Origin of the sequence: Aeribacillus pallidus, from assembly GCF_050478865.1 — a bacterium.
GTDB lineage: Bacteria > Bacillota > Bacilli > Bacillales > JACDOC01 > JACDOC01.
The window spans coordinates 1-46,537 of sequence record NZ_JBCNBW010000003.1; the positions used below are offsets into that span (position 1 = coordinate 1).

A 46,537-nucleotide genomic window follows, 5' to 3' on the forward strand; every position below is an offset into this window, starting at 1 on the left:
ACCTGTAGGGGATAATACCATTTAGGAGACCTCTTTTTTCTTATTTTAACGGACCGCCAAGTTGTTCGATTTCTGCTGGTACGTTAGAGAATTTTTTAAAGTTTTCACGGAATTTCGCTGCTAATTCTTTCGCTTTCTTTTCGTATGCTTCAGGGTCCGCCCAAGTTTTTTGTGGTTGAAGTACATCATCTGGAACACCTGGGACGTGAAGTGGAATTTCTAGGCCAAAAATTTCGTCTTTAATTGTTTCGACGTGATCTAATTCTCCTTCTAAGGCCGCTTGTACCATGGCGCGTGTATATGCTAGTTTCATACGGCTACCAACACCATATTCTCCACCTGTCCAACCAGTGTTTACAAGGAATACTTTTACGTTGTGCTCATCGATTTTCTTACCGAGCATTTCTGCATACCGCGTCGCTGGTAATGGTAAGAATGGTGAACCAAAGCATGTGGAGAACGTTGCTTGTGGTGACGTAATTCCACGCTCTGTTCCCGCTAATTTGGATGTATAACCGCTCAAGAAGTGATACATCGCTTGTTCTTTGGATAGTTTACTGATTGGTGGTAATACACCAAACGCATCCGCTGTTAAGAAGATGATTGTGTTTGGATGGCCGGCAATACTTGGATCAACAATGTTATCAATCGCTTGAATTGGGTAAGCAGCCCGGGTATTTTCTGTTAACGTATTGTCATCGTAATTTGGTTCACGTGTCTCTTCATCTAAAATAACATTTTCTAAGACGGAACCGAAACGAATCGCATCATAAATTTGTGGCTCTTTTTCACGAGATAATCCGATACATTTCGCGTAGCATCCACCTTCGATGTTAAACACACCGTTTGGACCCCAGCCATGCTCATCGTCACCGATTAAACGACGGTTTGGATCAGCGGATAAAGTCGTTTTACCCGTACCAGAAAGTCCGAAGAATAGCGCGACATCTCCTTCTAAGCCAACGTTTGCTGAACAATGCATGGAAAGAATGTCTTGCTCTGGTAACATGTAATTCATTACAGAGAAAATCGATTTTTTCATTTCTCCAGCGTATTCAGTACCACCGATTAATACTGTACGACGTTCGAAAGAAATAATAATGAACGTTTCAGATCTTGTTCCATCCACTTCTGGATTGGCTTTAAAATTCGGTGCAGAAATCACCGTAAATTCTGCATGGTGATTTTCTAGCTCTTCTTGTGTCGGGCGAATGAATAATTGATGGGCAAATAAGTTATGCCAAGCATATTCGTTTACGACTTGGATCGGCAAACGATATTTTTCATCAGCTCCGGCAAATCCTTTGAAGACAAAAATTTCGTCCTTTTCCTTTAAGTATTGAATAACTTTATTATATAATTTATCAAATGCTTCTGGTGAAATTGGTTGGTTTACGGAACCCCAATCAATTTTATCTTTAACAGAAGGTTCTTCGACAATAAATTTGTCTTTAGGTGACCGACCTGTATATTTTCCTGTTTCTGCACGAACCGCTCCAGTAGAAGAAAGGACCCCTTCTCCACGGCTTAACACTTTTTCCACTAGTCGTGGAACTGATAATTGAACACGAACATTTTGACCAGTAAGCAACTCTTTTAAGTTCGAAAGACTAACAGAATTCATACGGCGAAACCCTTCCTTTTCGTGATTTTATAATGATATATCGTTAACCCCTTTGTTCCTTAAAAACAGTATAACACATTTATGTAAATAATCTATACTATTTACAATATTTTTTTAAAATGTTTTATTTTTTGTCACAATTTCCTGTCTCTGTTTTGTCAGTAAGGGGAATTTTGTATTGTTTTTGTCACACTCTATATTATATTAGAACGAATGTGGAATGTAGCAGCTACTGTCTCTTGTTTTGTAAAAAGTAGGCGAATAGACTCATACATCCTATAGTTGACATTTGGACAAAATGTTCATTTTGTGGACAAACGAAGACAATTCACGGACAATATGATCATTACAAGGACCTTTTACAAAAGTAATCAGACAATTTTAGTGTTCATCAAAGCAATCACACATTGGCATGATTTTGCTGTATAAAAATATGAAAATTTTGTTGACACGCTTTGACAAAATACGATAAGATTTTACCTTGAACGGATACTCTTATCCCGAGCTGGTGGAGGGACAGGCCCTATGAAACCCAGCAACCTGCTCATTGAGGGAGATGGGATTTTCGAGACTATCCCATATTCCGAGCAAAGGTGCTAACCTGTTGCAAGGCGAGGCCTTGAACGATAAGAGTGAAAGGCATGATGACACAATCAACCTTTCCTCTAGAAGATATTTAAAAAGGAAAGGTTTTTTTATTTTGCCAAAGAATCGTGCCTTTAATGCAAACGCCACTTCTTTTCACATTGATAAAAATGATAGGTTTACTTCATACTACTAAGGGAAATGAGTACCGTGACGATGAAGCAGTAAAAGATACGGGCATGAAAGGACCAATGAATGAACAGGTGCATATGTTACATTACCGTTTTATGCGTTGGTTCAATGACTCGAGGGAGCTGCTGCTTTTTTAAAAAATCATAACAAAGGAGGATCCATCAGATGACAAAGAAACGTCGTCTTTTTACGTCTGAATCTGTTACAGAAGGTCATCCAGATAAGATTTGTGACCAAATTTCTGACGCCATTCTTGACGCTATTTTAGCAAAAGATCCAAATGCTCGTGTTGCATGTGAAACTTCTGTAACAACTGGTTTAGTACTTGTAAGCGGAGAAATTACAACATCCACGTATGTTGATATTCCAAAAATTGTTCGTGAAACAGTTAAAGAAATTGGTTACACTCGTGCGAAATATGGTTTCGATGCGGAAACTTGTGCCGTATTGACTTCTATCGATGAACAATCCCCTGACATTGCAATGGGTGTTGACAGAGCGTTAGAAGCACGTGAAGGACAAATGACAGATGAAGAAATCGAAGCAATTGGTGCGGGCGACCAAGGGTTAATGTTTGGTTTTGCATGTAACGAAACGAAAGAATTAATGCCATTACCAATTTCCCTTGCACACAAATTAGCTCGTCGTCTTACAGAAGTTCGTAAAGAAGAAATTCTTCCATACTTACGTCCAGACGGAAAAACGCAAGTGACGGTTGAATACGATGAAAATGACAAACCGGTTCGAATTGATACAATCGTTGTATCTACACAACATCACCCAGAAATTAGCTTAGATCAAATTCAACGTAATATTAAAGAATATGTTATCGAGCCAGTTGTTCCAAAAGAACTGATCGATGAAAATACGAAATATTTCATCAACCCAACAGGACGTTTCGTCATCGGTGGTCCTCAAGGTGATGCTGGATTAACAGGACGTAAAATTATTGTTGACACGTACGGTGGATACGCTCGTCACGGCGGTGGTGCATTCTCTGGTAAGGACCCAACAAAAGTTGACCGCTCTGCAGCATATGCTGCTCGTTACGTAGCGAAAAACATCGTAGCAGCTGGTCTTGCAGATAAATGTGAAGTTCAACTTGCATATGCCATCGGTGTTGCGAAACCAGTATCAATTTCTATTGATACATTCGGTACTGGAAAAGTATCTGAAGACGTATTAATCGAAGTCGTTCGTAACAACTTCGACCTACGTCCAGCTGGTATTATTAAAATGCTTGACCTTCGTCGCCCAATTTATAAACAAACAGCGGCATACGGTCACTTCGGACGCAACGACCTTGACCTTCCATGGGAGCGTACCGATAAAGCAGAAGCTCTTCGTGAGCAAGCTTTAAATCAATAATAATGAAGGACTAAAAAGAGCTATCTCCTTGATTAGGATATAGCTCTTTTTCTTTTCTGGAATTATGAAAAGGCTCTATAATAATTGTTATGGTTTAGGCACAATTTAGGGTAAAAAAAGAATAAAATTGTTAAACATGAATCATGGTCATTTTTTGCACAGATTATCAATTCCCCACATCATCCATTTTCGTTATCGTACTACTTCGTTTTAATCGAGAGTTTCATTTTTCTTCTTTTTCTTTAATCCCGAACCAATCAATAATTCATACATAACTGGAACAACAACTAGTGTCAGCAGCGTTGAAACCGTCAAACCACCGATTACGACAACTGCTAAACTTTTCGTCACCATACTTCCTGCTTCCGCTTGGATTAATGCTAACGGGAGCATGGCAACAATGGTGGTAACAGCCGTCATGATAATTGGACGGAGACGGGTGGAACCTGCTTCAAGCAATGCCTCTCTTGTAATCATGCCTTTTTGTTTGTTTTGCAGGACACGTTCAAGGAGTACAATGGCATTCGTCACAACAATTCCAATGAGCATTAACGCACCTATTAAAGCATTAAAATCCACTGGTGTTCTTGTTACAACTAAACCTAAAATACTGCCGACTACCGCTAACGGCAAAGAGAAAAGAATGGCGAAAGGTGCTCTTGCCTGCCCAAATGTAATAACCATAATTAAGTATACAAGGACAATAGCAATACCCATAATTTTAAATAAATCCATAAAGGTTTCTTGCTGTGACTCGGTAGCTCCTGCTATTTCTACCTTCACGTCATCTGGAAGGTTTAAATTTGCAATCATTTTGTTAAGTTCTGTTCCAACTTTTTTGATATCTTCAGATACAATTTCTGCCGTCACTCGAATCGATTCTTTTCCATCTTTATGAAATACAATTGTTTTGATTTTCTCCTCGTTTATATTTGCAACCTCTTTTAATTTGACCGGACCTGCCAGAGGGGAAGTGATCATGGTATCCAAAATTTCATTTGTACTGATTAATTTATGATCCTTGTAATCCAACACAATCATCATGTTTTCCCCGTTTAATGTTAATTCTCCTAACGGGGTGCTGCTGACAATCATCCTCATTTGTTCCGCCACTTGCTGCGGAGTGAGCCCATATTGTGCGGCTTTTTCATGGTCTACCTTTATCACCCATTCATTTTGAAGCTCTTCATAATTGCTTTTAATTTTGTCTAATCTATCCATTTTCTTTAACTCTGCCATCACTAAATCGGTACTTCTTACTAAATCCTCTTCGTTTGTTGCCGTCACATTCAGCTCAATTGTACTTCCTCCCCCGAAAGAACCTAAGGAGCTTTTTAAATATTCAATTTTAGCAGGCTTATATTCATTATTGTGTGATTTCATGTTTTCAATAAATTGATCGATGTCTACCCCTTTTCCGAACATAAGAAGGAACGTGGCTTCATTATCCTTTGTTACCTGTCCCCACCTGGCATCCTCGGAAGCCGCTCCCATTCGAAACATCACTTCTTTGGCTTTGTCTTGTTTTAATAACAATTGTTCAAAATCTTTTGCCTGTTCCTCGGCTTTTTTTAGGTCATAATCTGCCGGAAAAGTCATCACAATACTTACCATGGATTCATCATCAGCTTCCACATTTGCTTTAGGCAACATGACATAAGCCGTAATCGAACCGACAAAGAGAAGGAAAGATACCAACAATACAATAAATTTATGTGAAAGCGCCCAATGAAGGATTGATTGATAACGTTTAGAAGGTTGAGCTTCTTTATGTTTTGTCTTTTTTAACAGCCAAAAACTCATTAACGGAACGACGGTGAGGGCTACTAATAATGAAGATAAAATGGAATATACGACCGCCAGCACCATTGGGAGCATAAAATCTCCAATCCCGCCAGAAACGAATCCGATCGGCAAAAATACGGCGATCGTTGTTAGAGTGGAGGATGTAATCGCAACCCCAACTTCTTTCGTTGCATCAATGATGACTTCTTTTGAAAATGATTCAGACTGAATTCTTCTAAAGATGTTTTCAATTACGACGATACTGTCATCTACCAATCGTCCAACAGCTACAGCTAAACCGCCAAGGGACAAAATATTTAATGTAACATTAGAGATATCTAATAAGAATAACGTCATAAACACAGATAATGGTATACTTACAACCGCTATGAAAGTAGTTTTGATATTTCGTAAGAATAATAGAATAATCAAAGTCGCCGCTAATGCTCCAAGACCTACTTCTTTTGCCATCCCATATACTGCGTTTTCTACTTTCTCTGCGGTGGAATATAGTGTTTTTATTTCAAATTGATCTTTGTATGCGTTTCCTAGCTCTTTTACTTTTCTATCGATTTCTTTTCCGATACTTACGGCATTTTCACTTGCTTCTTTAGAAATAACTAATACGACCCCTTCTTTACCGCCTATTCGGGAAATGGCTTCATAAGTTTGCTTAATTTCCACGTCTGCAATATCTTTTAACTTTGCTTGTAGTGTTAATGGAATGTTTTTTATTTCTTCTACATTTTCAAGTTCCCCAATAACTCTCAACGAATTTTTCTTTCCGCCGACGGTAAGTTCGCCTGCAGGTACCGACACATTTTTCCCTTGCAGCGCCATTATTACTTGCTGAGCGGAAATTTGTTTTTCATTCATTCGCTCTGGATCAAGCGTAATCACCAGCTCTGTATGGGATTTTCCATAAAATAAAATGTTAGATACCCCGTCAACTCCCTCTAGTTGAGGGATGATTTCTTCTTCAATTATATGTTCATCTTGTTTTGTAAAGCCTTTTTCTGATTGAATGGCTATTTGTGAAATCGGAATCATCGATGTGTTTAACTGAGCAACATACGGCTTCATAACCCCTTGGGGAAATTGTATTTGCCCGATAATTTTTTCAACTTCTCTTGTTGCCTCTTTCATATCTGCTTCAGAAGTATATATAATGTCAATTTTTGACAAACCTTCGCTCGTTGAAGAAAGGATGGTGTCAATATATTTTAAGTTTCTAAATTCCTTTTCCAACGGATCAGTTACCTTTTCTGTCATTGTTTCAGCATTCATACCTTGACCAAATGTCGTGATAGTAACCACTGGATTATCTACGCTTGGCAAAAATTCCATCGGGAGTTTGGAACCAGAATATACTCCTAAAACCGAAACCAAAAACACCATAATAATGACAGCTGTACGATTTTTCAATGAAAACTTTGTGAAAAATGACATACTTTTTTCCTCCAACCTTATTATTTTTATGTGGAAGATTAATCCAAAAGTCACACCTTCAACTCTAACTATATATAAACGTCATGTTGTTTATGTTGGTTTTTTGAAAATTTTCCTAAAGATGATTGGAGGATAAATATCTAAAAACCGAAAGATATGAATAGATGCTACACATCTAAAAGGTGAAGGATTTGGAAGATAATAAAAAAGACATTATTAAAATTGATTACAAAAGTTGACACTAGTAGTAGGTTTATTTAAGGTGTTGTTTAATCATCCTTTTTATGGTCATGAATCTGATTCATCCCAGTATTAAGAACATTACATAGAAGGAAATTTTCTTTAACTTATAGAGTAGAAGTTTCTTTGAATTTTAGTTTATTTGGATTGTCCGAGGAACAAATGATTTCTTCGTAAAAGTGATAATACACAATAGTGCATGACAAAGTTTAAAACTAGGTATTGGAAAGGAGAAGAATTCTATATAAACACGGTTGCTCCTAAAAAAGCGCCGATTTAGTACTAATGGGATAGGATATGGTACAACTACCGCACTTGTCTAAAGGAGGGAACTAAAGTCCCCCTTTTTGATGACGTTATTTCTCAGAAAATGGATACAATAATTAAGAGGATGATTCGGTAGGATTCATTAATGATTTATAATATTGCCCTTTTTCGACATATTCCCGGGAAATTCTCTCCATTTCTTTCATATCTTCTTCCGTTAACTCCCGAATCACTTTCGCTGGGCGACCGAAAGCGAGGGTGTTTGGCGGAATTTTTTTCCCTTGTGGTACAAGGCTTCCCGCACCGATAAACGCACCTTCTCCAATTTCTGCACCGTCTAAAATGATGGAGCCCATGCCAATGAGTGCTTTTTTACGAATGATACAGCTATGTAGAATGACTTGGTGACCAACGGTGACCTCATCTTCAATGATGAGTGGATTGTTAGGACTTTGGTGTAATACACTATTATCTTGAATATTGACTTTGTTGCCGATGATGGTTGGGGCAACATCTCCTCGAATGACCGTATTGTACCAAATACTACTATAATCACCGATTTGTACATCGCCCGTTATCGTCACGTAATCAGCGATAAATGCAGTATCGGCAATTTGTGGAAACTTTCCTTTGTACGGGTAGATCATTTTATTCGCCTCACTTTTCATGATTTGATCTTACTTTTTATTTTATTGTAATGGAAAAGGAACGAGTGACGGAAGTCATGGCTCGTTTTATTTGGTTACATATACTATAATTTTACACAAATTAAAATTTTTTTACGGAGGGACCACGATATGTGGAGATGGGAAGCGGAACAAGCAAAAGGAGTTATTGTGATTGTTCATGGTGCATTTGAACACCATGGGCGGTACGGTTGGTTAACGGAAATGTTTCGGTTAAACGGTTTTCATGTCGTGATGGGGGATTTACCTGGCCAAGGAGTAACAAGTCGTTCAAGACGAGGACATATTGATAAGTTTGACGAATATATTATTGAAGTGAAAGATTGGATTCAGGAAGCGTACAAATTTGAATTGCCTGTTTTTTTACTCGGGCATAGTATGGGTGGTTTAGTTTCCATTCGTTTGTTACAAGAAGAACATATGAATTTGGCTGGAGTCGTATTATCATCACCTTGTTTAGGACTTGTCCATACTCCGTCAAAACTTCTTAATATCCTCTCTCACGGCTTCAATATCGTGTTTCCGAAGTTACGAATAAATGCAGGAATAACGGTAGAAATGGCCACTCGTAATGAAGAAGTATGGGATGTTGATAAAAACGATTCTTTGTATGTAACGAAAGTGTCGGTTCGTTGGTACCGAGAACTAGTTAAAGGTATTGAGCTTGCTTTCACAAATCTGTCGAAATTCCCGGACGTTCCGCTTTTGGTCATGCAAAGCGGAGATGATAAAATTGTAAATAAATTAGCTGTTCAGCATTGGTTTAACGAAGTAGCGTTGACCGAAAAAACGTATAAAGAATGGCCGAGCTGTTATCACGAAATTTTTAATGAACCGGAACGAGAGCAAGTATTCAATTTTACGATGAACTTTTTACAAAATCGATTACAACAAGTACAAGCAAAATAGTCCGAGCTAGAGGTGAAAAAGATGTCAATTCCATCAGAACCATTTACGCTGATGCGGAAAGTGTATCGCCACATTCTGCCGGTCGTACATGAACAACTCGCTTATTGGAAGGAACGAGCCGCAGAGATTCCGAATGAAGAGTTACGAAAACAAGCATTGGCGAGTATTGAACATAAATCGTTCCATTGTGAAGGTGGTTCGATCTTAGCCTTACTTGCGTTAGAACATCGAAAACTCGCGATCCAATTTATTGTGGCGTATCAAACGATTAGTGATTACTTAGATAATTTATGCGACCGAAGCACGTCTCTAGACCCCGACGATTTCGCGGCCCTTCATGAATCGATGCAACATGCGTTAACGTTAGAAGATGTTAATGTGAATTATTATCGGTTTAGAGAGGACCAAGATGACGGAGGATATTTAAAAGAACTCGTGCAAACATGCCAATCGGTGCTAAAACGATTACCTGCCTATGAAACGATTGAACCGTATATTAAAGAACTATGTCAATATTATTGTGATTTGCAAATACATAAACACGTTCGCCATGAAGAACGCGAGTCACGGCTTCAAAATTGGTTTGCTACCTATCAATCGCAATTGCCTCCGATGGCATGGTATGAGTTTTCCGCATGTTCAGGCTCGACGTTGGGCGTTTTTTGTTTAGTCTCTTATGCATTTCGTTCTGATTTTCAAAAAGAGCATGCGCAAATGATTCGCGATGGCTATTTCCCATACATTCAAGGTCTCCATATATTGCTTGATTATTTCATCGACCAAGAAGAAGACCGAAAAGGTGGAGATTTAAACTTTTGTTTTTACTACGACAATGAAGAACAATTATTTGAACGATTAACCCACTTTTTACAGCAAGCAGATTATCATACACGTCATCTTCCACATCAAAAATTTCACCAACTCATTAATCGAGGGTTGTTAGGAGTTTATTTGTCAGATGAAAAAGTCCGTAAACAACGCAACGTGTTACCGATTGCCAAAAAAGTGATGAAGTCAGGTGGCTTTTATAGCTATTTCTTTTACCTCAATGGTCGATTGTATCGAAGTGTGTTGAAACGATGGGGGAAATTGTCTGGAAAGATGGCGAGCGTTCATTCGTAAAGATCTAGAATTTTATTATCAAAATGACGTGCAACATGAGGTTGGCACGTCATTTTTGTCATACGAATAAGGAGGGATGAAAGAAAAAATCAGGGAAAACCCTAATTTTTCTCTAGTTTGCTTGAACGGATGAAAGGTGTCGTAGGTTACAATTCTTTTTGCTTTTTTATTTGATTAACCAATTTTTTAAACATACTCAACATTATTTTTCGGACACTTTTTTACTATTAGGGCTTTACCGGCTCTTGGTATTTTTAAACAATAATCATGTTAAACATGAAGAAGTTCGACACCGTTCATATCAATTGCGCGTTTTTCCTTTAACCCCCGAATTTGTACTTTTTCAATCTTTACGTGGTCACCTAATTTTGTTTGAACAGAGGAAGCTCGATTTCCAAACAAAAAGGATAAATCTTTTTCCAGTCCAGGCTTCAGTGTCATTAGTTCAATTCGATGAATCGCATCATTGTTTCCGTCATTTCCTAACGCATCTATATGGGTTTGCAATTCAATAGAAAATCCGTATGGGGTATATAAGAACGTTCTTCTCTCATCAATTTTCGTTTTCCACTGTATCATTTCGGATTTTTTACATATCTCATCATGCTCATCTTTTGAAACGAAAAAGCCGATGTGATCGAACGTTGGCCGTTTTCCATAGCCAAACGTGATATTGATGTTGCCTCTTTTCATTTCAATAATTCGGAATAATATGTTTTTTTCTCGAATATCATCCACTGTTAGTGGTGGATTAAAGTGTTTGAATTCGCCATTGTACTTCCCAATCCGTTGATGAACAGTAAAGCCAAGGCGTTTATAAAAATTCTCCATTTCTTCTACATAAGGTGTCCAATAATGAAAATGAAATAGCATATTCATACTCCTTAATATGTAAATTTTTTCTAATTTAATATATTATAAAACGACTTGATTGAATTTTCTATAAATTATCATCAAAAAAAGAGCATGAATCATCCATGCTCTATCTTTTTTCAATCGCTATAATAAACGGTGGATTATTAATTTGATTGATGAATTGATATTTTAAAACGTGTGCTATTTGTTGGTCGAGGGAGCGGACATAGGATAGCAAGAGGTCGCGTTCAACAGCTCCTTGTTCATGTCCGTGATAAATGACAAGGACGATAATTCCTTCAGGAGCCAAGATTTCTAACAATTGCTCGACCGCAGAAATCGTTGTGTCTGGTTTTGTTACAATGGATTTATCTCCGCCAGGGAGATAGCCTAGGTTGAATACCGCTCCGGTAATACGACCATAGAATTTTGATGGAATGTGCTGTTTCAATTGTTCGTGACCGGCATGGACTAATTCAACTTGTTGTTCTAGTCCACGTTCTTTTAAACGGGAAAAGGTGTTGTCGATCGCTGCTTTCTGAATATCGAACCCAAATACTTTCCCGTTTTCTCCTACAAGCTGGGCTAAAAAAGCAGTATCATGCCCATTACCACATGTTGCATCAATGGCGATATCTCCAGGGGAGACCGCTTTTTCTAACAAGATACGAGCAAATGGCAAAATACGATCTAGCTTCATACCTTCACCTCTGATGTTTCTTTACTGTAAAATTTCCCTTGCCAGCTGTTTCGCCGTTTCAGTTCAGCGTCAATGGCGTTAAGGACCGACCACTTATCCACACTCCACATCGGACCAATCATTAAATCAATCGGACCATCCCCAGTAATCCGATGAATGATCATTTCTGGCGGTAAAATTTCTAATTGGTCGCAAACAAGGTTTACATACTCATCGAAGGATAAAAATTGGAGCATTCCTTTTTCATATTGCTTCACCATCGGGGTACCTTTTAACAAGTGAAGCAAATGAATTTTAATACCTTGAACATCTAATTTGGCCACTTCGCGTGCGGTTTCCATCATCATGTCATAATCTTCTAGCGGTAAACCATTAATAATATGGGAGCAGACGCGAATGCCATATTTACGAAGTTTATTAACCCCTTCAACGTAACATTGATAATCATGCGCTCGATTAATAAGCAAAGCCGTTCGTTCATGAACGGTTTGTAAGCCAAGCTCAACCCAGAGATAGGTTCGCTCGTTTAATTCTGCTAAATATTCTACGACATCATCCGGCAAGCAATCAGGACGAGTCGCTATGGACAAACCGACCACGCCGTCTTGCTTTAAAACCGTTTCGTATTTTTCCCGAAGGACCTCAACAGGTGCATGCGTATTCGTAAATGCTTGAAAGTAGGCGATGTATTTTCCGTCTTTCCACTTTTTATGCATTTTTTCTTTTATTTTACGGAATTGAGTTTCTAAATCGTCAGCCCGGTCACCAGCGAAATCCCCTGAACCAGCAGCACTACAAAACGTACAACCTCCGTATGCTACGGTCCCATCTCGGTTCGGACAATCAAATCCCGCGTCAAGCGCGACTTTAAATACTTTATGTCCAAACACTTGGCGTAAATGGTAATTCCAAGTGTGGTAACGCTTGTTGTCACTTGCATATGGAAACGGGTTGGTTGGAGTCATTCAGACACCTCCTGTTGTTTGTTTACATAAAAGAAATTTTAACACGAATAAAATAGTTCAACCAATGGAATTCGTGGAAAAGGTCGAGAAGGATGTGATAGAGAGGGAAAAAATGTACAAACTAACAGAAGAAGCATCGAGCTTCAAATTTGAGGTAAAGGAGCGAGGGTGCATGGCGACACGCCAATCAATTGAAGAGTTTTTAGAGAGGTGCGAAGAGGTTTTAGAATCTGCAAAGGAGCAATATATCGAAGGTAGCAAGCAGGAGCATTACTATGATGAACAATTTCAGCAGGCACTGCAACAACTAGAGGAAGCTTATAACGACCTTATGCATTTATCACAAAGTGCGAACGCACAACAAAAAGAGCAGCTTCATCGGATGCGTTTGCAGCTACAGCAACTTCAAAATGACATGATTCTTCTCGATCATGATCGGTAAAGGAGGACTTGATTTGAAAAAACGTTCCAAGCAAAACAACCCTGAACAAAAAACAAGAAACGAATTTCGAAATTTAAATACTGAATTTGGTCAAGAATACAACCCTGTTCAACAATCGAAAAAACGGTATGATCAATCGTCTCAACCTATAAAATCAAAACAAAGAAATGAACAACCATACGAATAAGAATGAGACAATCGCCTCAATGAAGGGGCGGTTTTTTATTGAATTTGTATGTTATATACAGAAAAAAGAGGATGGAATTGTGTTAATTATTCACAAGCCTTGTCCAAAAGAAAAAACACCCGAAGACGGGCGAGTCATTAATTTTTATTTTACTTCCTAAAGGAAAACCCTATAAACAGCGACTGGAAGAAATGGAATGTATCAAAGATAGTATAAAAGCTGTCTGTAGTAGATTTACAAGAGTTTGTTGTCGCACTGAAAATACGGTTAAAAACAATAGAGAGGTTAATAGTAAGGAAGAGTGACCTCCCTTTTGATTTTTGTTATGAGAAATGATTTTTAAACCGTGCAAAGGTGATCCAACTTACTAGAACGATAATACCGCTTATCAAAGTGCTTCCGAGAAAAGGCTGCATTAAATGACCCAATGGGTAATACGTAAAATAAGCCTGTAATGAGATCCAACAACCGCCTCCATTCTGTTAAGCTTATTATCTTTTAATATTCAACTGGTGGAGGCACTTCGATTCTTATTTAAATAGAATTGTTCCAATATTTTGATTCAGCAGTGACAGAGTACTTCGTTAATTCCGTGTGGATAATGATCCATACAGGAATGACCACAGCAGTAATTAGGGCTAAAATGGCAAAGGTAATTTGACTTTTTATGGCGATACCTTCTACGCCTTCATATTCATAGGTTTCTCGGAAGGTCGTCATATAAGGATGTTGATTAGCTTCTTCATTTGATAAAAATCGATTTTCGATAAGGTCGTAAGCTAAATAAGAATGACGGGTTAACTTTTTTAAGAATTGATCTCGTTCAATGATATATTCCACCGACAAAAAGACGACATCATCGACTGTTTCCATGTGTAAGATATTCGCAGAATTTTTTTCGTAGTTTGACACGGTTTTTGACAAATGCGTAGAGACAATTTCATCATAATATTCTTCGGACTTGGTGATAAAAGGTATCAACAACACAAATACCATGACGGAGTAGCTGATTAATTTTTTAAACATCGTGCCCCTCCTAGTTTTGAGATTATTTATACTTATTTTATTTTCCATTTGTACAAAAAGAACTGTCATCTTCTACAGTGCGTACTTCTCTTTCCAAAAGTTTTTTATGAGCATCCTCATTTACGATGAATCGAGAACCTCGTATAATTATTTCGGTTATCAAAATATTGAAAGGATGTTCGTCATGCCGAAACGGCTTTGGTATTTAATTATTGGAATGGTCGTTAACGTTACGGGCGCTTCATTTTTATGGCCATTAAATACAATTTATTTGCATGATTATTTAGGAAAATCGCTATCTGTCGCTGGTATGGTGTTAATGCTTAATTCGGCAGCGAGCGTTATTGGAAATTTAGTTGGAGGACATCTGTTTGATCGCTTAGGTGGTTACCGTGCTATATTGATTGGCATTATGATTACATTATCGGCACTCATCGGGTTAACACTTTGGCACGGTTGGCCGCACTATCTGTTTTTTCTTTTATTCATAGGATTAGGTTCAGGTATTGTGTTTCCAGCGATGTATGCGATGGCTGGAACAACGTGGAAAGAAGGTGGCCGAAAAGCGTTTAACGCCATGTATGTTGCACAAAATATTGGCGTGGCTCTCGGCTCGGGGTTAGGTGGATTCATCGCTTCGATTTCGATTGACTATATTTTTATGGCAAACTTAAGTTTATATGTCGTGTTTTTGTTAGTAGCTGTTTTTTGTTATCGGGAAATAGGGAAAGCAGTGCAGCCTTCAACGAATGTCGTCAATGAAGCGAAGCCGATACGGAATCTTTCTCATATGTACGCGCTTCTCATTTTATGTGCCGGTTATTTACTATGTTGGGTCGGGTACGTTCAATGGCAAACGACGATCGCTACGTATACCCAACAGTTGCACATTTCGCTTCAAGAGTATAGCTTATTGTGGACCATTAACGGTGTGTTAATTGTCACACTGCAACCATTGTTATCGTATGTATTAAAAAAATTAAGCCCATCGTTAAAAATGCAAATTATTGTAGGGATTTTCATTTTTATCGGCTCGTTTGTCATCGTAGCTTATGCGAAAGAGTTTACGTTGTTTGCCTTAGCGATGGTCATCATTACGTTAGGAGAAATTTTAATTTGGCCAGCAGTACCTACCGTAGCAAACGGATTAGCTCCAGAAGGCCGAGAAGGATTTTATCAAGGTATTGTGAATAGTGCGGCAACAGGAGGGCGAATGCTCGGGCCATTGTATGGAGGATTGATGGTAGACTTATTCGGCATGGCGGTTCTTTTTATTACCTTAATTGCCTTATGTATTTTCTCTATTGTTTTTACGTTGGTGTACGATCGCCCGTTAAAACGAAGCCTACCTTCTCCTAGGAAAAAAAGTGTGATTTCTTCGTAAAGTTATAAGTATCCCTAATTAATGTGGGTTAAAGGATTGATTCATAATTAATACAAAGACAGTAACTTTTCATTGTAGGGGAGCTTATTAAATTAAAAAAATCCCGTCCTTCATATTTTTAGAAGGAAGGATTTTTTTATAGAAAAAAACTTTTTAACAATCATCCTGTAATTGTTCTACAAGAATTTTGTCGAAAATAGGTGGATATTTAGGTAGATAAATAAAGAACAAAGACTAGAAGGGATTAAGATTGGGTGTCTGTCACCTATAGAAAAATATGTTTCCAAGGTAATGAAGGATTTGAATTTTCTTGCTAAAAAAAACGAGGGAGTTATAAGAATAACCTAAAATATCTGTTCAAAAAAAGGGGCGCCTCCTCTATTACTACAAAAAATTTCTTGACAGAATCCCAAATCATATGGATAAATATAACTATGACTTTTTGCTTAGTCGAAAAATCATACGTTTAAAAAAGGTTCTATAGTTTATCGATATGAGAAAGTGAAACATCCACGATAAAGGCAAACTCATCGAAAGATGGGGACGCAAAGCTACGGGCCTAAGGAGAAATAACATACTCTATGGTCGCCGGGTTGCCGAAAAGGATTGGTATTTCAGACATGTTTTTTACTTGTGTATTAGAACCTTTCTTTCAACATGTCCACCAATCTTTTTTGGTGGACTTTTTTTATTTTATAAAAAATTAACATTTTGGAGGGATTATGATGACTGTTGAACTAAAAAAACAATTATTGGAAGAACATATTCGTGCGATTTTAGAATTGATTGGTGAAGATCCTAACCGGGAAGGGCTTCTAGACACACCTAAACGTGTAGCCAAAATGTATGAAGAAGTATTTTCAGGGGTTGGAATAAATCCCGAAACAGCTTTAACAACTACTTTTGAAGAAAATTATGATGGTCTCGTTATCGTTAAAGATATTAATTATTACACATTCTGTGAACATCATTTGATTCCATTCTTTGGGAAAGCCCATATCGGCTATATTCCAAATAGACGAGTAGTTGGTTTAAGTAAGTTTGCACGTTTAGTAGAACTTGTCTCAAAAAGACCACAAGTACAAGAAAGAATGACTCAACAAATTGCCGATGCTATCATGAATGTTCTTAAACCACAAGGCGTTATTGTTAGCGTGGAAGGTCAACACCTGTGTATGTGTGCAAGAGGAGTGAAAAAACCTGGTAGCTCCACAGTTACAACGGTAAAAAAAGGTATTTTTAACGAAAATGTTTCATTAGCAGAAGAATTTGAACGTGCTCTTTTAAGAGATTAAAAGGAGGGATTTCTATGTTGTACCTCTCTCGTAAAATGCGTTTTTCAGCTGCACATTTTTATCGTATCGATTCGTGGAGTGAGGAAAAAAACAAAAAAGTATTTGGCCCATGTAGTCACCCAAATGGGCATGGGCATGATTATACGTTAGAAGTCATGGTTAAAGGACAAGTAGACCATAAATCCGGAATCGTTGTAAATGTTACCGATATCGATAAGCTGGTTAAGTCTTTTGTCCAAAAGGAATTAGACGGGAAGTTTTTAAATATAGAAAATCCTTATTTTAAAGAAAAGATCCCTACAACTGAAAATATCGTAACGTATATTTGGGAATCGTTGGATGGGCGATTCGATAACTGTCAACTACATAAAATCCGTTTGCACGAAAATGATTTCTTGTATTCGGAGAAAGGGGAAAATTCGATGGTTCGATTAACTAGAAAATACCACTTTAGTACGGCACACCGTTTACATAGTGAACAACTAACGGATGAAGAAAATCTTGCTTTATTTGGAAAGTGCAACAATCCTTATGGCCATGGTCATAACTATTACTTAGAAGTAACAGTGAGCGGAAATCCTGACCCTATTACAGGAATGGTCGCAAATATTGCTGATATCGATCAAATTGTTGACCAAGAAGTGATACAAAAATTTGATCATAAACATTTAAATTTGGATACAGAGGAATTTAAATATTTAAACCCAACATCTGAAAATGTGGCGATTGTCATTTGGGATCTGTTATCCAAAAAACTCCCGAACCTCTACAAAATCGGATTATATGAGACAGAAAAGAATTACTTTGAATATTATGGGCCGGAAAAGGAGTAGAAGTATGGAAAAGCATTTGCCATTAGTAGGAAAAACGATAGCTATTACAGGTTCAAGTAAAGGAATTGGAAGAGCTACAGCATTATTACTTCAAAGCCTAGGAGCAAACCTAGTATTAGGAAGCCGTAGCAACAAATACCAAATGTCGGAAAATGTATTATCCTTACCTTTAGATGTAACGAATGAACAATCCGTAAAAAACTTTTATGAACGAGCGGTTCAACAGTTTGGCACGGTGGATGTATTAATTAATAGTGCAGGTGTTGGAACGTTTGAGTCAATTATTGATTCTTCTACAGATGACTTTGACCAAATGCTTTCCGTGAATTTGAAAGGAACTTATTTAACTTGTAAATATTTCGGAAAACATATGGCTGAGCAAGAGAAAGGGCAAATCATTAATGTTATCTCCATCGCTGGAACCATTGCGTTACCGGGATGTGGAGGTTATTCGGCGTCAAAATTTGGAGTATTGGGTTTAACGAAAGTGTTACAGGCAGAACTTCGTAAAAAAGGAGTTCAGGTAACAGCTATTCTACCCGGTGCAGTAAATAGCAGTTTTTGGGACCATATTGAGCCTAAACCGGACCTGTCCAATATGATCCCAACAGATACGGTAGCCAAACACTTACTTTATTTAATTACTCAACCACCAGGGGCATTTGTTGATGAAATTACCATCATGCCACCTCTAGGAATCTTATAGGGGGTTCTTTCGTTGAGGAGGCTATTCAATAAGATTTTCAAAGAAGAAACTAAACTTTTAGCCCCATCTCTTCCTTCCAACTTATCTTATTCAGATTTTAACTTTATGACAAAAAGAGGTTTTCTTGGGAAGAAACTAAGTCAATATCTCGGTTTACATAAAGAGGAAGGAGATTCATTATTTTATCTTTCGTTCTCAAAACGGTCGTTTACCAATCCAGAGAAAGAAAAAAGAAATGAATTGATTCTATATTTGAGTGAACGAATGTTAAAGTGGAGTGAACAAAAACTAGATGTACCTTACCAAATTAAACGTTTAGATGTTCGACCTGATATACAGAATGCCATGTTAAAGGCCTATGATATATACAAAAATGACCTATTTTCTATACCTCATCTAGCTGAAAAACAACGATTGACTGGTTCATTTAATGATGAGAAATGGGAAGTATATCGGGATGTGATATTCGCTGCAACACAAGAGAAGTTTTTGCTTATTACAAAAGAAGAGGTGAACAAACATAAGGAAGGGATTGTGTTATGTGAAGGAACGATAAAAGAGCGTTCCGATATACCAATATGCCGTAATCTAGCCAAAGAGAGGCTGGAAGCAGAAGGGTTTAGCCATTCAACAATCATGAGTTGGTTATTAGTATTATCTGAAGCCATTACGAATACCATCAAGCATGCAGAAGAAGGAAAAATGACAATCATTAAAGATGAAAAGAACCATGAAATACGATTTATCATCGAGGACAAAGGACCTGGATTTGACTTGAAAGATTTACCTAAAAAGACTCTTTTGGCTGGATATTCAACCAAAAAATCTTTAGGCCAAGGCTTTACCCTTATGATGAAAATGGCAAAACGCGTGTTATTGTTTACTTCTTCAAAAGGTTCCATCATTATTTTGCTTTTTGATATTCGTAAGGAACATAAGGACAAATTGAGCAATGGCTGAGAATCAAGCCTACCGTAAATTACATAAAGAGGTAGATTTTTAAACATCCTGAGATAAAACAAGAATGGGGATGAAATAATGAAAACACTAATACAAGATTCAATTTCCAAAACGATTAGTAGAACACTAAAAACAGCCAACCTTATCGATGTTTTTTGGGAAAGATGGCTGGCTCATGGGCTTGATAAAGAGGATTTAGAGAAAGTTCGCGATGATATCAAATCCCTTGAGGGCTGGTTTCAATCTTGGGAAAGGTTAGCTGAAGAGAAACATAATAGAGCAAAAAAATTTGAAATGCAGGGACAATATAAGGAAGCGGAATATATGTACCGACAAACAGCCCTATATTATAACCTCAATTATTGGATCGATCCAACGTATTCAGAGAAAAAACAATATTGGTATAACAAGTGTTTACAATTTTTCTTAAAAGCTGACTCTTTATCAGAAGTAAAAACAATATATAAAACCATTTCGATTGATGATTTTTCTGCTTCAGGAAGAATACGGATTCCTTCTGACGCAAAAGGGTGTATTGTGATTATTAACCCGATCGATTCATCAAAAGAAGAGTTATTCAAGTATGAAAAGGATTTCATTGAAGCGGGATTTGCAACGGTAAGTTTTGACGGACCTGGTCAAGGGGAGACGTTTACGTTAAACGGGGTAATTGGTACTGGAATTAGGTGGGAAAGATTTGTCATTCACTTAATTGACTATGTTCATGAATTTCTTCCAAATCTACCAATTTACCTATTTGGTACAAGTTTAGGTGGTACATGGGTTCTATTTGGTAGCAGTCATCCTAAAGTTAGGAAAGCAGTTACGGTTAGTCCAGCAGTTGAGTTGGAGAAAATGAATATGCCGACTTACTTTAGAGAAAGAATGAACTGTTCGTGTATTTTGGATGGAAACGTCAAAACAATTCCAAACTTTAATGCTATTAATTATCGCTGTCCAATATTGATGTTTCATGGAAATAAAGACATGATGGTACCTAATAAAGAAATGTATGCTTTATATCAAAAATTACCTGTAGAAAAACAATTAATTGAATATAAAGAGGAAGGACATTGCTGTAACAACAGACTAAGTGAAATTCGAAAAATATCAGTCAAATGGTTTCTAAATGAAATAATCTTTTAAGAGGGGTTAAATATATAATGATAGGTCAGAAGATAACGTTGCGTCGTCAATTTTTAATAAGAATATTATCAATATTATTGATTATCGCACTCATATCTGGTGTAGTTCAAATTTATTTTATGAATGACCAAATTAATAAACAAATTAATCAAGAAGCAGAACTGATTGCAAGAGGTATCATGAGAAATATTCAGGAAACTAATCTAGCTACTCAATCCATTGAATATCAAATTGATCTAAAATTAGTTTCTTATTCAAAATATATCGCTGAAAAACTTAAAGGTAAGGAAGCAGAAGAAATAACTCAACAACAGCTACTTACTATTCGTGATGAGTTAGGGCTTGCAGGAATAACAATTTTTAAAGAAACAGAATCTAAGGATGATATTGTAGGTGTCGTTTCTACAAAAAATCAAGAAATCGGATTTAGTTTTAAAAAAGCAGGTTTTTATGAAATAGGAAAAGTTCTTTTTAATAAATATAAACCTGATCTACCATCTGCTACTTTTACAGATAAGAATATTGTTGTTTTACCAATAGCACAAGCAGCATCACATTCTGATAAACCAAGTTTCTTTAAATTTGCTTACTATCATGTACCAGAGTCCTCATATATTATTAGTTCATATATAGAGGCTAACGAAGTTTATCAATACATTAAAAAAGTTGGACCGAACACAACCATTCAACAGATTTTACAACAAAACGGAGTTGTAGAAGAAATTGCTGTATTAAATCCTAAAGTCTTCGCTAATCCATCACTCGAAAAACAGTTATACCCTCCATTAAAAAAAATCGAAGCTGGAAGTTTTGATTTAGAAACTAGCAAAGATAGGGAGATTTTAACGAAATCTACTATTAAAAAAGAATCTTATGTTGAAGAGATAAATGGTAAAAAAGTATATAAAATGTTTCTTCCGCTCGATCAAAATCGGGTTATTTATTTGTCACTCGACTATGGAAAAATGAGTGCCCCGCTTTATCGTCATTCAATTATATTAATTGTTTCAGGCTTTCTTTCATTGTTCATACTTTTCCTATTAACTGCTCGTTTTTTTAATCGTATCTATGAAAATATACAAAAGATTAAAAGGCAGATTAAATTACTAGAAGAAGGTGATTTAACTGCCAAGAGTGAGGTAAATGACGGGAGTGAGTTAGAAAAATTATCTAAAAGTACCAACCGAATGGTAGATCAATTAAATAAACTTGTAAAGGATACACAAGACCAAGCAACTAAAACTCAACGACTATCCGTATTACTAGAAGCGGAAGCTTCCGAAACAGTGGAAAAAATGTATGAGTTATCAACGGAAGCTACGATGAAATCAAGGGAACAATTGTACGAAATCACAGAGCTTTTGGATGACATGGGAAATATTTTAAAACCATATAAGCAAAATGAAAATATAGGAAATATCATCGAAAAAATAGAATTGTTGAAACAAATTGTGAATGATCGTACAGCAGCAACCACAGACATGACCATCACTTTATCAGATTTACTTCAATCATTACATGGACAATCAAAAGAATTATCTGATATATCCAATACACTACTTGATTATATGGCCAAATTTAAACTTTCATGAGAGGGAGAGCATATGTCTTTAACAGTTGAAAAAGAAGTTCAAGAAAACACCTTAATCCTTCAAATTAAAGGAGTTTTAGATATTTCAACTGCACATGTCATTGAACCTTATTTAGAAGGGATTGATCGTATCGAAACTGTTATCTTAGATTTTTCGGATCTAGAATTGATCGATTCAACAGGCATTGGTGCGATTATAAATGCAATTTATTTATCTAAAGAAAAAAATTTTCAACTTAAACTTCAAGGAATGAACGAATTAACTCATCATGTCTTTGAAACAGTCGGTTTGTATAAGGTTTTAGATGCTTTAAAAGGAGAGTTTGGTTGATGTATAAAGATTATCTCACTTTTATTAAAGGAGAAACAACCTCAGACAATCAAAAGATCGCGGATAAAACTTTAGAGCGGGAGATTAACTTAGCTAGAAAGATACAAACTCAGCTGTTAAATGGAAAAATTCCTACATTTAAAGGTGGGGAACTAGCCGGTTCCTCTCTTCCTGCCAGATTAATTGGAGGTGATTATTACGATTTTTATCCTTTAGTGAATGGGAAGATACGAATGGTAGTAGGGGATGTAATGGGAAAAGGAATTCCTGCAGCCATGCTTATGATCTTAACTCGAGGTGCTTTCAGAAGTGCAGCTGAAAATACCAATTGTCCAGCAGAAACCCTTACATCTATGAACCAAGCATTATACGAAGATTTAAGAACATTAAAATCGTTTGTGACATTGTTTTGTGCAGATTACGATCCTAAAACTGGTATTTTTACGTATGCGAATGCAGGACATCTTCTTCCTCTTTATATGAACGGAAAAGATAAATCTATAGAAGAACTTCCAAAGGTAAGTGGAGTAATGTTAGGAGGAATTCCTAATCAAGTGTATAATGAGATTTCTATACAATTAAATGAACAAGATATCGTATTCTTTTATACAGATGGGATTGTGGAAGCACAAAATAAAAATGGGGAACAATATAAATTAGAACGGCTTATACAAACGTTATTAGAAAATCATGGGAATAGTGTAAATGAAATTGAAAAAAGTGTGATGGACTCGGTCCGTCAATTTACACAAGGTGTCCCTCAAAAAGATGATATCACAATGGTCCTTTTAAAAGTGAGTAAACAAAAATCGGATATTAACAGCAAAGATTCCCTTTTAATGAATTAAAGGGGGAGGGGTATCATGCAAAATGTTGTTTCGAAAGGAAAAGATATTGAGGAAGCTATTGAATTGGGTTTAGAGTTATTAGAAACAAAAATAGAAAATGTGAACATTGAAATCATTCAATCTCCGACAAAAGGTTTTCTAGGTATCGGTTCGAAACCAGCGATTGTAAAGCTTACGAAGTTAGAATCGGTTGATTCACTACAACAACCTAATAAAAAAGATTTTGAAAACCCTATCGGATTAATGGAACAAATGGTCTCTGAAATGAATGTTGATAAAATTGCCGAACAATCTGAATCGAATTTATTAGAGCAGGACAATCACATGGATACACTGGTATCGGACGTTCTTGTTGGTAAAGCATGGGTAAAAAATGGTATTTTATATTGTAAAGCATCTCCAACACATTTTCCAACGGTAACCATTGGCGAAGGAGTAAAATTATATCGAAATAATCAACTTGTGACAGAAAAAATGACGATTATTACAGACGAAGATGTACTTGAAATAAAAGTTGAAAATGAAGAAAAGGAAACAAAATGGAAAATTTGGATAGATGAATCAAAATTAAAAGTTCTTTTATACGTTGAACCTGGTTATAAAATCACCCGAAAATTACCTGATATAGAACCCGACCAACATATTGAACTGGTTGTACAGGAAAATAAAGAGATTTATAATACACTAAGCTATTCTGATGTAATTCAAAAGTTAGAATCGCTACGAGTAAAACACGACTTAATTCATCAAGGTGAAATTGTGAAAGCTCTTGAAGCAAAAGAACCGAGTACTTATGAAATTGGAACTGGTATAAAGGCAAAAGAAGGTAAAGATGGTTGGATTGAACTGAAAATCGATATACAGGCTCACAATGGTGTCACAGTAAATGAAGATATGAAAGTCGATTATCGAGAAATCAAAACCATTCCAGCTGTCGAAAGAGGTCAAGTGATTGGACTCATTCATCCCCCTATTCCTGGTCAACCAGGGGTAACTGTAACAAATGAACCTCTTCCAGCTAAACAAACTTATCCAATAGTACTTCAGAAGGGAAAAGGGATCATGACAGTTGATAACAAGATTGTTGCAACGGAATCTGGCCGCCCTAAAATTGAGCAAAAGGGACGTTTGGTCAAAGCATCCATTATGCCAAAACTTACTCATAATGGGAATGTAGATTTATCATCTGGCAATATCCGCTTTAAGGGGGACGTTGAGATATTTGGTGACGTTGAGAAAAACATGATTGTTGAAGCGGAAGGAGATATTATTGTTCAGAAAACCGTAAATATGGCTTCTCTTATTGCTTCTGGAGCTATTATTACTTATGGTAATATCATCAGTTCTGAGCTTTCAGCAGGCAAAAACAATCTGTTGATAGCAGAATTAGGACATTTACTGGGAATCATCCATCAAAATGTAGAAAAAATGATAGCGGTCATTCAACAACTAACTCAATCTCCTGCTTTTAAATCTAGTGACTTTTCTAGGGGCGGGTTACAACCATTAATTCAAATATTGTTAGAGAAAAAGTTTAAAAGTTTTCCGCCGTTAGTCAAAAAATACGTTGAGATTGTAGGAAAGGGAGAAGATTTTTTAGATGATGATGTGTGGAGGGAAATAGCCGTTTCCTTAACGAAACTTTTTTTATCTTTAACGAATGAAGTGATCTCTTTAGATTGGATTATTCAATTATCCCAAAAAATGAAAGAACTTCATGAAGTTAGTAAATCTCCTGTTGAACCAAATTCTTATATCTTTATTCCAAGTGCTCTAAATAGCCGTATCTATAGTAGTGGCAATGTATTTGTTATAGGTCAGGGATGTATTAATACGAAGATTCATGCAGGTGGAGTGTTAAAAATTCATGGCATCATACGCGGTGGAGAAGTATACGGGAGATTAGGCGTTGAAATTAATGAAACAGGATCGGAAAGAGGAATATCTACAGTCATTGCTGTTCCACATGATCAAAAAATTAAAATTAAGAAAGCGATGGAAGGTACCATCCTTAAAATCGGAAACGCGAAACATACATTAACAGATACTAAATATGATGTGATGGCGTATGTAGATAAGAATGATCGAATGGTTTTCAAATAAAAGAAGGAGAGGGAGAAATGATTGAATATTCTTTGTACGATAATAATGATCATTTAGATGTTAAATTAATTGGAGATTTGGATATAGATGGAACAGAGGTAGTAGAAGAAGAAATTATTCCGAAGATGGAAAAATATAAAACTATCCATATTAACTTTGAAGGGATTCAGTTTGTGGATTCAACTGGAATGGGCTTACTAATGAATATGGTTCAAAACCTGCAAGAAAAGGGTGTAAAGGTAACCGTATCTAACGTTAGACAAGATATAATGGATGTTTTTAATATTCTGCAACTTCCAGAAATTTTAGGTGAAGAGATATTTGTATAAAAATAAGCATTGTCATTGTTATTGAATTTACCGGAAAACCTCTGCAGCCGAAAGAAGGAGGGCTGTTGACAGATCAACAAAATCAGAGAACGATACCTTACCTACCTTTCCTAGTTAACCGTATCTAGTTATTTTTTCCAAAATTCCCACTTTTACCAAGAAGGGCTATATATTTTAAAAACAAAAGCGTTGCGACAATGTCGTGACGCTATTTTATTTTGCAAAATGGTATTGATAATCGATGTGATACTCTAGGATATTAACAAAATGGTGAACCAAGAGGCTTAAACATTTGACACAATGTTAAATGATTCCCACAAAAAAAGGACGTAAAATATACTTAAGATTCAGAAAAAAAAGAAGGGGAGTATCGCTGATTTCTACAGAAATATATTGAAAACGGTTACAATTAACAAGTTTCCTAGTTTATAAGTAATTATTCAAAATTTAAAGGGAGGTCTAAATATGGCGGACAAAGTGAAGATTGGGTTAATCCAAGCTTCCCATGATGTGGATGGGAACGAAGCAGTCGACGTTCACAAAAAGGCGGCAATTGAAAAACATGTGAAACTCGTGGAAGATGCAAAGAAAAAGGGTGCCCAAATTATTTGTCTTCAAGAAATTTTTTACGGTCCATACTTCTGTGCTGAACAAAATCCGAAGTGGTATGACTCTGCCGAAGAAATCCCAGATGGACCGACAACGAAGTTATTCCAGGAGCTAGCCCGAGATTTAGGTGTCGTTCTTGTCGTTCCAATGTATGAACGAGAAGGTATTGCTACTTACTATAACACAGCTGCTGTTATTGATGCGGATGGAACATATTTAGGGAAGTATCGAAAGCAGCATATTCCGCATGTCGGGGTCGGTAACGAAGGCTGTGGCTTTTGGGAAAAATATTACTTTAAACCTGGTAATCTAGGTTATCCGGTATTTGATACCGAGTATGCGAAAGTAGGGGTGTATATTTGCTACGATCGCCACTTCCCGGAAGGAGCGCGACTATTAGGATTAAAAGGAGCTGAAATCGTGCTGAATCCTTCCGCCACGGTGGCTGGTTTGTCCGAATACTTATGGAAATTGGAACAGCCGGCTCATGCAGTAGCGAATGGGTATTACGTTGGTGCCATTAATCGTGTTGGATATGAAAGCCCTTGGAACATGGGTGAATTTTACGGCCAATCTTATTTAGTCGATCCTCGTGGGAATTTTGTCGCCATGGGTAGTCGAGATAAGGATGAGGTTGTGATTGGTGAAATGGATAAAAAATTAATTCGAGAAGTGCGCGATACATGACAATTTTATCGAGACAGACGTCCAGAAACGTACGGAGAAATGACGTCACTTGTTCCATAAAAATTGAAACGATCGATGGATGGTATATTCATCGGTCGTTTTAACTACTGAAAAGGGCGAAGGGGGTAAACGGAATGGCAAATGGGGTTGTAAAAGAAGATTTAAAGAAAAATTTTGAGGAAGTAAATCCGGGATTAAACGACAGGGAAGCGTTAGAAGAAGCGTACCGATGTTTATATTGTTATGATGCCCCGTGCATTAAAGCATGTCCAACAGGAATCGATATTCCTGCATTTATTAAAAGAATAGCTACTGGAAACTTAAAAGGAGCCGCTAAAACGATTATGTCCGCCAATCCAGTCGGGGCGAGTTGTGCTCGCGTCTGTCCGACAGAAGAACTTTGTGAAGGTGCATGTGTGTTAAATCATTCCACGAAACCAATTATGATCGGTGACTTACAGCGATATGCGACCGATTGGGCGATAAAAAATGAGCAAGTTCTTTTCCAAGCTGGTAAGAAAAACGGTAAAAAAGTAGCCGTTGTTGGAGGGGGGCCAGCTGGCTTATCTGCTGCCAGAGAACTTGCTCTTTTTGGATATGAAGTCACCATTATTGAAGCTGAAGCAGAGGCTGGGGGCTTAAATACGTATGGGATTGTATCGTTCCGCTTACCAAAGGCCATCTCCTATTGGGAAGTGCAACAAGTAAAAAGCTTAGATGTAAACATTCAAACAAACACGAAAGTTGGCGTAGACATCACAAAAGACGAGTTGCTTAACCAATTCGATGCCGTTGTTTTAGCCGTTGGGATGGGAAAAGTTCCTTCGTTACACATTGAAGGGGAACAATTAAAAGGGGTTTACGATGCTATCGAATTAGTGAAGGAAACAAAAACGAAAGAATTGACTGATGAGTTCATCGGAAAGCGGGTTGTGGTGATTGGTGCAGGGAACACCGCCATTGACGCTGCTACATGTTCCGTTCGATTAGGGGCTGAAAACGTCAAAATTTTATATCGCCGAACAAAGGAAGAAATGACAGCTTATGACTTTGAATATGAATTTGCGAAACAAGATGGTGTCGAGTTTCGTTGGCTGACCCAACCAAAACGAATCATTGGCGATGAGAACGGTCGAGTGGTGGCGATCGAATGTATCAAAATGAAGCTTGGCGAAAAAGGTGTAGATGGTAGAAGAAGACCAGTACCGATCGAAGGATCGGAATTTATCTTGCCTGTAGATGCCGTTATTAAGGCAATTGGTCAAATTAGACACATGCCACTTATTGAGCATTTTGGCTTAGCACATAATGACGGTGTCGTACAAGTCAATCCGAAAACATATGAAACATCGGTCCAAAACGTGTACGCCTGTGGGGACGTAATTTTTGGTAAAGGCCAAGGGGAAGCAATGGTAGTAACAGCGGCACAACAAGGGAAGGAAGCAGCGTATGCCTTGCATCAACAATTATCCGAGTCCGTAAATAAAAACGTGTAACTATTAGGCAAAAGGGGGAACAGTGAGATGGCCGATTTACGAACGAATTTAGCCGGAATTCAGTCGCCAAATCCATTTTGGCTCGCTTCAGCTCCGCCAACAAACTCTGGATATCAAGTCCAACGGGCGTTTGAAGCTGGGTGGGGAGGTGCGGTATGGAAAACGTTAGGAGATCCGATTTTAAACGTTTCTTCCCGCTTTGCTGCCTTAACGTTTAACGGGAACCGCGTCGCTGGTTTTAACAATATCGAACTCATTACTGATCGACCGCTTGATGTGAACTTACAAGAAATTTATGAGACGAAAAAGAAATTCCCGGACCGGGCGGTAGTCGCGTCGTTAATGGTGGAGCCGAAAAGAGAAAAATGGCATGAAATCGTCAAACGAGTGGAAGACGTAGGTGTGGATGGATTGGAACTAAACTTTGGCTGTCCGCACGGAATGGCAGAGCGAGGAATGGGGTCTGCTTCGGGACAAGTTCCGGAATTAGTTGAAAAGCAAACATATTGGGTAAAAGAAGTGGCTCAAACACCGGTGATTGTAAAGCTCACACCGAATATTACGGATATTACCGTTACAGCCGAGGCAGCGGTTCAAGGTGGAGCCGATGCCGTCAGTATGATCAATACTATTAATAGTTTAATGGGCGTTGATTTAGATACGTGGAACCCGATTCCACACGTAGGCGGGAGGGGAGCACACGGGGGCTATTGTGGACCTGCTGTGAAACCGATCGCCCTCAACATGGTAGGCGAGTGTGCACGAAACCCACGTATTACCGTTCCGATTTCGGGAATGGGAGGGGTTTCTGATTGGCGAAATGCGGTGGAATTTATGTTAATGGGTGCTACAAACGTTCAAGTTTGCACCGCAGTTATGCACCACGGATTCCGAATTGTCCAAGATATGATTGATGGATTGAATAACTATTTAGATGAACGAGGAATTGCGTCAGTATCAGACATCGTCGGAAAATCCGTTGCAAAATATTCGGATTGGGGCGACTTAGACTTAAATTATAAAGTCGTAGCTCGCATTAACCCGGACGTTTGTATTAATTGCAATAAATGCCATATTGCTTGTGAAGATACCTCCCATCAATGTATTGACATCGTAACAGAAAACGGAAAAGAGATCTTAAAAGTTCGTGAAGAAGATTGTGTCGGCTGTAACTTATGTTCAATTGTATGCCCAGTGGATGGAGCGATTGATATGGTCGAAATTCCGAGCGAATTTGAACCGATGACATGGAATGAACGTCAAGCGTTAATTGGAGCAGGTGCTGATTGTAAAATCGACTTAACGAAATAAACGATTAAATGGGGAGGAAATTGGATGAAAAAATTAATTAAAAACGGAACCATTGTGACAGCTACGGATACTTTTGAAGCGGAAATCTTAATTGAAAATGGAAAAATTGTCGCCATGGGTCACCAATTAGATCCAGTAGGAGCCGAAGTCATCGATGCCAAAGGCTGCTACATCTTCCCTGGAGGAATTGATCCACACACTCATTTAGAAATGCCATTTGGGGGAACGGTATCAAAAGATGATTTTGAAACAGGGACAATTGCGGCTGCGTTTGGAGGGACGACGACGGTTATTGATTTTTGCTTAACTAACAAAGGGGAACCGTTAAAAAAAGCGATCAATACTTGGCATGCAAAATCAAAAGATAAAGCGGTTATCGACTATAGTTTCCATTTAATGATCGCTGAAATGAATGATGATGTGTTAAACGAATTACCGAAAGTGATAGATGAAGAAGGAATTACGTCGTTTAAAGTTTTTATGGCGTACAAAAATGTGTTCCAAGCGGATGATGAAACATTATTCCGGACATTGGTGGCTGCTAAAGAACTGGGCGCGCTCGTCATGGTTCATGCAGAAAACGGCGATGTTATTGATTATTTAACGAAGAAAGCATTAACTGAAGGAAAAACAGATCCGATTTATCATGCCCTCACTCGTCCACCGGAAGTAGAAGGAGAAGCGACAGGGAGAGCAGCTGAATTAACAGGATTAGCACAATCACAATTATATGTCGTTCATGTGTCGTGTGCTGAAGCAGTGGAAAAAATTACACAAGCTCGGAATCGTGGTTTTGATGTATGGGGCGAAACGTGTCCACAATATTTAGTACTGGATCAATCGTATTTAGAAAAGCCGAATTTTGAAGGAGCTAAATATGTGTGGTCACCTCCGTTAAGAGAAAAATGGCATCAAGACGTTCTGTGGAATGCGTTAAAGAACGGTCAACTCCAAACATTAGGATCTGACCAATGTTCCTTTGATTTTAAAGGTCAAAAAGAACTCGGTCGCGGCGACTTTACAAAAATTCCGAACGGTGGTCCGTTCATTGAAGATCGTGTCAGTGTATTGTTCTCTGAAGGGGTGAAAAAAGGGCGTATTACCATTAATCAATTTGTGGATATTATGTCAACACGTATTGCAAAGTTGTTTGGTCTGTTCCCGAAAAAAGGCACAATTGCCGTTGGAGCTGATGCGGACCTCGTTATTTTTGACCCGAATGTGGAGCGTACGATTTCTGCTGCTACTCATCATATGGCAGTAGACTACAACGCCTTTGAAGGGTTGAAGGTGACAGGAGAGCCGGTTTCCGTATTGTGCCGTGGTGAATTTGTCGTCAGGGATAAGCAATTTGTTGGTAAGTTAGGATACGGAAAATATTTGAAACGTGCGAAATACGGTCAACTATTAAAAGAAGACGTTAAGCAAACGACATAAGGATATAAACTGTTGCTTGACCGAGCGACCGGTCAAGCAACGGTTTCGAAAAAATGGGCATTCCAAAAGGGGAGATGCGTATGAAAAAAGAGATTAATTATTTAAAATCACCAGACTTGCTACCGATTCCACAGCATGAGCGGAAAATTACGACACTAGGTTTTGCTTTTATGTGGGTCGGAATGGTCGTTGTATTAGCGACATTTGCAATCGGTGGGGCCGGTGTTCAATCATTGCCACTACCTCTCGTTTTGTTAGGTACCATTATTGGTTCCCTTGCTATTGGCTTTTTTATTTCGCTGACCGCAGATATTGGGATTGAACATGGACTTTCGTTTCCTGTTTATATGCGTGCTCCATTTGGTACGATAGGCACGCACATTCCGTCTATCGTACGTGGATTAGCCGCTTCGATGTGGTTTGGGATTAACACGTATTTCGGGTCTACAGCGATGAACGGAATATTAAATTTGCTATGGGGATTTGACAATTGGTTTTTATGTTTTATTTTATTTGCTATCGTCCAATTACTCAATACAGCACTTGGAATTAAAGCTGTTGAACGATTCGCTGATTTAGCCGCACCGATTATTATCCTCATTTCTTGTTGGATGTATGTTTCATTATCTGACAAAGCGGCACTTCAAGGAAGAGATGTATGGAGCTGGGCCGAAAATCCAGTGACTGGCGCTGCCGCTTTCACCGCCTTTTTAGTCGTCATCTTCAGTAATATGGGCTTCTGGTCAACATTATCTGCCGATATTCCTTCCATTTCCCGTTACATTAAAGCACCGAAACACGAACGAAATTGGTTTAAACGAAACAAAGGAGCACTTATTGGAAGTTTAGTCGCTTTGCCATTAACGCAAGCCTTTATGGTGTTAATCGGTGGAGTGGCGTACGTTGCTGTAAAAAATTATGACCCTGTGATTGCGTTACAAGAAGCAGCTTCTGGATTAATTTTAGGAGTACTGCTACTCATGATTGTGTTAGCTCAATGGTCAACAAACATTTCTGCTAACATCGTACCGGCGGCAACCATTTTCTCCAACGTTGGTGGTCCGAAGTTTCCGTTTTGGGCAGGAGTCATTGCAGCAGGGATTGCGGGAACGATAGTCCAACCGTGGAACTTGTTTGGGGTCATTATTCCGATTCTTCTCTTTGTGGGAGGCATTCTTTCGGCCATTGTTGGCATCCTTGTCTCTGACTACTATTTCATTCGAAAGAGACGGGTAAACGTGCACGATTTGTATAAGCGTAACGGGCAATTCCGCTATATGAACGGTATTAACTTAGCAGGTTTTATATCTTGGATTGTTGGAGGAGGCGTTTCTTATTTCTTCCCGAGTTATTCGTTCTTAGTCGGTTTTGTTGTCGGAGGTGGCTGTTATTATGTTCTAGGAAAGTACTGGTGGTTTAAAAAATATAAACAAGCTGAACTAGAAGATCCAAGTGATGAAAAATATTTAGGAATTACGGTTGGAAGAGATTGGGACATTCCGTTAGAGGATGAAGTCGTCATTACAGGTTCTTCCGACGTATTTATTATCGATTCAAGTAAATCGACATAGGGAGGGATTTTCCATGAATGATTCTATTGTGTATGAAAAAGAACGTGCCGAAATGGATTATTTATTAAGTAAAGGTTATGTCATTACCAAAGTGAACGAACATTTAAACGGGGCGATTGTTGAGTTTGAAGACCCACAAGGTGAACTTCCGAAAGAAGTGTTAAACATCACAAATGCCGATGCCCGAAAGTACTTTTCGTGCATTATTCGGCGTCAAAAGTCCGTAAAAAACCAAACGTAAACCTAATAGAATGGGCTCTTCATAAGGGGTCCATTCTTTTTTGTGGTTCCGACATCTTAAATTTTGGCTATGTTATATGTCATTGTTGATTTTTAGCAAGTTATTCACACGGCGGCGACTCTAGCGGGAACTAGAAGCCGCAAGACCGTTATTTGAGCGTAGCGAGGGAAGCGGCTTGCACCTTGCCCGCGGAAAGCGTCCGCCACAAGCGAAATGTATAAATTTCAACAGTATCGTTAATCAGAGCCTAAATTTTAAAAAATGTAAGTGGATATGAAATAGTGGTCCCTTCATGTCGAAAACTCCCACGTTTTCACTAGTATTGTATTGTTTTGTAGATTTCAAGACGCATGGACAAATCCACGATATAATGGAGTTAGACATTTTGTAAAAGGAGGCGACGCTATGCAAGATGTTGCCTGTCTCACTGTAAAGGATATATTAAATCGAAAGTATTTTGATAACGCAGAAGTTGTTGCAGGAAAGTCGGGATTAATGCGAAAGGTTAAATGGGTTCATGTCGTAGAAGTTCCGAAAATTCAACAGTTGTTGAACGGCCAAGAGTTAATTTTATCAACAGGTGTGGGCTGGAAAGAAGACGAACAACTATTTCTCCACTTTTTAAACGACCTCATCCTTAGTCAAGCCTCTGGTTTGTGCATTGAAATGGGGACCTATACAACTACTATTCCTTCGAGTGTGCTCTCCTTAGCTAATCAACATCATTTTCCTATCATTGTTTTCCGTGAAGAGGTCCCTTTTGTAAACATTACCCAAGATATTCATACTTACATAATCAATCAACAATATTCCATTTTACAAAAATTAGAAGCGTATTCCCAGCAATTAAATGCACGTCTTTTATCCGTTCATCATTTTAAAGAAATTCTCGGATTATTGCATTACTATACGGGTTATCACGTCGTTTTGACGCTAGCAAATAATGAAGTATATGTGTTGCCGGATGGACAAGAAGACATCATAAACGATCTTGAACAGAAATCCAGTCATATAGCGATGAAAGAAATTTATGTCATGAACAAGCCATACGGAACACTTTATATCATGGCTCAAAAGAAAGAAATAAGTGAAGTCGATGTGCTCATATTAAATCGTACAGCAACCGCATTAGCACAACATTTTTTACGAGAGATGTTTGTGGAAGAAAAAAAACGGGGCAAACAATCGGAGTGGATTCGTTCTTGGTTAGAAGGAGTCGATTCAATTAAAGGAGAACAATTGATCCATTCATATTTCAAGAAAGGGATTAAAGGTGGCGTGGTTTGTTTTGTACGGACGAAAGAAGTAGAAGGCTACCATGATGGAACGTATTTTCACCTTTTTGCCCGGTCTATTTTTGAACAATTAGGCTTTCATTTCCTTGCTGCCGAGCATGCAGGAGACCATATCTTTGTGTTGTTCAATCAAAGAGAACATCAACATTGGAAAGAGCGCGTTCAACGTGGATTAGAAAAAATCATGAAAATGCCAGAAACGTATAAAAGGAACATTCATATCTTGACAATCGGGATTGGTAAATATGCACATCAATTATCCGATTTCCCTACGAGCTTTCAAACAGCCAAAGAAGCCATTCGAATTCATAGAAACATTCGCCAAACAAGTGGCCTATGCTTTTATGATGAGTTGCACATGTATCGCATTATCGGACTGTTGCAACAAAGTACGAATCTACAAGAAATCATAGCGGAATATTTGCAACCGCTTATTGACTATGACCGGAAACATCACGGGAAGCTGCTCGAAACATTGAAAGTATTTTTACAATGCAACTGTTCGAAAAAAGAAACAGCGAAAAAACTATATGTTGTTAGGCAGACACTGTATCATCGATTGTCAAAAATTGAACAATTGTTAGGCAAAGACTTTTTACATCCGGATAAACGGATAGCGATTGAATTAATGCTGTATGCCCATGACTTTTTACAACAAGAACAGACGGCACAATCATCCATATCAATCGATTAAATAAGATATTCATAATGTGTAATAGGGTGTAAAGAACATTTGACATTATGTCTAATGAATGGATTTTAAACATAAGGGATAATGGACGTAGGAAAAGATTGCTAGAAAGGGAGGATGGGAGAAATGGAAACGACAAAGAAAAGTACGAAACTCGTTCAAAATTTTATTGGGGGCGAATGGGTGAAATCAAAAGGAACTACTGTCCTAGACGTTCCAAATCCAGCTACGGGGGAAGTGCTCGGTCAAGTACCACTATCCACTAAAGAAGATGTCGATCATGCGGTAAAGGTAGCGAAAGAAGCATTTCAAACGTGGAAAAAAACACCGGTACCGAAACGGGCGCGTATTATGTTTAAATTTCATACATTACTTGTTGAGCATCACGAAGAACTAGCGAAGTTAGTCGTACAAGAAAACGGTAAAGCGTATAAAGAAGCGTACGGCGAAATTCAGCGAGGAATCGAATGTGTTGAATTTGCCGCAGGTGCTCCTACCTTATTAATGGGAGAATCGTTAAGTAATATTGCTGAGGATATCGATTCGGAAATGTTCCGTTATCCGCTCGGTGTCGTCGGTGGCATTACTCCATTTAACTTCCCGATGATGGTTCCACTATGGATGTTCCCGTTGGCGATTGTTTGTGGGAATACGTTTGTATTAAAACCTTCTGAGCGAACCCCGTTAATGGCCAATCGTCTAGCCGAACTGTTTACGGAAGCGGGGGCACCGAAAGGAGTTCTAAATGTCGTACACGGAGCACATGATGTAGTAAATGGTTTATTGGAACACCCAGATATTGCGGCTATCTCTTTCGTTGGTTCCCAACCGGTGGCTAAATACGTGTATGAACGAGCAGCAGCGAATGGAAAGCGAGTACAAGCATTGTCTGGAGCGAAAAACCATCATATCGTTATGCCTGATGCTGATATGGATAAAGCGCTACAACATATCATGAGCTCGACGTTTGGTAGCGCAGGCCAACGTTGTATGGCGTGTAGCGCAGTCGTTTTAGTCGGGGATAACGACCAATTCATACGCGAATTGAAAAAACACGCCGACCAATTACCGATCGGAAATGGGATGGATGAAGAAGTTCTTTTAACCCCAGTTATTCGAGAGGCCCATCGGCAAAAAGTACTTGGCTATATTGAAAAAGGAATTGAAGAGGGGGCTGACCTTGTTCGAGATGGACGAAGAGAAATGGCGTTATTTGAAAAAGGAAATTTCTTAGGTCCAACGATTTTTGACCATGTGACCCCAGAGATGACGATTGCGAAAGAAGAAATTTTTGCCCCTGTGTTAAGTGTACTTCGTGCGAAAGATTTAGATGAAGCGCTTAACTATATTCGGAAATCACGCTATGGCAATGGGGCGACAATTTATACTAAAGATGCGAAAGCGATTCGAAAGTTCCGTGAAGAAGCTGATGCAGGCATGCTTGGTGTCAATGTCGGTGTGCCGGCGACGATGGCGTTTTTCCCGTTCTCGGGATGGAAAGATTCATTCTACGGTGATTTACACGTAAACGGAAAAGACGGGGTGAACTTTTATACGAAGAAGAAGATGATTACGTCGCGCTTTGATTTTTAATTCGTAGGGGAAATTTTTTGCGGAAGGGGAGTCAGTGATGCCAGTTAGTGAACGGCATGATTTATTGAAAAAAGACGATGCCTACATTTGGCATTCGATGAAGCCGTACAATCCGGATGCCACCATGGTGGTGGACCATGCAGAAGGTGTGTGGATTACAGATATTCACGGAAACAAATATTTAGATGCGATGTCTGGATTGTGGTGTGTAAACGTCGGATATGGTCGGAAAGAATTAGCGGAAGCGGCATATGAACAATTGAAACAACTCTCTTACGTTCCGTTAACGCAAAGTCATGTTCCAGCCATTGAGTTAGGAGAAAAATTAAACGAATGGCTCGGAGACGACTATGTCATCTTTTTCTCGAATAGTGGCTCCGAAGCGAACGAAACGGCTTTTAAAATCGCCCGCCAATATCATCAACAAAAAGGGGAACACAATCGATATAAAATCGTCTCCCGTTATCGTGCCTATCATGGAAACTCCATGGCGGCCTTAGCAGCAACCGGTCAAGCCCAACGAAAGTTTAAGTATGAACCACTAGCACCAGGGTTTATTCACGTATCTCCACCTGATACGTACCGGATGACGGATGCAGATGAAAAAGATCCACACAACATGGCGTGCGTGAAAGAAGTGGATCAAGTGATGACTTGGGAGTTAAGCGAAACGATTGCCGCGATGATTATGGAGCCCATTATTACAGGAGGAGGTATTCTCGTTCCTCCAGAAGGCTATATGAAAGCCGTAAAAGAGATTTGTGAAAAACACGGAGCGCTCTTAATCGTCGATGAAGTCATTTGTGGCTTTGGACGAACAGGAAAACCGTTTGGTTTTATGCATTATGGAGTAAAGCCGGATATTATCACGATGGCGAAAGGAATTACAAGCGCCTACTTACCGCTTTCAGCAACAGCGGTTCGAAAAGAAATTTATGAAGCGTTTAAAGGAAGCGAAGAATATGAATTCTTCCGCCATATCAATACGTTCGGTGGAAATCCAGCAGCCTGTGCACTCGCCTTAATAAATTTAGACATTATGGAAAACGAAAAGCTTTCGGATCGTTCAGCGGAAGTCGGCGAACGAATAATCAATGATTTACGAAATCTGTTACAAGACCATCCATATGTCGGGGATGTCCGTGGAAAAGGACTGTTAATCGGGATTGAACTTGTAAAAGACAAACAATCAAAAGATCCTCTTGAGAATAAAAAAGTGAATCAGGTGATTAGCAAGTGTAAAGAAGACGGAGTCATCATCGGGAAAAATGGATACACGGTAGCGGGGTATAACAATGTCCTCACATTAGCTCCACCGCTTATCATTGAAGATGAAGATGTTGCTCTATTAATTCAAACGTTGAAAAAAGCTTTATATTCTATCACATAAAAGGGTTTTGTGAGCTCGTAGTCAACCACGACTACGAGTTTTTTTATAGTTGTAATTTTCGACTAAATGGGAATATTCGGATTATGATAAAATAATGGAAAAAGAAAGTAGGTGATGCAGTGAATACTTACTTATACCAAATGCCACTTTCTATGGTGGAATCGATATTAGAAAACGCCTTTGAATGGCTGGTCGTAGTCGATCGTGAAGGGCGAATTATTTACATTAACGAAAGTTATTGTAAATTTCTTGAAATTGATCGTGAAAAAGCGATTGGCAGACACGTCACCGAAGTGATTGAAAATACAAGAATGCATATTGTTACCCAAACCGGGAAAGAAGAACTAGCCGACTTACAATATATTAAAGGAAATTACATGATTGCCAACCGCATTCCGATTAAGTTAAACGGGGAAGTGATAGGTGCTATTGGTTCGGTCATTTTTCGGGACACGAGTGAATGGATGCAAATGAGTAGTCATGTAAAAAATATGATGACCAAGATTGAAAGCTATATTGAAGATATTAATAGTGGAGCGAAATATTCCTTAGAGCATATTTTAGCCACATCACCAAAAATGAAAGAATTAAAGGAACGGGTGAAATTAATTGCTTCCAGTGATATTTCGGTGCTTATTCGTGGTGAAAGTGGTACGGGAAAAGAATTGTTTGCCCATAGTATTCACCGATTGAGTCAACGAAGTGAACAACCCTTTATTAAAGTGAATTGTGCTGCCATTCCTGAGCATTTGTTAGAATCAGAGTTATTTGGATATGAAGAAGGAGCATTTACCGGTGCAAAAAAAGGAGGTAAAAAAGGAAAGTTTCAACTGGCCAACGGCGGAACCATTTTTCTAGACGAAATTGGGGACATGCCGCTTAATATGCAAGTAAAGCTACTAAGGGTTCTTCAAGACCAAGAGGTAGAACCAATTGGTGCCACGAAGCCTGTACAGCTAGATGTTCGCATCATCGCTGCCACGAATCGTCCGTTAGAAAAAATGATGGAAGAAAAACGTTTCCGAGAAGATTTGTATTATCGAATTAACGCGATTCCGTTTCATATTCCCCCATTAAGAGAACGGCCGGAAGATATTTTGGTACTTGCCAACCATTTTATCCAACAAGCAAGTAAAAAAGCAGGAAAACGGATTAAAGGAATGACAAGGGAAGTTGAACACTTGTTATGTACTTATTCATGGCCAGGAAACATTCGCGAGCTCCAAAATGCATTGGAGGCAGCCACTTATTTATCTAGTGGTGAGTGGATTACAAAAGAGGTATTACCCGATTACTTGAAAAAAGACGATTCCCTATATCCATTTGGGAACAAAACGTTAAAAGAAATGTTAGAAGAAACAGAGAAACGCATTATTCAACAAAGTTTACAAATGCACCAATACGACAAACTTCAAACAGCGAAAGCGCTCGGAATCAGTAAATCGAGCATGTATGAAAAGCTGAAAAAATATGAGATAGTCGACCGTCCATAAATCTGGAATTCATTCCATTTTTCTGGACGGTTATTTTAGTCATAAAATTGTCACAATTTTTAATATTCGTCCAGAAAATTGGAATCCAGCTTCGGAAAAGCGTTGTCCTTACGGAAGTAAAAATTGGCATGACTTTTGCATCTGTTACATTTGGTAACGTTTTCATATGGTCTCAAGTGACCATCTATTTGTTTAAAAACAGGATAGGGGGAAATGGCATGTTAAGTATGATCGGTCTCATTGGGGGATTACTATTACTTATTTACTTAACGATGAGGGGAATGAACATTTTAGTCGTCGGTCCGTTAGCTGCCGTCTTTGTGGCGGTCCTTAGTGGAATGCCGCTTTTTCCACAGCTAGCAGCGGAAGGTGAGGCGAACCTTGTCACCAACTATATGGGAGGATTTGCTGGTTTTATTACGTCATGGTATCTCATGTTCTTACTTGGAGCGGTGTTTGGAAAAGTGATGGAAGAAAGTGGGGCAGCAGATAGTGTTTCGAAGTTTGTGGTAGATAAATTTGGGATTAAGTATGCCGTGTTAGCTATTGTAGCCGCGTGTGCCATTTTAACGTACGGCGGGGTTAGTTTGTTTGTAGTGGCATTTTCCGTCTATCCGATGGCGGTTAGTTTATTTAAACAAGCCGATTTACCAAGACGATTTATTCCCGCTGCCTTAGCTTTTGGTTCCGTTACCTTTACAATGACTTCCGCTGGTTCACCGGAAATACAAAACTGGATTCCAATTGAGTACTTAAATACGGATCCGTATGCCGGATGGGAAGTGAGTTTAATCGTCGCGATTTTTATGGCGATATTCGGTTACTGGTGGTTAAAGCGAATGATTCAAAAAGCGGTGGAACGTGGCGAACGCTTTGAGGCGCGAGAAGGAGATCCAGAAACATTAAATAAAGAACTACCCTCACCGATTCGAGGGTTAATTCCTCTGATAGTGGTGCTTGTCGTATCATATATTTTCCACGACTCGTTAAAACAATCCGCTTTAATTATCGCTTTATTAGGTGGTGTTATTGCCACGTATGTACTGAATCGAAAGTTTTTCCAATCTTTTTGGAATGCGGTGTCAGAAGGAACGGTCGGTGCCTTAATTGCGATTGGAAATACAGCAGCAGTCGTCGGCTTTGGTGGTGTTGCTAAAGCGGTACCAGCGTTTGAAACAGCGGTTGATTTTATGACGAGTATTCCAGGTTCACCGTTAATTGGAGGAGCTCTTGCGGTTAGTGTGATTGCTGGAATGACGGGTTCTGCTTCCGGTGGGCAAGCGATTGCTCTTCCTATTTTAGCTCCACATTACATGGAACTAGGTGTCAATCCTGAAGCGTTACACCGGGTCGTTTCGATTTCTTCAGGCGCGTTAGATACGCTTCCGCATAACGGGTATGTAGTGACCACCATTCGATCAATTTGTGGTGAATCCCATCAAGATGCCTATGGTGCGGTCGGTGCTTTAACTGCTATTGTACCGCTATTAGGAGTCATATTAGCCATCATTTTATTCTCTTTAGGACTTGGAATTTAACGTTGAAGGAGCTGTTGGGACACATGGTTCGTGAAAAAGTTGTCTTTATCACTGGTGCAGCACAAGGAATTGGGTACGAGATTGGTAAACGCTTTGCCGAACAAGGGGCAAAAGTTGTGTTAACCGATATTCAAGAAACACAAGTAAAAGAAGCTGCCGACCAACTGAAATCGGAAGGATACAAAGTCATCGGTCTTAAGTGTGATGTGACAAATGAAGAAGACATTCAACGAGCGATGGATGAGACGGTTGAGAAAATGGGGTCGTTAGATGTTCTTATCAATAACGCCGGCATGCAATACATTTCCATGATTGAAGACTTTCCGACAGAAAAATTTGAACAACTCATTAAAGTGATGTTAATTAGCCCATTTATGGCTATCAAAAAAGCGTTGCCGATCATGAAAAAACAGCAGTTTGGCCGAATTATCAATATGGCGTCTATTAACGGTCTTGTCGGGTTCGCCGGTAAGTCGGCTTATAATAGCGCCAAACACGGGGTAATTGGGTTAACAAAAGTGGCAGCATTAGAAACGGCGACTGATGGTATTACCGTGAATGCCATTTGCCCAGGCTATGTGGATACTGAACTTGTTCGAAACCAGTTACACGATTTAGCCAAAACGAGAAACGTTTCCGTTGAGAAAGTACTTGAGGAAGTGATCTATCCACTTGTTCCACAAAAACGTTTACTTTCCGTCGACGAAATTGCTTTCTATGCTTTGTTCCTCGCTAGCGAAGAAGCAAAAGGTATCACGGGGCAAACAGTTGTGATTGATGGAGGATATACGGTGCAGTAACCTTTATGGTAATTTCTAATATATTTCAACCGAAAAACAGGGTTGACTAGTAAACTGCTAGTTAACCCTGTTTCATAGCTTTCAAGCGGCCTCAAATCCTTCTGATTATTGGTGTAAAATAGCTGAAATTTGGTCGGTTAATTCAATGTGTTGTAAGGTTGTTCCTTTTAAGTACATAAATGCACCAGGACCACCTAAGTAAAATTGAATATGCGGGTACTTTGAGGCAAATTCATCAAGCTCTTCAATCAACCGTTCGTTTCTTTCAAAAGGAAGTCTCGTTACCGCCGAGAGGACGACTTTTTTTGGATTTAACAGTTGGACGGTGGATTGAATAGCTGTAGGAGCAGGAGAAGGTCCGAGCATCACCGTTCGCCATCCTCGTAACATGAATTGGAGTAAAATCATGTGTAATGGAATTTCATGTCGTTCCTCAGGTAAACAAGCACCTAATACGAGGGGAGCTTTTTCACTAATAGGAAAATTCCGTCTTAGTTTTATTAGGAAATCACGAACCACTAAACTCGATAAAGCTTCTTGATATTCTCCCCACCGACCATCTTTCCAACGATTTCCCACTTCTTTTAAGAATGGGATTACAATAGAATCAAGAAATGATTGTAATCCAAATAAATGGTAGGCTTGGTCTAATAGACGGTTTAATTGTGCTTCATTACCGAGCGTTCCTTCCTGCAATAGAGAATCAACAAATTCATTGACGTTTCCCGTCGTTTCTTGATATTCCGCTGTTTGAAGTGTAAGGCGCGACGTTTCTATTTGTTGTTGTTTTATATTCATGACCGCCTGCTTAGCAGTTTGACCCATTTCGATCAATGATTTCATCTTTAGTAAGATATTTAATTCATTCGCGCTATAGATGCGATAACCGTTGTCTAACCTTTGTGGTTGAATGACTTGGTAGCGTTCTTCCCATTTTCGGATCACTTGTTTGGAAAGACCGGTAATATTCGACACTTGTTGAATGTTATATATTTGGTTAGATTGATTCATCTTTATCCCCTCTCATCCAGCTGCGTATGAACCGGTAATCTTTTGATAAATGAAAGCGGAAATTAAAAAAGGCGATGTTAAATTTCATTGTTGATTTTTAGCAAGTTATTCACACGGCGGCGACTCCAGCGGGAACAAGAAGCCGCAAGACCCAGACTTGAGCGTAGCGAGGGAAGCGGCTTGCGGCTTGTCCGCGGAAAGCGTCTGACTGGAGCGAAATGAATAAATATCAACAGTATCATTATACTAATGCAGCGTATAATATTCTTCAATCCATATCAGGATGTTTTTGTCTTACAAATTGTGTACGCAGGGGTTGAAAGGAAGTATAAATTTCTCTAAAATAGTGAATACAGTAAATAAAAATTGGAAAGCGAAGATAAGGAGTAGTAGTGGTTTACGGCTTGTTTTACAGAGAGTTGACGGTCGGTGCAAGTCAACCAAGCGAACCATGAACTCGCCTTGGAGCTACAAGCATGAACGGGAACCAAGTAATGCTTGTCGTGACTCTGCGTTAAGGAGCCTTAAGTGAGTGTATGTACACTAATTTGGGTGGTACCGCGGGAGAAAGATACCTCTCGTCCCATATCGGGATGAGAGGTTTTTTTATTTCCTAACTTGTGGAAGAAAGATTGTAATTTAAAGGAGGTCTTGTGATGGCGTTTCCGCACAAAGAGATTGAGAAAAAGTGGCAAAAGTATTGGGAAGAGAACAAAACATTTAAAACAGTTGACGATGATTCCAAACCGAAATTTTATGCATTAGACATGTTCCCGTATCCGTCTGGTGCGGGCTTACACGTTGGTCACCCGGAAGGATACACGGCAACGGATATTCTTTCCCGTATGAAGCGGATGCAAGGGTACAACGTATTGCATCCAATGGGGTGGGATGCGTTCGGCCTTCCAGCTGAGCAGTATGCCCTTGATACAGGAAATGATCCAGCAGAATTTACAAAGAAAAACATCGATAACTTCCGTCGTCAAATTAAATCACTCGGATTTTCTTACGACTGGGACCGAGAAATAAATACGACAGATCCTAATTACTATAAATGGACACAATGGATTTTCTTAAAGCTTTATGAAAAAGGATTAGCCTACATTGATGAAGTACCGGTCAACTGGTGTCCTGCTCTTGGAACCGTATTAGCGAACGAAGAAGTCATTGATGGAAAAAGTGAACGAGGCGGTCACCCAGTTGAGCGTCGTCCAATGAAACAGTGGATGTTAAAAATTACAGAGTATGCAGACCGTTTACTAGAAGATTTAGAAGAACTTGACTGGCCAGAAAGCATTAAAGAAATGCAACGTAACTGGATTGGCCGTTCAGAAGGGGCAGAAGTAACGTTCCAAATCGACGGTCACGACGAAACGTTTACTGTTTTTACTACTCGTCCAGATACGCTATTTGGGGCAACATACTGTGTACTTGCACCAGAGCATCCGTTAGTAAAGAAAATCACCACTCCAGAGCAACAAGTAGCGGTAGAATCTTACTTAGATCAAATTAAATCAAAAAGTGATTTAGAACGTACCGATTTAGCCAAAGAAAAAACGGGCGTCTTTACGGGTGCGTATGCAGTGAATCCAGCGAGCGGTAAAAAAATGCCGATTTGGATTGCTGATTACGTGTTAATGAGCTACGGTACAGGTGCGATTATGGCAGTTCCTGCTCATGATGAGCGCGACCATGAGTTTGCGAAAAAGTTTGACCTGCCAATGATTGAAGTTGTGGCGGGAGGTAACATCGAAAAAGAAGCTTATACTGGTGATGGCGAACATATTAATTCTGAGTTTTTAAATGGTTTGAACAAAGAAGAAGCGATTGAAAAAATGATTCAATGGCTTGAAGAAAAAGGAATCGGTGAGAAGAAAGTTACGTATCGCCTTCGTGACTGGCTGTTTAGCCGTCAGCGCTATTGGGGAGAGCCAATTCCTATTATTCATTGGGAAGATGGAACAATGTCGACAGTTCCTGAAGAAGAACTTCCGTTAACGCTACCAAAAACAGATGAAATTAAACCTTCTGGGACAGGCGAATCACCATTAGCGAATATTGACGAGTGGGTGAACGTAGTCGACCCGAAAACCGGTAAGAAAGGTCGTCGGGAAACAAATACGATGCCACAATGGGCAGGTAGTTGCTGGTACTACTTACGTTATATTGATCCGCATAACGACCAAGCATTAGCAGATCCAGAAAAATTAAAGAAATGGCTACCTGTTGATATTTACATCGGTGGCGCTGAACATGCGGTACTGCACTTACTATACGCTCGTTTCTGGCACAAAGTATTGTACGACCTCGGTGTGGTTCCGACAAAAGAACCGTTCCAAAAGCTATTTAACCAAGGAATGATTCTTGGGGAAAACAACGAAAAAATGAGTAAATCAAAAGGGAACGTTGTAAACCCAGATGAAATTGTAGAAAGCCATGGTGCAGATACGCTTCGCCTTTACGAAATGTTTATGGGTCCTCTAGAAGCGTCCGTAGCATGGTCTACAAAAGGACTTGACGGTGCTCGTCGTTTCCTTGACCGTGTATGGCGCCTCATTGTGAATGAAGATGGTTCACTATCTGAAAAAGTGGTTGATGGCGACAACAAAGCATTAGATAAAGTGTATCATCAAACAGTGAAAAAGGTATCGGAGGACTTCGAAAACCTTCGCTTCAACACAGCGATTTCCCAAATGATGGTATTCATTAACGAAGCCTATAAAGCAGACACGCTTCCAAAAGCATATGTGGAAGGATTTGTGAAATTACTATCACCAATTTGTCCACATATTGCCGAAGAGCTTTGGGAAAAACTTGGTCATAACGACACGATTACGTATGAACCATGGCCAACGTACGACGAGTCTAAACTTGTCGATAACGAAGTAGAAATCGTCCTACAAGTAAACGGAAAGGTTCGTTCGAAAATGATGGTGTCTCGCGATGCGACTCGCGAACAACTAGAAGAGCTTGCCCTTCAAGATGAAAAAATTAAAGAACTTATCGAAGGAAAAACGGTACGCAAAGTCATTGCTGTACCTGGTAAGTTAGTGAACATTGTCGCAAACTAAATGAAAGAGGGTAGGATGATGGAAGAAATCCAAATTATCACTCCGGAAGAGCTAAAAGAAAAATTAGCAGCTGGCGAAGAATTACATTTAGTAGATGTTCGTGAACATGAAGAAGTAGCGGAAGGAAAAATTCCACAAGCGAAGCACATCCCAATGGGGGAAATTCCTAATTCGTTAGACCAGTTTGACAAAGATAAAGAATATATCTTCATTTGTCGCTCTGGACGCCGTAGTGAAAACGTCTGCTATTATTTACAAGAGCTAGGCTACAAAGTCCGTAACATGGTGGGCGGCATGCTTGAATGGACAGGCGACGTGGAGTAATCGCTGGAAGGAAAGAACCGGGGACGTTTACTGGTATTATCCCCTACAGGT

General features: G+C 38.8%; 38 protein-coding genes, 2 riboswitches and 1 other annotated feature. Of the genes, 30 read left to right on the top strand and 8 right to left on the bottom strand.

Going from position 1 to position 46,537, the window contains the following annotated elements; genetic code table 11:
- Nucleotides 1–40: 40 nt before the first annotated feature.
- A complete protein-coding gene (gene pckA / locus ABES52_RS00390) occupies nt 41–1,624 on the bottom strand; it encodes a phosphoenolpyruvate carboxykinase (ATP) (protein ID WP_429647832.1) in 1,584 nt (527 codons plus the stop codon).
- Nucleotides 1,625–2,116: 492 nt separating this feature from the next.
- Nucleotides 2,117–2,257: riboswitch (SAM riboswitch) on the top strand.
- Nucleotides 2,258–2,566: 309 nt separating this feature from the next.
- Here pckA and metK point away from each other — a divergent pair.
- Complete coding sequence (metK, locus tag ABES52_RS00395) at nt 2,567–3,769, top strand: methionine adenosyltransferase (protein ID WP_429647833.1); 1,203 nt, start codon at nt 2,567–2,569, stop codon at nt 3,767–3,769.
- 210 nt (nt 3,770–3,979) lie between these two features.
- On the opposite strand, the gene ABES52_RS00400 is transcribed toward metK, so the two are convergent.
- Together ABES52_RS00400 and ABES52_RS00405 are read right to left on the bottom strand one after the other, a co-directional pair.
- Entirely contained in the window at nt 3,980–7,003 is a 3,024-nt protein-coding gene (locus tag ABES52_RS00400) for an efflux RND transporter permease subunit (protein WP_429647835.1), read from the bottom strand.
- Nucleotides 7,004–7,626: 623 nt separating this feature from the next.
- Entirely contained in the window at nt 7,627–8,157 is a 531-nt protein-coding gene (locus ABES52_RS00405; RefSeq protein WP_429647837.1) for a gamma carbonic anhydrase, read from the bottom strand.
- 150 nt (nt 8,158–8,307) lie between these two features.
- Here ABES52_RS00405 and ABES52_RS00410 point away from each other — a divergent pair, with 150 nt between their 5' ends.
- Both ABES52_RS00410 and ABES52_RS00415 read left to right on the top strand, forming a co-directional pair.
- Nucleotides 8,308–9,105: an alpha/beta hydrolase gene (locus ABES52_RS00410; RefSeq protein ID WP_429647839.1), complete on the top strand. Its 798-nt coding sequence runs from the start codon at nt 8,308–8,310 to the stop codon at nt 9,103–9,105.
- A 21-nt stretch (nt 9,106–9,126) separates the two neighbouring features.
- Nucleotides 9,127–10,227 (top strand): tetraprenyl-beta-curcumene synthase, encoded by a 1,101-nt coding sequence (locus ABES52_RS00415; protein WP_429647841.1) that lies wholly within the window; start codon nt 9,127–9,129, stop codon nt 10,225–10,227.
- A gap of 270 nt (nt 10,228–10,497) precedes the next feature.
- Here the strand turns inward: ABES52_RS00415 and ABES52_RS00420 are convergent, their stop codons facing one another.
- The 3 genes from ABES52_RS00420 to mnmL form a co-directional block, all read right to left on the bottom strand.
- On the bottom strand, nt 10,498–11,100 hold the full coding sequence (locus tag ABES52_RS00420) for a hypothetical protein (RefSeq protein ID WP_429647843.1): 603 nt from the start codon (nt 11,098–11,100) through the stop codon (nt 10,498–10,500).
- 109 nt (nt 11,101–11,209) lie between these two features.
- Complete coding sequence (mnmM, locus tag ABES52_RS00425; RefSeq protein WP_429647845.1) at nt 11,210–11,782, bottom strand: tRNA 5-(aminomethyl)-2-thiouridylate-methyltransferase MnmM; 573 nt, start codon at nt 11,780–11,782, stop codon at nt 11,210–11,212.
- Complete coding sequence (gene mnmL / locus ABES52_RS00430; RefSeq protein WP_429647847.1) at nt 11,779–12,747, bottom strand: tRNA modification radical SAM protein MnmL/YtqA; 969 nt, start codon at nt 12,745–12,747, stop codon at nt 11,779–11,781. Before mnmL ends, mnmM begins: the two co-directional genes overlap by 4 nt.
- Nucleotides 12,748–12,919: 172 nt before the next feature.
- Between mnmL and ABES52_RS00435 the strand changes: the two genes are divergently transcribed.
- Nucleotides 12,920–13,189: a YtzC family protein gene (locus ABES52_RS00435; protein ID WP_429647848.1), complete on the top strand. Its 270-nt coding sequence runs from the start codon at nt 12,920–12,922 to the stop codon at nt 13,187–13,189.
- 13 nt (nt 13,190–13,202) lie between these two features.
- Nucleotides 13,203–13,376: a glycogen biosynthesis protein GlgD gene (locus tag ABES52_RS00440; RefSeq protein ID WP_429647850.1), complete on the top strand. Its 174-nt coding sequence runs from the start codon at nt 13,203–13,205 to the stop codon at nt 13,374–13,376.
- A 534-nt stretch (nt 13,377–13,910) separates the two neighbouring features.
- Here the strand turns inward: ABES52_RS00440 and ABES52_RS00445 are convergent.
- Nucleotides 13,911–14,402: a hypothetical protein gene (locus ABES52_RS00445; protein ID WP_429647852.1), complete on the bottom strand. Its 492-nt coding sequence runs from the start codon at nt 14,400–14,402 to the stop codon at nt 13,911–13,913.
- 184 nt (nt 14,403–14,586) lie between these two features.
- Here ABES52_RS00445 and ABES52_RS00450 point away from each other — a divergent pair, with 184 nt between their 5' ends.
- The 23 genes from ABES52_RS00450 to ABES52_RS00560 all read left to right on the top strand — a co-directional run bounded on the left by ABES52_RS00450 (nt 14,587) and on the right by ABES52_RS00560 (nt 42,080).
- On the top strand, nt 14,587–15,786 hold the full coding sequence (locus ABES52_RS00450) for an MDR family MFS transporter (RefSeq protein WP_429647853.1): 1,200 nt from the start codon (nt 14,587–14,589) through the stop codon (nt 15,784–15,786).
- 510 nt (nt 15,787–16,296) lie between these two features.
- Nucleotides 16,297–16,387: riboswitch (cyclic di-GMP riboswitch) on the top strand.
- A gap of 124 nt (nt 16,388–16,511) precedes the next feature.
- The gene (gene folE, locus ABES52_RS00455) at nt 16,512–17,081 is read left to right on the top strand and encodes a GTP cyclohydrolase I FolE (RefSeq protein WP_429647855.1); all 570 of its coding nucleotides are present in this window, start codon (nt 16,512–16,514) and stop codon (nt 17,079–17,081) included.
- Between the two features lie 14 nt (nt 17,082–17,095).
- On the top strand, nt 17,096–17,914 hold the full coding sequence (locus ABES52_RS00460; RefSeq protein WP_429647856.1) for a 6-carboxytetrahydropterin synthase: 819 nt from the start codon (nt 17,096–17,098) through the stop codon (nt 17,912–17,914).
- A gap of 4 nt (nt 17,915–17,918) precedes the next feature.
- Nucleotides 17,919–18,620 carry an SDR family oxidoreductase gene (locus tag ABES52_RS00465; protein WP_429647858.1) on the top strand — a complete coding sequence of 234 codons (702 nt, stop codon included), beginning with the start codon at nt 17,919–17,921 and terminating at the stop codon, nt 18,618–18,620.
- A 12-nt stretch (nt 18,621–18,632) separates the two neighbouring features.
- A complete protein-coding gene (locus tag ABES52_RS00470; RefSeq protein ID WP_429647860.1) occupies nt 18,633–19,580 on the top strand; it encodes an ATP-binding protein in 948 nt (315 codons plus the stop codon).
- A 78-nt stretch (nt 19,581–19,658) separates the two neighbouring features.
- Nucleotides 19,659–20,726 carry an alpha/beta hydrolase gene (locus ABES52_RS00475; protein ID WP_429647862.1) on the top strand — a complete coding sequence of 356 codons (1,068 nt, stop codon included), beginning with the start codon at nt 19,659–19,661 and terminating at the stop codon, nt 20,724–20,726.
- 38 nt (nt 20,727–20,764) lie between these two features.
- Nucleotides 20,765–22,318, top strand: a complete 1,554-nt coding sequence (locus ABES52_RS00480; protein WP_429647864.1) for a methyl-accepting chemotaxis protein — start codon at nt 20,765–20,767, stop codon at nt 22,316–22,318.
- A gap of 12 nt (nt 22,319–22,330) precedes the next feature.
- Entirely contained in the window at nt 22,331–22,648 is a 318-nt protein-coding gene (locus ABES52_RS00485) for an STAS domain-containing protein (protein WP_429647866.1), read from the top strand.
- Nucleotides 22,648–23,496, top strand: coding sequence for a PP2C family protein-serine/threonine phosphatase (locus ABES52_RS00490; RefSeq protein WP_429647868.1), 849 nt, complete (start codon nt 22,648–22,650; stop codon nt 23,494–23,496). Before ABES52_RS00485 ends, ABES52_RS00490 begins: the two co-directional genes overlap by 1 nt.
- A gap of 15 nt (nt 23,497–23,511) precedes the next feature.
- Nucleotides 23,512–25,599, top strand: coding sequence for a flagellar assembly protein A (locus ABES52_RS00495; RefSeq protein WP_429647870.1), 2,088 nt, complete (start codon nt 23,512–23,514; stop codon nt 25,597–25,599).
- A 17-nt stretch (nt 25,600–25,616) separates the two neighbouring features.
- Nucleotides 25,617–25,928: an STAS domain-containing protein gene (locus ABES52_RS00500; protein WP_429647872.1), complete on the top strand. Its 312-nt coding sequence runs from the start codon at nt 25,617–25,619 to the stop codon at nt 25,926–25,928.
- A gap of 465 nt (nt 25,929–26,393) precedes the next feature.
- Nucleotides 26,394–27,224, top strand: coding sequence for a nitrilase-related carbon-nitrogen hydrolase (locus tag ABES52_RS00505; protein WP_429647874.1), 831 nt, complete (start codon nt 26,394–26,396; stop codon nt 27,222–27,224).
- A gap of 134 nt (nt 27,225–27,358) precedes the next feature.
- Nucleotides 27,359–28,720, top strand: coding sequence for an NAD(P)-dependent oxidoreductase (locus ABES52_RS00510; protein WP_429647876.1), 1,362 nt, complete (start codon nt 27,359–27,361; stop codon nt 28,718–28,720).
- A gap of 27 nt (nt 28,721–28,747) precedes the next feature.
- On the top strand, nt 28,748–30,031 hold the full coding sequence (gene preA / locus ABES52_RS00515) for an NAD-dependent dihydropyrimidine dehydrogenase subunit PreA (RefSeq protein WP_429647878.1): 1,284 nt from the start codon (nt 28,748–28,750) through the stop codon (nt 30,029–30,031).
- Nucleotides 30,032–30,055: 24 nt separating this feature from the next.
- Nucleotides 30,056–31,468: a dihydropyrimidinase gene (hydA, locus tag ABES52_RS00520; RefSeq protein ID WP_429647880.1), complete on the top strand. Its 1,413-nt coding sequence runs from the start codon at nt 30,056–30,058 to the stop codon at nt 31,466–31,468.
- An 80-nt stretch (nt 31,469–31,548) separates the two neighbouring features.
- Nucleotides 31,549–33,039 carry an NCS1 family transporter gene (locus tag ABES52_RS00525; protein WP_429647882.1) on the top strand — a complete coding sequence of 497 codons (1,491 nt, stop codon included), beginning with the start codon at nt 31,549–31,551 and terminating at the stop codon, nt 33,037–33,039.
- 13 nt (nt 33,040–33,052) lie between these two features.
- Entirely contained in the window at nt 33,053–33,280 is a 228-nt protein-coding gene (locus ABES52_RS00530; RefSeq protein WP_429647884.1) for a hypothetical protein, read from the top strand.
- A gap of 405 nt (nt 33,281–33,685) precedes the next feature.
- Nucleotides 33,686–35,269, top strand: coding sequence for a PucR family transcriptional regulator (locus tag ABES52_RS00535; protein WP_429647885.1), 1,584 nt, complete (start codon nt 33,686–33,688; stop codon nt 35,267–35,269).
- Between the two features lie 123 nt (nt 35,270–35,392).
- Entirely contained in the window at nt 35,393–36,859 is a 1,467-nt protein-coding gene (locus ABES52_RS00540) for a CoA-acylating methylmalonate-semialdehyde dehydrogenase (RefSeq protein WP_429647887.1), read from the top strand.
- 37 nt (nt 36,860–36,896) lie between these two features.
- The gene (locus ABES52_RS00545) at nt 36,897–38,249 is read left to right on the top strand and encodes an aspartate aminotransferase family protein (RefSeq protein WP_429647889.1); all 1,353 of its coding nucleotides are present in this window, start codon (nt 36,897–36,899) and stop codon (nt 38,247–38,249) included.
- A 119-nt stretch (nt 38,250–38,368) separates the two neighbouring features.
- Nucleotides 38,369–39,742, top strand: coding sequence for a sigma-54 interaction domain-containing protein (locus ABES52_RS00550; protein WP_429647891.1), 1,374 nt, complete (start codon nt 38,369–38,371; stop codon nt 39,740–39,742).
- Nucleotides 39,743–39,960: 218 nt separating this feature from the next.
- Nucleotides 39,961–41,280 carry a GntP family permease gene (locus ABES52_RS00555; protein ID WP_429647892.1) on the top strand — a complete coding sequence of 440 codons (1,320 nt, stop codon included), beginning with the start codon at nt 39,961–39,963 and terminating at the stop codon, nt 41,278–41,280.
- 23 nt (nt 41,281–41,303) lie between these two features.
- On the top strand, nt 41,304–42,080 hold the full coding sequence (locus ABES52_RS00560) for a 3-hydroxybutyrate dehydrogenase (RefSeq protein WP_429647894.1): 777 nt from the start codon (nt 41,304–41,306) through the stop codon (nt 42,078–42,080).
- 105 nt (nt 42,081–42,185) lie between these two features.
- Here ABES52_RS00560 and ABES52_RS00565 read toward each other — a convergent pair whose 3' ends face one another.
- The gene (locus tag ABES52_RS00565) at nt 42,186–43,091 is read right to left on the bottom strand and encodes a MerR family transcriptional regulator (protein WP_429647895.1); all 906 of its coding nucleotides are present in this window, start codon (nt 43,089–43,091) and stop codon (nt 42,186–42,188) included.
- A gap of 367 nt (nt 43,092–43,458) precedes the next feature.
- Nucleotides 43,459–43,680: a binding site (T-box leader), on the top strand.
- A 67-nt stretch (nt 43,681–43,747) separates the two neighbouring features.
- Here ABES52_RS00565 and leuS point away from each other — a divergent pair.
- Nucleotides 43,748–46,162: a leucine--tRNA ligase gene (gene leuS / locus ABES52_RS00570; RefSeq protein ID WP_429647897.1), complete on the top strand. Its 2,415-nt coding sequence runs from the start codon at nt 43,748–43,750 to the stop codon at nt 46,160–46,162.
- 18 nt (nt 46,163–46,180) lie between these two features.
- On the top strand, nt 46,181–46,486 hold the full coding sequence (locus ABES52_RS00575; protein WP_429647898.1) for a rhodanese-like domain-containing protein: 306 nt from the start codon (nt 46,181–46,183) through the stop codon (nt 46,484–46,486).
- The last annotated feature ends 51 nt before the right edge of the window (nt 46,487–46,537 follow it).

Coding starts and splice junctions, on each gene's coding strand:
- ABES52_RS00495 (WP_429647870.1), top strand. CDS start 23,512: ATGCAAAATGTTGTTTCGAAAGGAAAAGATATTGAGGAAGCTATTGAA.
- ABES52_RS00410 (WP_429647839.1), top strand. CDS start 8,308: ATGTGGAGATGGGAAGCGGAACAAGCAAAAGGAGTTATTGTGATTGTT.
- ABES52_RS00460 (WP_429647856.1), top strand. CDS start 17,096: ATGTTGTACCTCTCTCGTAAAATGCGTTTTTCAGCTGCACATTTTTAT.
- ABES52_RS00510 (WP_429647876.1), top strand. CDS start 27,359: ATGGCAAATGGGGTTGTAAAAGAAGATTTAAAGAAAAATTTTGAGGAA.
- ABES52_RS00445 (WP_429647852.1), bottom strand. CDS start 14,402: ATGTTTAAAAAATTAATCAGCTACTCCGTCATGGTATTTGTGTTGTTG.
- folE (WP_429647855.1), top strand. CDS start 16,512: ATGACTGTTGAACTAAAAAAACAATTATTGGAAGAACATATTCGTGCG.
- ABES52_RS00405 (WP_429647837.1), bottom strand. CDS start 8,157: ATGATCTACCCGTACAAAGGAAAGTTTCCACAAATTGCCGATACTGCA.
- ABES52_RS00420 (WP_429647843.1), bottom strand. CDS start 11,100: ATGCTATTTCATTTTCATTATTGGACACCTTATGTAGAAGAAATGGAG.
- ABES52_RS00560 (WP_429647894.1), top strand. CDS start 41,304: ATGGTTCGTGAAAAAGTTGTCTTTATCACTGGTGCAGCACAAGGAATT.
- leuS (WP_429647897.1), top strand. CDS start 43,748: ATGGCGTTTCCGCACAAAGAGATTGAGAAAAAGTGGCAAAAGTATTGG.
- preA (WP_429647878.1), top strand. CDS start 28,748: ATGGCCGATTTACGAACGAATTTAGCCGGAATTCAGTCGCCAAATCCA.
- ABES52_RS00475 (WP_429647862.1), top strand. CDS start 19,659: ATGAAAACACTAATACAAGATTCAATTTCCAAAACGATTAGTAGAACA.
- ABES52_RS00415 (WP_429647841.1), top strand. CDS start 9,127: ATGTCAATTCCATCAGAACCATTTACGCTGATGCGGAAAGTGTATCGC.
- ABES52_RS00490 (WP_429647868.1), top strand. CDS start 22,648: ATGTATAAAGATTATCTCACTTTTATTAAAGGAGAAACAACCTCAGAC.
- pckA (WP_429647832.1), bottom strand. CDS start 1,624: ATGAATTCTGTTAGTCTTTCGAACTTAAAAGAGTTGCTTACTGGTCAA.
- mnmL (WP_429647847.1), bottom strand. CDS start 12,747: ATGACTCCAACCAACCCGTTTCCATATGCAAGTGACAACAAGCGTTAC.
- mnmM (WP_429647845.1), bottom strand. CDS start 11,782: ATGAAGCTAGATCGTATTTTGCCATTTGCTCGTATCTTGTTAGAAAAA.
- ABES52_RS00565 (WP_429647895.1), bottom strand. CDS start 43,091: ATGAATCAATCTAACCAAATATATAACATTCAACAAGTGTCGAATATT.
- ABES52_RS00400 (WP_429647835.1), bottom strand. CDS start 7,003: ATGTCATTTTTCACAAAGTTTTCATTGAAAAATCGTACAGCTGTCATT.
- ABES52_RS00525 (WP_429647882.1), top strand. CDS start 31,549: ATGAAAAAAGAGATTAATTATTTAAAATCACCAGACTTGCTACCGATT.
- ABES52_RS00545 (WP_429647889.1), top strand. CDS start 36,897: ATGCCAGTTAGTGAACGGCATGATTTATTGAAAAAAGACGATGCCTAC.
- ABES52_RS00535 (WP_429647885.1), top strand. CDS start 33,686: ATGCAAGATGTTGCCTGTCTCACTGTAAAGGATATATTAAATCGAAAG.
- metK (WP_429647833.1), top strand. CDS start 2,567: ATGACAAAGAAACGTCGTCTTTTTACGTCTGAATCTGTTACAGAAGGT.
- ABES52_RS00505 (WP_429647874.1), top strand. CDS start 26,394: ATGGCGGACAAAGTGAAGATTGGGTTAATCCAAGCTTCCCATGATGTG.
- ABES52_RS00530 (WP_429647884.1), top strand. CDS start 33,053: ATGAATGATTCTATTGTGTATGAAAAAGAACGTGCCGAAATGGATTAT.
- ABES52_RS00485 (WP_429647866.1), top strand. CDS start 22,331: ATGTCTTTAACAGTTGAAAAAGAAGTTCAAGAAAACACCTTAATCCTT.
- ABES52_RS00575 (WP_429647898.1), top strand. CDS start 46,181: ATGGAAGAAATCCAAATTATCACTCCGGAAGAGCTAAAAGAAAAATTA.
- ABES52_RS00555 (WP_429647892.1), top strand. CDS start 39,961: ATGTTAAGTATGATCGGTCTCATTGGGGGATTACTATTACTTATTTAC.
- hydA (WP_429647880.1), top strand. CDS start 30,056: ATGAAAAAATTAATTAAAAACGGAACCATTGTGACAGCTACGGATACT.
- ABES52_RS00465 (WP_429647858.1), top strand. CDS start 17,919: ATGGAAAAGCATTTGCCATTAGTAGGAAAAACGATAGCTATTACAGGT.
- ABES52_RS00435 (WP_429647848.1), top strand. CDS start 12,920: ATGGCGACACGCCAATCAATTGAAGAGTTTTTAGAGAGGTGCGAAGAG.
- ABES52_RS00450 (WP_429647853.1), top strand. CDS start 14,587: ATGCCGAAACGGCTTTGGTATTTAATTATTGGAATGGTCGTTAACGTT.
- ABES52_RS00500 (WP_429647872.1), top strand. CDS start 25,617: ATGATTGAATATTCTTTGTACGATAATAATGATCATTTAGATGTTAAA.
- ABES52_RS00540 (WP_429647887.1), top strand. CDS start 35,393: ATGGAAACGACAAAGAAAAGTACGAAACTCGTTCAAAATTTTATTGGG.